The organism is Pseudomonas sp. P5_A12, from assembly GCF_056400685.1.
The window spans coordinates 1-57,362 of the sequence record NZ_JBFUKU010000003.1; the positions used below are offsets into that span (position 1 = coordinate 1).

Annotated in this window: 54 protein-coding genes (1 of these 54 running past the window's edge); 21 read left to right on the top strand and 33 right to left on the bottom strand. The window is 59.0% G+C overall.

What is annotated here, in order from left to right; all coding sequences use genetic code 11:
• Positions 1-98 precede the first annotated feature (98 nt).
• The 6 genes from phaC to argS form a co-directional block, all read right to left on the bottom strand.
• Positions 99-1,778 (bottom strand): class II poly(R)-hydroxyalkanoic acid synthase, encoded by a 1,680-nt coding sequence (gene phaC / locus AC1DSG_RS00830; RefSeq protein WP_477789151.1) that lies wholly within the window; start codon positions 1,776-1,778, stop codon positions 99-101.
• Between the two features lie 258 nt (positions 1,779-2,036).
• On the bottom strand, positions 2,037-2,408 hold the full coding sequence (locus AC1DSG_RS00835; protein ID WP_477789152.1) for a gamma-butyrobetaine hydroxylase family protein: 372 nt from the start codon (positions 2,406-2,408) through the stop codon (positions 2,037-2,039).
• 76 nt (positions 2,409-2,484) lie between these two features.
• Positions 2,485-3,825: an ATP-dependent protease ATPase subunit HslU gene (hslU, locus tag AC1DSG_RS00840; RefSeq protein WP_477789153.1), complete on the bottom strand. Its 1,341-nt coding sequence runs from the start codon at positions 3,823-3,825 to the stop codon at positions 2,485-2,487.
• A gap of 55 nt (positions 3,826-3,880) precedes the next feature.
• A complete protein-coding gene (gene hslV, locus AC1DSG_RS00845; RefSeq protein WP_046031180.1) occupies positions 3,881-4,411 on the bottom strand; it encodes an ATP-dependent protease subunit HslV in 531 nt (176 codons plus the stop codon).
• Between the two features lie 245 nt (positions 4,412-4,656).
• Entirely contained in the window at positions 4,657-5,367 is a 711-nt protein-coding gene (locus AC1DSG_RS00850; protein WP_007948953.1) for an SPOR domain-containing protein, read from the bottom strand.
• Position 5,368: 1 nt separating this feature from the next.
• A complete protein-coding gene (gene argS / locus AC1DSG_RS00855; protein WP_477789154.1) occupies positions 5,369-7,105 on the bottom strand; it encodes an arginine--tRNA ligase in 1,737 nt (578 codons plus the stop codon).
• Here argS and AC1DSG_RS00860 point away from each other — a divergent pair.
• Complete coding sequence (locus AC1DSG_RS00860; RefSeq protein WP_263597834.1) at positions 7,104-7,226, top strand: hypothetical protein; 123 nt, start codon at positions 7,104-7,106, stop codon at positions 7,224-7,226. The genes argS and AC1DSG_RS00860 overlap by 2 nt on opposite strands.
• 101 nt (positions 7,227-7,327) lie before the next feature.
• On the opposite strand, the gene AC1DSG_RS00865 is transcribed toward AC1DSG_RS00860, so the two are convergent.
• A complete protein-coding gene (locus tag AC1DSG_RS00865) occupies positions 7,328-9,547 on the bottom strand; it encodes a primosomal protein N' (protein WP_477789155.1) in 2,220 nt (739 codons plus the stop codon).
• Positions 9,548-9,832: 285 nt separating this feature from the next.
• Here AC1DSG_RS00865 and rpmE point away from each other — a divergent pair, with 285 nt between their 5' ends.
• The 3 genes from rpmE (at position 9,833) to AC1DSG_RS00880 (ending at position 12,328) form a co-directional block, all read left to right on the top strand.
• Positions 9,833-10,063: a 50S ribosomal protein L31 gene (gene rpmE, locus AC1DSG_RS00870; protein WP_007899231.1), complete on the top strand. Its 231-nt coding sequence runs from the start codon at positions 9,833-9,835 to the stop codon at positions 10,061-10,063.
• A gap of 14 nt (positions 10,064-10,077) precedes the next feature.
• Positions 10,078-10,890, top strand: a complete 813-nt coding sequence (locus AC1DSG_RS00875; protein ID WP_477789156.1) for a thermonuclease family protein — start codon at positions 10,078-10,080, stop codon at positions 10,888-10,890.
• 169 nt (positions 10,891-11,059) lie between these two features.
• Positions 11,060-12,328 (top strand): malic enzyme-like NAD(P)-binding protein, encoded by a 1,269-nt coding sequence (locus AC1DSG_RS00880; RefSeq protein WP_477789157.1) that lies wholly within the window; start codon positions 11,060-11,062, stop codon positions 12,326-12,328.
• A gap of 144 nt (positions 12,329-12,472) precedes the next feature.
• On the opposite strand, the gene AC1DSG_RS00885 is transcribed toward AC1DSG_RS00880, so the two are convergent.
• Positions 12,473-14,914 (bottom strand): penicillin-binding protein 1A, encoded by a 2,442-nt coding sequence (locus tag AC1DSG_RS00885; RefSeq protein ID WP_477789203.1) that lies wholly within the window; start codon positions 14,912-14,914, stop codon positions 12,473-12,475.
• A 219-nt stretch (positions 14,915-15,133) separates the two neighbouring features.
• On the opposite strand from AC1DSG_RS00885, the gene AC1DSG_RS00890 reads away from it, so the two are divergent.
• From AC1DSG_RS00890 to hemE, 11 genes are all read left to right on the top strand, one after another.
• A complete protein-coding gene (locus tag AC1DSG_RS00890; RefSeq protein ID WP_477789158.1) occupies positions 15,134-16,198 on the top strand; it encodes a pilus assembly protein PilM in 1,065 nt (354 codons plus the stop codon).
• On the top strand, positions 16,198-16,764 hold the full coding sequence (locus AC1DSG_RS00895) for a PilN domain-containing protein (protein ID WP_477789159.1): 567 nt from the start codon (positions 16,198-16,200) through the stop codon (positions 16,762-16,764). Before AC1DSG_RS00890 ends, AC1DSG_RS00895 begins: the two co-directional genes overlap by 1 nt.
• Complete coding sequence (locus AC1DSG_RS00900) at positions 16,761-17,384, top strand: type IV pilus inner membrane component PilO (protein WP_477789160.1); 624 nt, start codon at positions 16,761-16,763, stop codon at positions 17,382-17,384. Before AC1DSG_RS00895 ends, AC1DSG_RS00900 begins: the two co-directional genes overlap by 4 nt.
• Entirely contained in the window at positions 17,381-17,908 is a 528-nt protein-coding gene (locus tag AC1DSG_RS00905) for a pilus assembly protein PilP (protein WP_477789161.1), read from the top strand. The genes AC1DSG_RS00900 and AC1DSG_RS00905 overlap by 4 nt, the downstream gene beginning before the upstream one ends.
• A gap of 13 nt (positions 17,909-17,921) precedes the next feature.
• Positions 17,922-19,988, top strand: a complete 2,067-nt coding sequence (locus AC1DSG_RS00910; protein ID WP_477789162.1) for a type IV pilus secretin PilQ — start codon at positions 17,922-17,924, stop codon at positions 19,986-19,988.
• A 4-nt stretch (positions 19,989-19,992) separates the two neighbouring features.
• Complete coding sequence (gene aroK, locus AC1DSG_RS00915) at positions 19,993-20,511, top strand: shikimate kinase AroK (protein ID WP_223519958.1); 519 nt, start codon at positions 19,993-19,995, stop codon at positions 20,509-20,511.
• 151 nt (positions 20,512-20,662) lie between these two features.
• The gene (gene aroB, locus AC1DSG_RS00920) at positions 20,663-21,763 is read left to right on the top strand and encodes a 3-dehydroquinate synthase (protein ID WP_477789163.1); all 1,101 of its coding nucleotides are present in this window, start codon (positions 20,663-20,665) and stop codon (positions 21,761-21,763) included.
• 10 nt (positions 21,764-21,773) lie between these two features.
• Complete coding sequence (locus AC1DSG_RS00925; RefSeq protein ID WP_477789164.1) at positions 21,774-23,369, top strand: AAA family ATPase; 1,596 nt, start codon at positions 21,774-21,776, stop codon at positions 23,367-23,369.
• 350 nt (positions 23,370-23,719) lie between these two features.
• Positions 23,720-28,165 carry a glutamate synthase large subunit gene (gene gltB, locus AC1DSG_RS00930; RefSeq protein WP_477789165.1) on the top strand — a complete coding sequence of 1,482 codons (4,446 nt, stop codon included), beginning with the start codon at positions 23,720-23,722 and terminating at the stop codon, positions 28,163-28,165.
• Between the two features lie 33 nt (positions 28,166-28,198).
• Positions 28,199-29,617, top strand: coding sequence for an FAD-dependent oxidoreductase (locus AC1DSG_RS00935; RefSeq protein ID WP_477789166.1), 1,419 nt, complete (start codon positions 28,199-28,201; stop codon positions 29,615-29,617).
• Positions 29,618-29,804: 187 nt separating this feature from the next.
• Complete coding sequence (gene hemE, locus AC1DSG_RS00940) at positions 29,805-30,872, top strand: uroporphyrinogen decarboxylase (RefSeq protein ID WP_477789167.1); 1,068 nt, start codon at positions 29,805-29,807, stop codon at positions 30,870-30,872.
• Between the two features lie 84 nt (positions 30,873-30,956).
• Here the strand turns inward: hemE and AC1DSG_RS00945 are convergent, their stop codons facing one another.
• Complete coding sequence (locus AC1DSG_RS00945; RefSeq protein ID WP_477789168.1) at positions 30,957-32,231, bottom strand: MFS transporter; 1,275 nt, start codon at positions 32,229-32,231, stop codon at positions 30,957-30,959.
• A 119-nt stretch (positions 32,232-32,350) separates the two neighbouring features.
• Here AC1DSG_RS00945 and AC1DSG_RS00950 point away from each other — a divergent pair, with 119 nt between their 5' ends.
• From AC1DSG_RS00950 to AC1DSG_RS00960, 3 genes are all read left to right on the top strand, one after another.
• Entirely contained in the window at positions 32,351-33,253 is a 903-nt protein-coding gene (locus AC1DSG_RS00950) for a LysR family transcriptional regulator (protein ID WP_477789169.1), read from the top strand.
• 63 nt (positions 33,254-33,316) lie between these two features.
• On the top strand, positions 33,317-33,622 hold the full coding sequence (locus AC1DSG_RS00955) for a type II toxin-antitoxin system RelE/ParE family toxin (protein ID WP_477789170.1): 306 nt from the start codon (positions 33,317-33,319) through the stop codon (positions 33,620-33,622).
• Positions 33,619-33,906, top strand: a complete 288-nt coding sequence (locus tag AC1DSG_RS00960) for an addiction module antidote protein (RefSeq protein WP_007943750.1) — start codon at positions 33,619-33,621, stop codon at positions 33,904-33,906. Before AC1DSG_RS00955 ends, AC1DSG_RS00960 begins: the two co-directional genes overlap by 4 nt.
• 383 nt (positions 33,907-34,289) lie before the next feature.
• On the opposite strand, the gene AC1DSG_RS00965 is transcribed toward AC1DSG_RS00960, so the two are convergent.
• Positions 34,290-34,556, bottom strand: coding sequence for a hypothetical protein (locus AC1DSG_RS00965; protein WP_007943752.1), 267 nt, complete (start codon positions 34,554-34,556; stop codon positions 34,290-34,292).
• 37 nt (positions 34,557-34,593) lie between these two features.
• Positions 34,594-34,977, bottom strand: a complete 384-nt coding sequence (locus tag AC1DSG_RS00970) for a DUF6124 family protein (protein ID WP_477789171.1) — start codon at positions 34,975-34,977, stop codon at positions 34,594-34,596.
• Between the two features lie 381 nt (positions 34,978-35,358).
• Between AC1DSG_RS00970 and AC1DSG_RS00975 the strand changes: the two genes are divergently transcribed.
• Entirely contained in the window at positions 35,359-35,955 is a 597-nt protein-coding gene (locus AC1DSG_RS00975; protein WP_477789172.1) for a helix-turn-helix transcriptional regulator, read from the top strand.
• Positions 35,948-36,811 carry a queuosine precursor transporter gene (locus AC1DSG_RS00980; RefSeq protein WP_477789173.1) on the top strand — a complete coding sequence of 288 codons (864 nt, stop codon included), beginning with the start codon at positions 35,948-35,950 and terminating at the stop codon, positions 36,809-36,811. The genes AC1DSG_RS00975 and AC1DSG_RS00980 overlap by 8 nt, the downstream gene beginning before the upstream one ends.
• Before the next feature lie 44 nt (positions 36,812-36,855).
• On the opposite strand, the gene queC is transcribed toward AC1DSG_RS00980, so the two are convergent.
• The 5 genes from queC to AC1DSG_RS01005 form a co-directional block, all read right to left on the bottom strand.
• On the bottom strand, positions 36,856-37,554 hold the full coding sequence (queC, locus tag AC1DSG_RS00985; RefSeq protein WP_477789174.1) for a 7-cyano-7-deazaguanine synthase QueC: 699 nt from the start codon (positions 37,552-37,554) through the stop codon (positions 36,856-36,858).
• Positions 37,555-37,807: 253 nt separating this feature from the next.
• Positions 37,808-38,086 (bottom strand): DUF6953 family protein, encoded by a 279-nt coding sequence (locus AC1DSG_RS00990; protein WP_477789175.1) that lies wholly within the window; start codon positions 38,084-38,086, stop codon positions 37,808-37,810.
• A gap of 29 nt (positions 38,087-38,115) precedes the next feature.
• Positions 38,116-38,427 carry a (2Fe-2S) ferredoxin domain-containing protein gene (locus AC1DSG_RS00995; protein ID WP_477789176.1) on the bottom strand — a complete coding sequence of 104 codons (312 nt, stop codon included), beginning with the start codon at positions 38,425-38,427 and terminating at the stop codon, positions 38,116-38,118.
• 19 nt (positions 38,428-38,446) lie between these two features.
• Positions 38,447-39,343 carry a DMT family transporter gene (locus tag AC1DSG_RS01000; RefSeq protein ID WP_477789177.1) on the bottom strand — a complete coding sequence of 299 codons (897 nt, stop codon included), beginning with the start codon at positions 39,341-39,343 and terminating at the stop codon, positions 38,447-38,449.
• Complete coding sequence (locus AC1DSG_RS01005; protein WP_477789178.1) at positions 39,343-39,948, bottom strand: iron-containing redox enzyme family protein; 606 nt, start codon at positions 39,946-39,948, stop codon at positions 39,343-39,345. Before AC1DSG_RS01005 ends, AC1DSG_RS01000 begins: the two co-directional genes overlap by 1 nt.
• Before the next feature lie 294 nt (positions 39,949-40,242).
• On the opposite strand from AC1DSG_RS01005, the gene AC1DSG_RS01010 reads away from it, so the two are divergent.
• The gene (locus tag AC1DSG_RS01010) at positions 40,243-41,157 is read left to right on the top strand and encodes a LysR family transcriptional regulator (RefSeq protein WP_477789179.1); all 915 of its coding nucleotides are present in this window, start codon (positions 40,243-40,245) and stop codon (positions 41,155-41,157) included.
• Positions 41,158-41,277: 120 nt separating this feature from the next.
• Here the strand turns inward: AC1DSG_RS01010 and AC1DSG_RS01015 are convergent, their stop codons facing one another.
• The 17 genes from AC1DSG_RS01015 to AC1DSG_RS01095 all read right to left on the bottom strand — a co-directional run.
• Complete coding sequence (locus tag AC1DSG_RS01015; RefSeq protein ID WP_477789180.1) at positions 41,278-42,504, bottom strand: beta-ketoacyl-ACP synthase; 1,227 nt, start codon at positions 42,502-42,504, stop codon at positions 41,278-41,280.
• Positions 42,504-43,232, bottom strand: a complete 729-nt coding sequence (gene fabG / locus AC1DSG_RS01020; protein ID WP_452624633.1) for a 3-oxoacyl-ACP reductase FabG — start codon at positions 43,230-43,232, stop codon at positions 42,504-42,506. Before fabG ends, AC1DSG_RS01015 begins: the two co-directional genes overlap by 1 nt.
• Positions 43,229-43,690, bottom strand: a complete 462-nt coding sequence (locus tag AC1DSG_RS01025; RefSeq protein WP_477789181.1) for a hotdog family protein — start codon at positions 43,688-43,690, stop codon at positions 43,229-43,231. The genes fabG and AC1DSG_RS01025 overlap by 4 nt, the downstream gene beginning before the upstream one ends.
• Positions 43,687-44,883 (bottom strand): beta-ketoacyl-[acyl-carrier-protein] synthase family protein, encoded by a 1,197-nt coding sequence (locus AC1DSG_RS01030; RefSeq protein ID WP_477789182.1) that lies wholly within the window; start codon positions 44,881-44,883, stop codon positions 43,687-43,689. Before AC1DSG_RS01030 ends, AC1DSG_RS01025 begins: the two co-directional genes overlap by 4 nt.
• Positions 44,880-45,362, bottom strand: a complete 483-nt coding sequence (locus tag AC1DSG_RS01035; RefSeq protein ID WP_477789183.1) for a hypothetical protein — start codon at positions 45,360-45,362, stop codon at positions 44,880-44,882. The genes AC1DSG_RS01030 and AC1DSG_RS01035 overlap by 4 nt, the downstream gene beginning before the upstream one ends.
• A gap of 49 nt (positions 45,363-45,411) precedes the next feature.
• The gene (locus tag AC1DSG_RS01040; RefSeq protein WP_477789184.1) at positions 45,412-46,659 is read right to left on the bottom strand and encodes an NAD(P)/FAD-dependent oxidoreductase; all 1,248 of its coding nucleotides are present in this window, start codon (positions 46,657-46,659) and stop codon (positions 45,412-45,414) included.
• Positions 46,646-47,806 carry a cation:proton antiporter gene (locus AC1DSG_RS01045; RefSeq protein WP_477789185.1) on the bottom strand — a complete coding sequence of 387 codons (1,161 nt, stop codon included), beginning with the start codon at positions 47,804-47,806 and terminating at the stop codon, positions 46,646-46,648. The genes AC1DSG_RS01040 and AC1DSG_RS01045 overlap by 14 nt, the downstream gene beginning before the upstream one ends.
• Positions 47,803-50,145, bottom strand: coding sequence for an MMPL family transporter (locus tag AC1DSG_RS01050; protein WP_477789186.1), 2,343 nt, complete (start codon positions 50,143-50,145; stop codon positions 47,803-47,805). The genes AC1DSG_RS01045 and AC1DSG_RS01050 overlap by 4 nt, the downstream gene beginning before the upstream one ends.
• Entirely contained in the window at positions 50,129-50,695 is a 567-nt protein-coding gene (locus AC1DSG_RS01055; RefSeq protein WP_477789204.1) for an outer membrane lipoprotein carrier protein LolA, read from the bottom strand. The genes AC1DSG_RS01050 and AC1DSG_RS01055 overlap by 17 nt, the downstream gene beginning before the upstream one ends.
• A 167-nt stretch (positions 50,696-50,862) precedes the next feature.
• Positions 50,863-51,288, bottom strand: coding sequence for an acyl-CoA thioesterase (locus tag AC1DSG_RS01060; protein WP_477789187.1), 426 nt, complete (start codon positions 51,286-51,288; stop codon positions 50,863-50,865).
• Positions 51,281-52,825, bottom strand: a complete 1,545-nt coding sequence (locus AC1DSG_RS01065; protein ID WP_477789188.1) for an HAL/PAL/TAL family ammonia-lyase — start codon at positions 52,823-52,825, stop codon at positions 51,281-51,283. The genes AC1DSG_RS01060 and AC1DSG_RS01065 overlap by 8 nt, the downstream gene beginning before the upstream one ends.
• Entirely contained in the window at positions 52,806-53,753 is a 948-nt protein-coding gene (locus AC1DSG_RS01070; RefSeq protein ID WP_477789189.1) for an LpxL/LpxP family acyltransferase, read from the bottom strand. Before AC1DSG_RS01070 ends, AC1DSG_RS01065 begins: the two co-directional genes overlap by 20 nt.
• Complete coding sequence (locus tag AC1DSG_RS01075) at positions 53,750-54,484, bottom strand: glycosyltransferase family 2 protein (RefSeq protein ID WP_477789190.1); 735 nt, start codon at positions 54,482-54,484, stop codon at positions 53,750-53,752. The genes AC1DSG_RS01070 and AC1DSG_RS01075 overlap by 4 nt, the downstream gene beginning before the upstream one ends.
• A gap of 163 nt (positions 54,485-54,647) precedes the next feature.
• Complete coding sequence (locus tag AC1DSG_RS01080) at positions 54,648-56,327, bottom strand: ApeI family dehydratase (protein ID WP_477789191.1); 1,680 nt, start codon at positions 56,325-56,327, stop codon at positions 54,648-54,650.
• The gene (locus AC1DSG_RS01085; RefSeq protein ID WP_477789192.1) at positions 56,324-56,869 is read right to left on the bottom strand and encodes a COG4648 family protein; all 546 of its coding nucleotides are present in this window, start codon (positions 56,867-56,869) and stop codon (positions 56,324-56,326) included. The genes AC1DSG_RS01080 and AC1DSG_RS01085 overlap by 4 nt, the downstream gene beginning before the upstream one ends.
• Positions 56,866-57,120: an acyl carrier protein gene (locus AC1DSG_RS01090; protein ID WP_007947135.1), complete on the bottom strand. Its 255-nt coding sequence runs from the start codon at positions 57,118-57,120 to the stop codon at positions 56,866-56,868. Before AC1DSG_RS01090 ends, AC1DSG_RS01085 begins: the two co-directional genes overlap by 4 nt.
• Before the next feature lie 9 nt (positions 57,121-57,129).
• On the bottom strand, positions 57,130-57,362 hold the 3' portion of the coding sequence (locus AC1DSG_RS01095; protein ID WP_223520010.1) for a phosphopantetheine-binding protein. 43 nt of this gene lie beyond the right edge of the window; 233 of the gene's 276 nt are visible here — the last part of the coding sequence; its start codon lies off the right edge, out of view; the stop codon is at positions 57,130-57,132.

Genomic DNA, 57,362 nt, shown 5'->3' on the forward strand with positions numbered 1-57,362 from the left:
CATCGCGAGCAGGCTCGCTCCCACCTTGGGTGGGGTGTGTCAGTTACCGCTCATGGATCGCGAGCAGGCTCGCTCCCACCTTGGGTGGGGTGTGTCAGTTACCGCTCATGGACATAAGTGCCCGGCGCTGCTTCACCTGCGGTGTAGGTTTTGTTGCCCAGGCTGGCGGACGCTTTTTTCAACTTGCCGCCGCGCTCGGCTTGCCATGCCTGCCAGTGCAGCCACCAGGAATCGGTGTGCTTGGTGGAGTTTTCCTGCCACTCTTCGGCCTTGATCGGCATCTCGTTGCTGGTCATATAGCGTGATTTCGGGTTGCCCGGCGGGTTCAGAATGCTCTGGATATGCCCGCTGCTCGACAACACGAATTCGACCTTGCCACCAAACAGTTGCGCGGACTTGTAGCAGGACTTCCATGGGGTGATGTGGTCGGTGGTGCCCGCCAGGCAATAGATGTCGGCGGTGACCTGTTTCAGGTCAATCGGCGTACCGCACACTTCCAGTGCATTGGGGCGGATCAGTGGGTTACTTTTGAACATCTCGATCAGGTCGCCGTGGAACGCGGCCGGCAACCGTGTGGTGTCGTTGTTCCAGAACAGGATGTCGAACACCGGTGGTTCATTCCCCAACAGGTAGTTGTTGACCCAGTAGTTCCAGATCAAGTCGTTGGGGCGCATCCAGGCGAAGACTTTCGCCATGTCGCGGCCTTCCAGCACGCCGGCCTGATACGACTGGCGCTTGGCGGATTCCAGGGTTTGCTCGTCGACGAACAGGGCGACGTCGCTGTCCAGGGTGGTATCCAGCACGCTGACCAGCAGCGTCAGGGAGTTGACCTTTTTCTCGCCGATTGCCGCGTAATGGCCCAGCAGCGCGGTGCAGGTGATGCCACCGGAACAGGCGCCGAGCATGTTGATGTCTTTGCTGCCCGTGATGGCGCTGACCACATCGACCGCTTCCTTGAGCGCTTCGATGTAGGACGTCAGGCCCCACTCGCGCTGCTCCTTGGTCGGGTTGCGCCAGCTGACAATAAAGGTCTGCAGATTACTGCGCAGGCAGTGGCGCGCCAGGCTCTTTTCCGGGCTCAGGTCGAAAACGTAGAACTTGTTGATCTGTGGCGGCACTACCAGCAGCGGGCGCTCGAACACTTGCTCGGTGGTTGGCTTGTACTGGATCAGTTCCAGTACGTCGTTGCGGAACACCACGGCGCCTTCGGTCACAGCCAGGCTCTTGCCGACTTCGAATGCGCCCATGTTGACCTGGCTCGGCATGCCGCCGTTGTGCACCATGTCTTTGGCCAGATGCGAGAGGCCGTCGAGCAGGCTTTTTCCGCCTGTTTCGAAGAAGCGTTTGACCGCCGCCGGGTTGGCCGCCGAGTTGGTCGGGGCCATGGCTTCGGTCATGAGGTTGATCACGAAGTGTCCGCGAGCGACATCTTTGGGCGACAGATTACTGTCGCCGATCCACTCGTGGAGTTCCTTTCGCCACGCCAGGTAGGTTTGCAAATAACGTCGATAGAGCGGGTTCTGAGTCCAGGCCGGATCGTTGAAGCGACGGTCTTCAGGTGTCGGTTGAAGTGCCGATTTGCCGAACACCACATTCTTCAGTTCAAGACCGAAATGGGCGACATGCTTGGCACTGTGAATCGGTTGTTTGATGGCCTGTCTGAGCACCATGCGAGCAGAAGCCAAAAGATCCTTACCGCGCAGCCCAACGACTGGATTCAGCCCCAAGGTGTTTTCCGAGGCTTGTGATTTCAAGTCATCGTTATTCTTATTACTCATCTACGACGCTCCATTGCCCTGAGACGAGTACCTGGGGCTGACTGAGTAGTCAAAAAGCCAATGCCAGGTACTACAACTTGGGAGACCGATAATTCTGCATCGCTGCTTTTTAGTTCAGAGAGCATTGCAGGGAACTTGCCAGTTCCATTGGTTACCCGAGTTTAATTTTTTTCGCAAGCAGGCCATTCATTGGCCTTTGAGCCGAGCATTCAAACAGATGAAATTAGAAAATGCCTTCTAAAGACCAAGAAGGCCGATTTAGAGCATCAGCTTGACGATGGATTCGTTCGGGTCGCGGGTTTTTCCGGCGGCTTTGAGCTCGGCAAGATAGTCTTCCCAGAGTGCGTCATAACGTCGCGCCAGCTCGTACAGGTATTCCCAGGTGAACAGGCCGCTGTCGTGGCCGTCGTCGAAGGTCAATTTCAGTGCGTACTGACCGGCCGGTTCTACCTTGGTCAGGCCGACGTTGATCTTGCCAAATTGCAGGATGGGTTTGCCGTGGCCCTGGACCTCGGCGGAGGGAGAATGCACGCGCAGAAACTCGGCGGGCAGGTGATATTCCTCGCCGGACGCGTATTTCAGCGACAGGGTTTTCGAGGCTTTGTGCAGTTTGATGTCGGTGGGAATCATAAGAAAAGCCTTCAGCTGCAAGCTACAAGCGGCAAGCTTAACTCAGCTTGCCGCTCGCGGCTTGCGGCTTGCAGCTCTACAGAATGTAGCGGGACAGGTCTTCGTTCTGCGCCAATTCGCCCAGGTGGCTGTTGACGTAGTCGGCGTCGATCATGATCACCTTGCCGTCATGGGCGCTGGCCAGATCACCGGCGCTGAATGACACCTCTTCAAGCAAACGCTCAAGCAAGGTGTGCAGGCGACGGGCACCGATGTTCTCGGTCTTCTCGTTGACCTGCCAGGCGATCTCGGCAATGCGCTTGATCCCGCTCGGCTGGAACTCGATGCCCAGGCCTTCGGTTTTCAGCAGGGCGCAGTATTGCTCGGTGAGCGATGCATGGGGCTCGCTGAGAATGCGCTCGAAATCTTCCGGCGTCAGCGCCTTGAGCTCGACACGAATCGGCAGACGGCCTTGCAGCTCAGGCACCAGGTCACTCGGCTTGCTCAAGTGGAACGCGCCAGAAGCAATGAACAGGATATGGTCGGTCTTGACCATGCCCAGCTTGGTGTTGACGGTGCAGCCTTCGATCAGCGGCAGCAAGTCACGCTGTACGCCTTCACGGGACACATCGACGCCGCCGGAATTACCACGCTTGGCCACCTTGTCGATTTCGTCGATGAACACGATACCGTGCTGCTCAACCGCTTCCAGCGCCTTGGCCTTCAGCTCTTCTTCGTTGACCAGGCGACCGGCTTCTTCGTCACGTACCAGTTTCAGCGCTTCCTTGACCTTGATCTTGCGGCTTTTCTTTTTGCCCTTGCCCATGTTGGCGAAAAGGCTCTGCAACTGGTTGGTCATTTCTTCCATGCCCGGTGGCGCGGAGATGTCGACGCCGGACATTTCCGCGACTTCGATTTCAATCTCCTTGTCGTCCAGCTGACCTTCGCGCAGGCGCTTGCGGAACAGCTGGCGGGTGTTGGAATCAGCCGACGGCGCAGCGTCTTCGTTGCCAAAACCCATGCGTGCCGGTGGCAGCAGGGCATCGAGAATGCGCTCTTCGGCAGCATCTTCGGCGCGGTGGCGCACCTTGGTCATTTCCTGTTCGCGCAGCAGCTTGATTGCAGCGTCAGCCAGGTCACGAATGATCGATTCAACGTCGCGGCCCACATAGCCGACTTCGGTGAACTTGGTCGCTTCGACTTTGATGAACGGCGCGTTGGCCAGCTTGGCCAGGCGACGGGCGATCTCGGTTTTACCGACACCGGTCGGGCCGATCATCAGGATGTTCTTGGGCGTTACTTCAACGCGCAGCTCTTCCGGCAGCTGCATCCGGCGCCAGCGGTTACGCAGCGCGATGGCGACAGCGCGCTTGGCATCGTCCTGGCCGATGATATGGCGATTGAGTTCGTGGACGATTTCACGGGGAGTCATGGACATAGTATTTAGCGGACCTCAAGCAAGAATGAGCCGTGGCGCAATGGCCAACACGGGCTTACTCGGCGCAGTCCTGCTCCTCAATGGTCTGGGTGTGATTGGTGAATACGCAGATGTCGGCGGCGATGCCGAGGGCGGTTTCGACGATCTCCCGGGCCGACAGATCGGTTTTCTTCAGCAGCGCGCTGGCTGCGGCCTGGGCATAACCGCCGCCGGAACCCATGGCGATCAGGCCTTCCTCGGGTTCGACCACGTCGCCATTGCCGGTGATGATCAGGGATGCATCTTTGTTGGCGACCGCGAGCATGGCCTCGAGGCGGCTGAGAGAGCGGTCGGTGCGCCATTCTTTGGCGAGTTCGACGGCAGCGCGAACCAGGTGACCTTGATGTTTCTCAAGCTGGCCTTCGAAACGTTCGAAGAGGGTGAAGGCGTCAGCGGTGGCCCCGGCAAAACCGGCGATAACCTGGCCGTGGTACAGGCGGCGAACTTTCTTCGCGTTGCCTTTCATCACGGTATTGCCGAGAGAAACCTGGCCGTCGCCGCCCATGACGACTTTGCCGTGGCGGCGAACTGAAACGATGGTGGTCAAGGGAGAGTCTCCACGCTGTGGGGCGAAAATGCCTTATGCCAACTCATATGGGGGTGGTGGAGCGTATTTCAACTGTAGGACGCTGCGGGAGACGAGCGGTGTGAATCTGTGAGGGATGATCGTTCCTACGCTCTGCATGGGAATGCCTCTAGGGACGCTCCGCGTCCAGTGACGCGGAGCGTCACGGGCTGCATTCCCACGCGGAGCGTGGGAACGATCAGATGACGCAGAGTTCCTGCCGGAAATCAGCGGCTTTGGCGTTGTTGTAACAACAGGTTGCTAAACCCGGCACCGGCCAGTTGTTTCTGAGCAGTGGTCAGTTGTTCGCGGTTGCTGAACGGCCCGACCAAAACCCGATACCAGGTTTCATCCTTCACCGTGCCGGACTCAACCGCCACCGCCTGACCCAGCAGAATGATCTGCGCCCGAACCTTGTCTGCGTCAGTTTGCTTGCGGAACGAACCGGCTTGCAGGAAGAACTTGGTCACTGGCGCCGCTTTCGACACCGGTGGTGCTGGCGGTGGCGTAATCCCGGCCAGTGCAGCCTGAGCCCGCGCGGTATCAATCTTCGCCGCTTCCGCAGGCGTCACCGGCGTGGTCGGAATCGCCGGCACTTGCGGTGTCGGCAGGGTCTTCTCCGGCACGGCATCCGGCGGCACAATCACTTCCGATTCCGGCAGCAGAGTGTAGAAGTCGTATTTCGGCTTCACCGGTTGCGTCGGGCTCGGCGGGGTCTTGTTGGCCTCGGCGATCTTGGTGGCTTTCTGTTGCTGCTCCACCTTCTCGCGCTTGACCGTGTCGCTGCCCTTGCCGGGTTCCAGTTTCATCAGGAAGACGATGAACGCGCCAACCGTCAGGCCGATGGCCATCCACAGCCAGCCCGGGATCGGCTGTTTTGCAGGAGCTTGGTAACGGCTGGCGCCACGCTTGGGTGCAGGTTTTTTCTTGGCAGCCAACTTACATACGCTCCAGAGTTTCCAGACCCAAGAGTTCCAGGCCTTGCTTGAGAGTGCGGCCGGTCAGCGCGGCGAGGCGCAGGCGGCTCTGCATTTGCGCCGGGGTGTCGGCGCTGAGGATCGGGCAGTTCTCGTAGAAACTGGAGAACAGGCCGGCCACATCGTACAGGTAGGTGCAAAGAATGTGCGGCGTGCCTTTGTCGGACACGTTGTTCAATATTTCGCCGAACTGTGCCAGTTTGGCGGCCAGTTCCTGTTCGTGGACGGCTTCCAGCACGATCTGGCCTTCGACTTCGGTGAAGTCCTTGCCCAGTTTGCGGAACACGCCGGCGACGCGGGTGTAGGCGTACAGCAAGTACGGTGCAGTGTTGCCTTCGAAGTTCAGCATCAGGTCGAAGTTGAAGCTGTAGTCGCTGGTGCGGTGCTTGGACAGGTCGGCGTATTTCACAGCGCCAATGCCAACGACCTTGGCGATGTTGCGCAACTCGTCATCGGCCAGCTCCGGGTTCTTGTCCTTCACCAGGGTGTACGCACGCTCCTGGGCTTCGGTCAGCAACTCGATCAGCTTCACGGTGCCGCCATCGCGGGTTTTGAATGGACGGCCATCTTTACCGTTCATGGTGCCGAAGCCCATGTGTTCCATTTCCATCGGGTGCGTCACGAAACCGGCCTTGCGCGCCACGGCGAACACTTGCTGGAAGTGCAGGGCCTGGCGCTGGTCGACGAAGTACAGCACGCGATCCGCCTTGAGTTTGCCGCTGCGATAACGCACGGCCGCCAGGTCAGTGGTGGCGTACAGGTAGCCGCCGTCAGCCTTGACGATGATCACCGGCAGCGGGTCGCCATCGGCGTTCTTGAACTCGTCGAGGAACACGCACTGGGCGCCATTGCTCTCGACCAGCATGCCGGCGGCCTTGAGGTCGTTGACCACGTTGATCAGGTCGTCGTTGTAGGCGCTTTCGCCCATCACGTCGGCCATGGTCAGTTTGACGTTCAGCAGCTCGTAGATTTTCTGGCAGTGAGACAGGGAAATGTCTTTGAACTTGGTCCACAGCGCCAGGCAGTCCGGGTCGCCGGCTTGCAGCTTGACCACCAGGCCACGGGCGCGATCAGCAAACTCTTCGGATTCGTCGAAGCGCTGCTTGGCCGCACGGTAGAAGTTTTCAAGGTCCGACAACTCATCGCTGGTGATCGGGTTTTCTTGCAGGTAGGCCATCAGCATGCCGAACTGGGTGCCCCAGTCGCCCACGTGGTTCTGACGGATCACCTCGTCGCCGAGGAATTCCAGAACCCGTGCCACGCCGTCACCGATGATGGTCGAGCGCAAATGGCCGACGTGCATTTCTTTGGCGAGGTTCGGTGCCGACAAATCGACCACAGTGCGCTGCACCGGACCGGCCTTGCGCACGCCGATTTTTTCGTCGGCCAGCGCGGCATCCAGGCGAGTAGCCAGGGCTTCTGTGTTCTGGAAGAAGTTCAGGAAGCCCGGGCCGGCGATTTCGGTTTTGCTGACGTTTTCATCAGCCGGCAGCGCGGCGATGATTTTCTCAGCCAGGTCACGCGGCTTCATGCCGGCCGGTTTGGCCAGCATCATAGCGATGTTGCTGGCGAAGTCGCCATTCTTCTTGTCGCGGGAGTTTTCCACCTGGATCGCCGGCGACAGGCCTTCAGGCAACACACCTTCGTTGACGAGTTGGGTGATGGCTTGTTGGATCAGCTGGCGAATGGTGTCTTTCATGGTGGTCTCTTTCGACCGCAAGCGCGGTACGCGCTTCGATGCGCTGGTGGAAAAACTGGGCATTATCCGTGGCGAAGACGGGCTTGCCAACTATAGCGGGCAGGTTATGGATATGTGGTGACCATTTAGCCGCTATCGCTAGCAGGCTTGCTCCCACCCTGATCAGATGAACGCCACAGATCTCCTGTGGGAGCTAGCCTGCTAGCGATGGCGGTCTCTGCATCAATACAAATCGACAGGATCGACATCCAGGGACCAACGCACCGCTCGTCCACTTGGCATCTGCTCCAACACCAGCAACCAACTGCTCAACAACCGATGCAGTGGTGCCCGAGCCGTGGCCTGCAACAACAACTGTGCACGATAACGTCCGGCGCGGCGCTCCATCGGCGCGGGCACCGGCCCCAGCAGCTCGATCCCRGTCAGGCCTTGCTCGGCCAATAAACGCTCAGCCTCGCTGCACGCTTCATCAAGAAACCCTTCCGCTTGCCCCGGTTTGTGCGCTTCGGCCCGCAGCAGCGCCAAATGGGCAAACGGCGGCAATCCGGCGGAGCGGCGTTCGCTCAGCGCCTGCTCGGCAAAGGCGAAATACCCTTGTTCGGTCAGTTGCACCAGCAGCGGATGGTCCGCCAGGTGCGTCTGGATGATCACTTTGCCCGGCTCTTCCGCCCGCCCCGCACGACCGGCCACCTGAACAATCAACTGCGCCATGCGTTCGCTGGCACGGAAGTCGCCGGAGAACAGCCCGCCGTCGGCGTCGAGAATCGACACCAGTGTCACCCGTGGGAAGTGATGCCCTTTGGCGAGCATTTGTGTGCCCACCAAAATGCACGGCTGGCCTTTTTGAATGGTGGCGAACAACTGATTCATTGCGTCCTTGCGCGACGTGCTGTCACGGTCGACCCGCAGCACCGGAAAGTCCGGGAATAAAATCGCCAGCCGTTCCTCGGCGCGCTCGGTACCGGCGCCCACGGGCCGTAAATCGACTTTGCTGCATTTTGGGCATCGCCGGGGCACGCGTTCGACGTAGCCGCAATGGTGGCAGCGCAGCTCGCCGGAGCGCTGGTGCACGGTCATCCGCGCATCGCAGCGCTGGCATTCAGACATCCAGCCGCAGTCGTGACACAGCAGTGTCGGCGCAAAGCCGCGGCGGTTGAGGAAGACCAATACTTGCTGGCCGGCGGCCAGTGTCTGGCCGATGGCTTGTTGCATCGGCCCGGAAATGCCGCTGTCCAGCGGCCGACTTTTTACATCAAGGCGCAGGAAGCGCGGTTGCTTGGCGCCGCCGGCCCGTTCGTTCAGCCGCAGGAGACCGTAACGGCCGGTGTAGGCGTTGTGCAGGCTTTCCAGTGACGGCGTGGCGGAGCCGAGGACGATGGGGATGTTTTCCTGTCGGGCACGGACCAATGCCAGGTCGCGGGCGTGATAGCGCAAACCTTCCTGCTGTTTATAGGAGCCGTCGTGTTCTTCATCAATGATGATCAGACCGGGGTTCTTCATTGGCGTGAACAACGCTGAGCGGGTGCCGATAATAATGTCGGCGTCACCGTCCCGGGCCGCGAGCCAGGCTTCGAGGCGTTCGCGATCATTGACCGCCGAGTGAATCAAGGCGATGCGCGCATTGAAGCGTTGTTCGAAGCGCGCCAGGGTTTGCGGGCCGAGGTTGATCTCCGGGATCAGTACCAGCGCTTGTTTGCCAGCCTCAAGGGTTTCGCGGATCAGCTGTAAATAGACTTCGGTCTTGCCGCTGCCGGTGACGCCGGCCAGCAAAAACGCGTGATAGCTGTCGAACCCGGCGCGAATTGCTTCATAAGCCGCGCGCTGCTCCGGATTGAGCGGCAATTCCGGTTGCGCCAGCCAGTGCTCGTGACGCGCTCCGGGCGCATGTTTGCGGATTTCTACCTGGACCAGATCTTTGGCCAGCAACAAATCCAGGCTGTCTTTGCTCAGCATCAGTTTGCTCAGCAATTGATGAGCAACGCCGTGGGGGTGCTGGGCCAGCGTCGCCAAGGCTTCGCGCTGACGTGGCGCCCGGGCAATGCGCGGATCATCCAGGCTGGCGCCCGGCGCGGCAGACCAGAAGCGTTCCTGGCGCGCTTCGGCCAGTTCGCCCTGACGCAGCAACACCGGTAGCGCCCAACTCAAGGTATCGCCGAGGCTGTGTTGGTAATACTGGGAGGTCCACAGGCACAGCTTGAACAGCGCCGGTGGCAGCGGCGGCGTGGCGTCGAGCAGGGCCAGCGCGGGTTTGAGCTTTTCCGCCGGCACTTCACTAGTATTGGTGATCTCCACCAGAATCCCGATCATTTCCCGCCGTCCGAACGGCACTCGCAGGCGCATGCCCGGTTGCAACTGGGCGCGCAAGATTCCGGCCGGGGCACGGTAATCGAACAGGCGGCGCAGCGGCGAAGGCAGGGCGAGGCGCAAAATGGCGTCGGGCACGCGGGGGGGTCTCAATCAGCGGAAAATAACCAGCAGGTCTACGACCTGTGGGAGCGAGCCTGCTCGCGAATRCGGTGTRTCAGTCAACATTTTCGTCGTCTGACACACCGYATTCGCGAGCAGGCTCGCTCCCACAGGGACGGCGTTCAGGGTCGGGAGCCTAGCAGACGGTCGGTAGAAGCGACAGCTTGCGCGATTGGCGATGTCTGGTAGAATCCGCGGCCTAATTACGTGCGGTATTCAACAATAGTGTTGAGTGGCGGCACGCTAGCCTGAGGAATCATCATGAAAGCCGATATCCATCCAACATACGAAATCACCGCAGTTACCTGCAGCTGTGGCAACAAGTTCGAAACTCGTTCGAACCTGGCCAAGCCTCTGGCGATCGACGTATGCAACGAGTGCCACCCGTTCTACACCGGTAAGCAGAAGACTCTGGATACTGGCGGTCGTGTACAGCGCTTCGCAGACCGTTTCGGCGCTTTCGGCAAGAAAGCTCCAGCTGCTGCAGAGTAAGGTTGAAGGGCCCGATGGGCTTTTCCTTGCTGTTGAAAAAGGCGTCCCTTGCGGGCGCCTTTTTTGTGTCCGCGATTTGGCTGGCCGGCGCCCAGGCTTTCTGCCCGACGCCGAGCGGGCTGACATCGGTTACGGTGCAGCGGGTGGTGGATGGCGACACCTTGCGCCTGAGCGATGGCCGCAGTGTGCGCATGATTGGCTTGAATACGCCGGAATTGGCCAGGCAGGGCCGTTCCGGCGAGCCGTTTGCCGTGGTCGCRCGCAACCGTCTTGAAGCGCTGGTGGCGGCCAGCGATGGGCGCGTCGGTTTGCTGCCGGGTAAAGAAAACAAGGATCGCTACGGCCGCACGCTGGCCCATGTCTATGGCGCCGACGGTGCCAACTTCGAAGCGCAGATGCTTGCCGAAGGCCTGGGTTTTCAAGTGGCGATCGCACCCAATGTCGATTTAGTCAGCTGCCAGCAAGCCGCCGAACGCAGCGCCCGGGAGGCCGACCTTGGCGTGTGGCGCCAATCCCCTGTACTGAAAACGGAGCAGATCAGCGTTTCTGGTTTCGCTGTGCTCAGCGGTCGTGTGAGCAATGTTCAGCGCAATCGCGGTGGGATTTGGATCGAGTTGCAAGACTCGGTTGTATTGCGTGTTGCACCCAATGTGCTCGGGCAATTCGATGTCTCTGCGCTGGAAAAGCTCAAGGGCAAGCAGATTGAGGCGCGTGGCTGGGTGCAGGACCGCTCGCGTCACGGCGGATTAAAACCCGGGCAGGCCCGTTGGCTTCTGCCGCTTACCGATCCGTCCATGTTGCAGGCGGCGCAGCAAGAAAAATTGTAGACATTTTTGTTGTCGATTGTGAACAGTGAACCCCTTGTGTTCCGTGGCTCTTGGCCCAAAGTCGTAAGGCCGGGCGCTTGACAGGGGTGACTGGTCAGTCTTGTGGGGATTTTGCGAGGCGCGTATCCTCGCTGACCAGTCTGTCCAACAGTAAAAGCGGAATGCCAAAATGTCTGATCTGAAAACTGCCGCTCTCGAATAYCAYGCCMATCCTCGTCCAGGRAAGCTGAGTGTCGAGCTCACCAAGGCCACCGCTACCGCTCGCGACTTGTCGCTGGCTTACAGCCCCGGCGTAGCCGARCCRGTACGCGAAATCGCCCGCGATCCTGAACTGGCCTACAAATACACCGGCAAGGGCAACCTGGTGGCAGTCATTTCCGATGGCACCGCCATTCTCGGCCTGGGTAACCTCGGCCCATTGGCCTCCAAGCCTGTGATGGAAGGTAAAGGCGTGCTGTTCAAGCGCTTCGCCGGCATCGACGTTTTTGACATCGAAGTCGACTCCGAAAGCCCGCAAGCCTTCATCGACACCGTCAAGCGCATCTCCATCACCTTCGGCGGCATCAACCTGGAAGACATCAAGGCGCCAGAGTGCTTTGAGATCGAACGCGCTCTGATCGAGCAGTGCGACATTCCGGTATTCCACGATGACCAGCACGGCACCGCAATCGTTACCGCGGCCGGCATGATCAACGCCCTGGAAATCGCTGGCAAAACCCTCGCTGACGCCAAGATCGTTTGCCTGGGCGCCGGTGCGGCCGCCATCTCCTGCATGAAATTGCTGGTGAGCATGGGTGCCAACATCGAAAACATCTTCATGGTTGACCGTACCGGCGTGATCCACTCCGGCCGTGACGACCTGAACCAGTACAAGGCAGTCTTCGCTCACGCGACCGACAAGCGCACCCTGGCTGACGCGCTGGCGGGTGCTGACGTGTTCGTTGGCCTCTCCGGCCCGAACCTGCTGAGCGCTGAAGGCCTGAAGTCCATGGCGGCCAACCCGATCGTGTTCGCGTGCTCCAACCCGGATCCGGAAATCTCCCCGGAACTGGCTCACGCCACCCGTGACGACGTGATCATGGCGACCGGCCGTTCGGACTACCCGAACCAGGTCAACAACGTACTGGGCTTCCCGTTCATCTTCCGTGGTGCCCTGGACGTTCGCGCCAAGCGCATCAACGAAGAAATGAAAGTGGCTGCGGCCAACGCCCTGCGCGAACTGGCCAAACTGCCAGTGCCTCAGGAAGTGTGCGACGCCTACGGCGGCATCAAACTGGAATTCGGCCGTGAGTACATCATTCCGAAACCAATGGATGCCCGTCTGATCACCTTGATCTCCGATGCCGTGGCCAAGGCTGCTATCGAGACCGGCGTGGCGACCCTGCCGTATCCGAAGAACTACCCGCTGAAAAGCGTGGATGACGTGTTCAACGGATAAAAACAGCCGCCCATAAAAAACCCAGCCTGGTGCTGGGTTTTTTTATGGGCTTAGAGCGGCAAGCTACAAGCTGCAAGTTAAAAGCGATGCGCATGGCTCTCGCTTCTGCTTGTGGCTTGCAACTTGAGGCTTGTAGCTGCTTCTCTAGAACAAATCGATCGGCGCCGCTTCATCCGCTGGCAGCGGACTGCCCGGTACGCTGCCGTTACCCAACTCATTCATCGATGGTGGTGTGTCTTCGGCTTTGAACAGTTCGAAGTACGCGCCTGGCGTGCCTGGGCTGGCGGCGCGACCGCTGATCGGGTCGACCCGCAGGCTCAGAATGCCTTCAGGCTCTGGCTGCGTATGCGGCGGCTTGTCTTTAAGGGCGGCAGCCATGTAGTTCATCCAGATCGGCAGCGCGACGGTACCGCCGAACTCCTTGCGACCCAGGCTTTCAGGCTGGTCGAAACCGGTCCAGACGGTGGTCACGTAATCGGCGTTATAGCCGGAGAACCACGCATCCTTGGATTCGTTGGTCGTACCGGTCTTGCCCGCGATATCACCACGTCCAAGGGCCAGAGCGCGACGGCCGGTACCGAGCTTGATCACATCCTCCAGCATGCTGTTGAGAATGTAGGTCGTGCGACCATCGATGATGCGCTCGGCAACGGCAGGCGTTGGCGGTGCAATGCCCGGCATGGCGGGTGTCTCGGCCGGGGTAGCATTGACCGTAAATGGCTGCGCGGCCGGTGCAGCAATGCCGCTGGTCGCTACGTCGCCCTGAGGAACGCTCGGCGGGTTGGCGACGAACAGCGTGTCGCCGTTGCGGCTTTCGATCTTGTCGATGATATACGGGGTGATCTTGTAGCCGCCGTTGGCGAAGGTGCTCCAGCCGGTGGCGATCTCCATCGGTGTCAGGGTCGCGGTGCCTAGCGCCAGCGACAGGTTGGGCGGCAGGTCCTGCTTGTTGAAGCCGAAGCGGGTGATGTAGTCGATGGTCTTGCCGACGCCCATCGCTTGCAGCAAGCGGATCGACACCAGGTTACGCGACTTGTACAACGCCTCACGCAGGCGAATCGGGCCGAGGAAGGTGTTGGTGTCGTTCTTCGGGCGCCAGACCTTGTCCAGGTATTCGTCGACAAACACGATCGGCGCGTCGTTCACCAGGCTGGAGGCGGTGTAGCCGTTATCCAGTGCTGCGCTGTAGACGAACGGCTTGAAGCTCGAGCCTGGCTGACGCTTGGCCTGCATGGCGCGGTTGTAATTGCTCTGTTCGAAGGCGAAACCACCGACCAGCGCACGAATGGCGCCGTTCTGCGGATCCAGTGAAACCAGCGCGCCTTGCGCCTGTGGGATCTGGCTGAATTTCAGCATGTTGTCCGGCTGACGCTGCACGCGAATCAAGTCACCGACCTGAGCCACATCCGACGGCTGCTTCGGATTGGGCCCCATGCTGTTGGTGTTCAGGAACGGGCGCGCCCATTTCATGCTGTCCCAGCTGACGTGTCCTTCACCGGCGCGGGTCATCACTTGCAGGCCGTTCTTGTCGACCTGAGTGACAATGGCGGGTTCAAGGCCGTTGATGGTGCGTTGCTTGGTCAGCTCGGTTGCCCAGGCCTCACGGGTCTTGCCCGGCAGGCGTGACTCGGGGCCGCGATAGCCATGGCGTTGGTCATACGTGATCAAGCCATCGTGAACGGCGGTGTTGGCCATTTCCTGCAGATTGCTCGGCACGGTCGTGGTTACGCGAAAACCTTCGGTGTAGGCGTCGCTGCCGTAGCGGCCGACCATTTCAKCCCGGGCCATTTCGGCGATGTACGGCGCATTCACTTCTGGCGTCGGGACGTGATAGCTGGCGTTCAGCGGCTCGTTGATCGCCGTGGTGTACTCGGCTTCGGTGATTTTCCCCAGCTTGTACATGCGCCCCAGAATCCAGTCGCGACGCTCTTTGCTGCGAGCCGGGTTGGCCAGCGGATTGAATCGCGAAGGGGCCTTGGGCAGGCCGGCGATCATCGCCATCTGGGCGAGGCTGACATCCCGAATCGATTTGCCGTAATAGACCTGCGCCGCTGCCTCGATGCCGTAGGCGCGGTTGCCCAGGTAGATCTTGTTGACGTACAGCTCAAGGATTTCGTCCTTGGTCAGCTGCCGTTCGATCTGCAAGGCCAGGAGAATTTCGGTGGTTTTGCGCGAGAAGCTGCGTTCGCTGGTCAGGAAGAAGTTCTTCGCCACCTGCATAGTGATGGTGCTGCCACCGGACTGGATGTGTCCGCTTTTGACCAATTGAGTGGCGGCCCGCATCAGGCTGCTGGGATCGACGCCGTAGTGATTGGCGAAATTGTCGTCTTCAGCACTTAGTAACGCATTAATGAAGTTGGGGGGAATGTCGGCGAAACGGATCGGAGTGCGGCGCATTTCGCCAAACTCTGCGATCAACTTGTCATCGCTGCTGTAGACCCGCAAAGGAATCTGCAACTGGATGCTTCTCAGCGCCTCCACGGAGGGTAATCCGGGACTAAGGTAGAGAAAGGCGCCGCTTAGACCCAGGAGCAGTCCGCAGAAAACGGCGACGATGGACCAACCGAAAAATTTCAGCAGACGAATCAAGGCTTTTGGACATCCAGGGCAAAGAATGAATGAGGCATCAGGGTTCAGATAAACAGGGAACAGCCCGCGCTTGAAGTAAAAACCGGAAAAAAACGCTGGGCATTATAAGCATTTTTCCGCAGGGAGCGTCATTGGCGCTTCTGTCAAGACGGGAGGTAATGAACGCAACGGATATTACAGAGTCCGTAAGACACGGAAAGTCATAGGGAATTGGTAGTGCTAGGACTCTTCAATAAAAAAGCCAACATGCTGTTGGGGATCGACATCAGCTCGACGTCGGTAAAGCTTCTGGAACTGAGCCGCCAGGGTGGCCGCTATCGGGTCGAGGCGTACGCTGTAGAGCCGTTGCCCGCTAATGTAGTGGTCGAAAAAAACATCGCCGAACTCGAAGGCGTCGGGCATGCGCTCGCTCGTGTGCTGCTCAAGGCCAGAACCAGCCTGAAGAACGTAGCGGTGGCAGTGGCCGGCTCGGCGGTGATCACCAAGACCATCGAGATGGACGGCGGTCTTTCCGACGACGAGTTGGAAAACCAGCTAAAGATCGAGGCCGATCAGTACATCCCCTATCCGTTGGATGAAGTCGCCATCGACTTCGAAGTCCAGGGTGTGTCCGCGCGTAACCCCGAGCGGGTGACGGTACTGCTGGCCGCCTGTCGCAAGGAAAACGTCGAAGTTCGTGAAGCGGCCCTGGCCCTGGCCGGCCTGACCGCGCGCGTGGTCGATGTCGAGGCCTATGCACTGGAGCGTTCCTTCGGGTTGCTATCTTCGCAATTGRCCGCCTCTGCCGAGCGACTGACGGTCGCGGTGGTGGACATCGGCGCGACCATGACCACCCTCAGCGTGCTGCACAACGCAAAGATCATCTACACCCGCGAGCAATTGTTCGGTGGTCGGCAACTGACCGAGGACATTCAGCGCCGTTATGGCCTGACGGTCGAACAGGCGGGGCTGGCGAAGAAGCAGGGCGGTTTGCCGGACGACTACGCCAGCGAAGTCTTGCAACCATTTCGCGAGGCGCTGGTGCAACAGGTTTCACGCTCGTTGCAGTTCTTCTTTGCCTCTGGCCAGTACAACAAGGTCGATCACATTCTGTTGGCCGGTGGCACAGCGTCGGTGTCGGGGCTTGATCGGTTGATCGAGCAGCGCCTGGGCACGCCGACTCTGGTGGCCAACCCGTTCTCCAACATGGCCTTGAGCAGCAAAGTCAACGCCGATGCCCTGGCCAGCGATGCGCCGGCGTTGATGATTGCGTGCGGGCTCGCCCTCAGGAGTTTCGACTGATGGCGCGGATCAATCTTTTACCCTGGCGCGAGGAGCGGCGAGAAGAACGCCGCAAGCGCTTTCTGGTGGCATTGATTGGCGTGGTGGTGTGCTCCGTGGGGGCGGTGCTGGTCGCGGATCAACTCCTGAGCGGTGCCATCGATCAGCAAGTTGCCCGTAACGATTACATCGCTCAACAGATTGCAGTGGTCGACGAGCGGATCGCACAGATCAGTGATCTGAAGGCCCGTCGGCAGCAGTTGGTCGAACGCATGCGCATCATCCAGGACTTGCAAGGCAACCGGCCGATCAGTGGCCGGATCTTCGATCAATTGGCGCGTGCGTTGCCGGACGGTGTGTATTTCACTGAAGTGAAAATGGTCGGCAAAACCCTGTCCATCAATGGCGCTGCGGAGTCCAACAATCGTGTGTCGGATTTGATGCGCAATCTGGATGCGTCCGATTGGTTCGATGCCCCAAGTCTTACAGAGGTCAAAGCGACGACCGCCGGTCAGCTGGATCAGGCCAACGTCTTTCAACTGATCGTTCGTCTGACGCAGCCCGCTGCCGTGGAGGACGATCAATGAGCCCGTCCCGATGGCTGGAAGGGCTGCGCAATGTCGATATCAACGATCTGGACACCAGCAACATGGGTTCCTGGCCGCCGGTGTTCAGGGCGATGACGGGTGTTCTGCTGATGATGCTGGTGTTGGCGCTTGGGTATGCCTTTTACCTCAGTGACCTGGAAGGCCAGCTCCATCTCAGGCGCGAGGAAGAGTCGACTCTCAAGGAGCAGTTCGCGACCAAAGCCCGCATGGCCGCGAATCTGCAGCTGTACACCCGGCAAATGAAGGAGATGGAGGTCTCCTTTGGGCTGCTACTGCGGCAATTGCCCGGCGACACCGAGGTCCCGGGTCTGCTGGAGGACATTACCCGCACGGGCCTCGGCAGCGGGCTGGAGTTCGAAGAGATCAAGCTGCTGCCGGAAGTCACCCAGCCGTTCTACATCGAACTGCCGATCCAGATCACGGTAACCGGCGCCTACCACGACCTGGCGACCTTCGTCAGTGGCGTGGCCGGGCTGCCCCGGATCGTGACGCTGCATGATTTCGACCTTGCGCCGGCCAATCCTGAAGGTGGTCCGAAGTTGCGCATGAGCATCCTCGCCAAGACCTATCGCTACAACGACACCGGGGTGCAGGAATGAGCCCGGTCCGCTGTTTATCGATGGTGTTGTTGTCCGCCAGCCTGACCGCATGCGGCAGTGGCAACGATGTCGGCGACCTGGATGCCTACATGAACGAAATGCGCCTGCGTGCCCCGGGCAAAATTGAACCAACGCCCTCATTTCGGTCTTACCCAACGTTCACCTACAGCGCCGCCAACCTGAGAAGCCCGTTTTCCCGACAGGTCCGAGTGGATCTGTCCGGGCAGAAACGCGGTTCGCGCAACGTCACCCCGGATTTCAATCGGGTCAAGCAATACCTTGAAGGGTTCAACATCGAGCAGTTTGAAATGGTCGGCACGATCTCCAATGCCTCCGGCTCCTTTGCTCTGTTACGCGGAGCGGGCGGGGTGCATCGGCTGAAAGTCGGCGATCACCTGGGGCGTAACGATGGACGGATCGTCGCCATCAGCGGCTCACAAGTCGATGTTGTCGAAATCGTCCCAGATGGCGAGGGTGCCTGGCTGGAGCGACCACGGACCCTTCCTTTGAAAGAGCACTCATAGTGGAACTCGAATAATGAACAGGACTTTCTCAACCCTCGGTATTTCGCTATGGATAGCGATGATGTCTCCGATGGTGCTGGCGACCAACCTCAAAGCGCTGGATGTTGCCGCGCTGCCGGGTGATCGCATCGAGTTGAAGTTGTCTTTCGATGGGCCGCCCCCTGCGCCCCGCGGTTACACGACCGAACAGCCGGCGCGAATTGCGCTGGACCTGCCCGGTGTGGTCAGTCTGTTGGCGAGCAAACATCGCGACCTGGGCGGCGGCAATGCCCGCAGCGCAACGGTGGTGGAAGCCAAGGATCGCACGCGGCTCATCATTAACCTGATGGAGTTGACTCCGTATAGCGCGAAGGTCGAAGGCAACAATTTGTTGGTGGTGATCGGGCAGGGGGGCAATGGCAAGGCATTGCAACCGGTGGTGAGCGCGCCCCGCGTCGAGATGACAACCCCGGCGCCGGCAAAAATGACAAAGTCCATTCGCGGCGTCGACTTCCAGCGCGGTACCCAGGGCGAAGGCAATGTGGTCATTGATTTGTCGGATCCTTCCATTGCCCCGGACATCCAGGAGCACGAAGGCAAGATCATTCTCGGTTTTGCCAGAACCCAATTACCCGAAAAGTTGCGCGTGCGACTGGACGTCAAGGATTTCGCCACCCCGGTGCAATTCGTCAATGCCAGCGCCACGGGCGACCGGGCCACAATCAGTATCGAGCCCGGAGGCACCTTCGATTATTCGACCTATCAGACCGACAACAAGCTGACCGTCAGCATCCGGCCGATGACCCCCGACGATCTGCAAAAGCGCAATGCAGAGCGCTTCGCCTACACCGGCGAAAAACTCTCGCTGAACTTTCAGGACATCGATGTACGTTCGGTGCTGCAACTGATCGCCGATTTCACCAACCTCAATCTGGTGGCCAGCGACACCGTGCAGGGCGGCATCACCTTGCGGTTGCAGAACGTGCCGTGGGATCAGGCGCTGGATCTGGTACTGAAAACCAAAGGGCTGGACAAGCGCAAGATCGGCAACGTTCTGCTGGTGGCGCCGGCCGATGAAATCGCTGCCCGGGAACGTCAGGAGCTGGAGTCACAGAAGCAGATCGCCGAATTGGCACCATTGCGTCGAGAGCTCTTGCAGGTCAACTACGCCAAGGCCGCCGACATCGCCAAGCTGTTTCAGTCGGTGACCAGTGCCGAGGCGAAAGCCGACGAGCGTGGGTCGATCACGGTGGATGAACGGACCAACAACATCATTGCCTACCAGACCCAGGACAACCTCGATGAACTTCGCCGCATTGTCATGCAACTGGACATTCCGGTGCGTCAGGTGATGATCGAAGCGCGAATCGTCGAAGCCAACGTCGACTACGACAAAAGCCTCGGTGTGCGCTGGGGTGGTTCGGTGCAGAACAAGGGCAACTGGAATACGTCCGGGGTCAGCAATGGTTCGTCGACCATTGGTACACCGGGCAGTGGCGACACCAACTCGCCGTTTGTCGACCTGGGGGCGGCTGGTAGTACGTCGGGCATCGGCATCGCCTTTATCACCGACAATGTGTTGCTGGACCTGGAGCTGACGGCAATGGAAAAAACCGGCAACGGTGAAATCGTCTCGCAGCCCAAGGTGGTCACGTCCGACAAGGAAACCGCGAAAATCCTCAAGGGCACGGAGATTCCCTACCAGGAAGCCAGCTCCAGTGGCGCGACCTCGGTGTCCTTCAAGGAGGCTGCTCTGTCGCTGGAAGTGACCCCGCAGATCACCCCGGACAACCGGATTATCATGGAGGTAAAAGTCACCAAGGACGAGCCGGATTACCTGAACATGGTGCAGGATGTACCGCCGATCAAGAAAAACGAGGTCAATGCCAAAGTACTGGTCAATGACGGCGAGACCATCGTCATTGGCGGAGTTTTCTCAAATACTCAAAGCAAGGTTGTAGATAAGGTGCCATTTCTCGGCGATGTGCCGTATCTTGGCCGCCTTTTCCGGCGTGACGTGGTTTCGGAGAAAAAATCCGAGCTGCTGGTGTTTCTCACTCCGCGTATCATGAACAATCAGGCGATTGCTGTGAGTCATTGATTCTGTGCGAAATTTGATTCTTGTTGGACCGATGGGCGCTGGTAAAAGCACCATCGGCCGGTTGCTGGCCAAAGAGCTGCGCCTGCCGTTCAAAGATTCCGATAAGGAAATTGAATTGCGCACGGGCGCCAATATCCCGTGGATTTTCGATAAAGAAGGCGAACCGGGCTTTCGTGACCGCGAGGAGGCGATGATTGCCGAGTTGTGCGGCTGCGATGGCGTGGTGCTGGCGACTGGTGGTGGCGCGGTGATGCGTGAAGCCAATCGTCGGGCGTTGCATGCCGGTGGTCGGGTGGTCTACTTGCATGCTTCCGTCGAGCAGCAAGTGGGTCGTACTGCCCGTGACCGCAATCGTCCCCTGTTGCGTACCGCCGATCCGGCCAAGACCCTGCGGGATCTGCTGGCGATCCGCGATCCGCTTTATCGGGAAATCGCCGACCTGGTGGTTGAAACCGATGAGCGGCCGCCGCGGATGGTAGTGCTCGACATTCTCGAACGCTTGCAACAGCTACCGCCACGTTAATGCGCGGCGCGAAATGCGCTATCCTCGGCGTCCTGTCATGACTGCTCAAGGTTGCGGCGGATGGCTACTGAACGGCATTACACCAGCAGGCACCGTGGACATTCGATAACTCAAGGCAGGACGCCTGATTTCATCTTCATTGTGGGGACACATGCAGACACTCAAGGTCGATCTAGGCGAGCGCAGCTACCCGATTCACATTGGCGAAGGTTTGTTGGATCAGCCTGAGCTGCTGGCCCCGCATATTCGCGGACGGCAAGTAGCAATCATCTCCAACGAGACCGTTGCACCGCTCTACCTCGAGCGTCTGAACCGCAGCCTGGCACAGTTCTCGGTGATTTCCGTGGTGCTGCCTGATGGCGAAGCCTTCAAGACCTGGGAAACCCTGCAACTGATTTTCGACGGCCTGCTGACCGCACGGCACGACCGCCGCACCACCGTGATCGCTCTTGGCGGCGGTGTGATTGGTGACATGGCCGGGTTTGCTGCCGCCTGCTACCAGCGCGGCGTTGATTTCATTCAAGTGCCGACCACGTTGCTGTCGCAAGTCGACTCCTCGGTGGGCGGCAAGACCGGTATCAACCATCCGCTGGGCAAGAACATGGTCGGCGCGTTCTATCAGCCGAACGTGGTGCTCATCGATACCGCGACCCTCAATACCCTGCCGGCCCGCGAACTGTCCGCCGGGCTTGCGGAAGTCATCAAGTACGGGCTGATCTGCGACGAGCCGTTCCTGACCTGGCTCGAAGAAAACGTTGATCGCCTGCGCGCCTTGGACCAGGTCGCCCTGACCTACGCCATCGAGCGCTCTTGCGCCGCCAAGGCTGCGGTAGTCGGTGCCGACGAAAAAGAGACTGGTGTTCGTGCCACATTGAACCTCGGTCACACGTTCGGCCATGCCATTGAAACCCATATGGGCTATGGTGTCTGGCTTCATGGTGAGGCCGTTGCTGCTGGCACCGTGATGGCGTTGGAAATGTCGGCCCGTCTGGGCTGGATCAGTGAACAAGAGCGTGATCGCGGTATCCGCCTGTTCCAACGCGCAGGATTGCCGGTGATCCCGCCTGAAGAGATGACCGAAGCCGATTTCCTTGAACACATGGCAATTGACAAGAAAGTGATCGACGGTCGTTTGCGCCTGGTGCTGCTGCGCCACATGGGCGAAGCGGTGGTGACCGACGATTATCCGAAAGAGGTTTTACAGGCCACGCTGGGAGCGGATTACCGCGCCCTGGCTCAGCTTAAAGGTTAATAAGATCCCGATGACTAGTTTGCATGCCGACGAGGCGTTCCTCGGCCATTACCAGTTGAGTCATGACCCTTTTGCTCCACGGGTGCCTGGCTTCAAATTTTTCCCGGCCCAGCGCAAACCGGTGCTGGGGCAATTGCATCACCTGGCTCGCTATAGCCAGTTGCTGCTGGTGGTCACAGGCCCGCAAGGCAGTGGCAAGACCCTGTTGCGTCAGGCCCTGGTGGCCAGCACCAACAAGCAGTCGGTGCAGAGCGTAGTCGTGTCCGCTCGCGGTGCTGGCGATTCGGCTGGCATCTTGCGTCAGGTCGCTCAATCGCTGAACGTCGAACAGGCCGAGACCGGCGCCATCCTGGCGCAAGTGGTGCAATTGGCGTTGACCGGCCAGGAAGTCTACTTGCTGGTGGATGACGCCGAACAACTCGACGAATCCGCGCTCGAAGCCCTGATGGCCCTGGCCGCAGGCGCACCGGAAGGTCGCCCGCATGTGTTCCTGTTTGGCGAGACGTTGCTGATTGCTCAGCTTGAGGCGCTAAGCCTTGAGGAAGAGCGTTTTCATGTCATCGAACTGCAGCCTTACACCGAAGAAGAAACCCGCGAATATCTGGACCAGCGGCTCGAAGGCGCCGGCCGGGGTATCGAACTTTTCACCGCGGATCAGATCTCTGATATTCACGAAAGCTCCGACGGTTGGCCTGGCAACATCAACCAGGTTGCCCGCGATGCAATGATCGAAGCCATGATTGCCAGCCGCTCAGCGGTGAAGCGTCCAAAAATGGGGTTCAACATGCCGAAGAAACACGTATTGGCGATTTCCGCCGTAGTCGTGGTCGCGGTAGCCGCCGCTTGGTTGATACCAGGTCGCAGCAAGGCGCCGACGACGGGTGCACCTGCCAACGAACAGGCAAAGCTGCCGCTCGGTCAGGGTTCGCCACAGCCTGACGGCGGTGCGCCTTCCGTCGAATTCGCCGGTAACTCGCAGCCGATGCCATTGCCGCTGGTCGGCAACTCGCAACCGGTCATGCGCGGTCCGTTGGCTGAAGCCGCCGGTGGCATCACCGAAGGCGACGATGGCGTGCCGGTCGCGGGTTCCAGCGCCACACCGCCTACTGTGACCACCGTCGCGCCGCCAGCGGGCATTCAGCCGGGGCCAGCGCCGACACCGGCCACCAAGCCTGTTCCTGCGCCGACTCAGGTCGCCACCGCCAAGCCAGCCCCGACTGCACCTGCCGCGAAGCCGGTTCCAGCGCCAGCCAAGGTTGCCGTCGTCGCTGCTGCCGCCAAGCCTGCCGAGAAGCCAGCCCCATCAGCCAAAGCCACTGGCGGCACCTGGTACGCCGGGCAACCTACGAGCAATTACGTGGTGCAGATTCTCGGTACCAGCTCGGAAGCGTCTGCGCAAAACTTCGTGAAAGAGCAGGGTGGCGAGTACCGTTATTTCAAGAAAGTGCTCAACGGCAAGCCGCTTTACGTCATCACCTACGGTAACTTCGCCAACCGCGATGCAGCCGTTACCGCTATCAAGGCCTTGCCAGCGAAGGTTCAGGCTGGTAAACCTTGGCCACGCACTGTCGCCAGCGTCCAACAGGAACTGGCAACAACTCGCTGAAGATTCGGCGGCCTTACCCAGGCCGCCTCTCCCGGCACCTCAAAATTTCTACAAGTGCATGCCGCCTGTACAGGCCGCGTGCCTTGTGGTGTCTGCGTCACAGTAGTCTTTGAGTCGTTGCGGTCAGAATTAAAAAAGTTTTGACTAGCACAGCGGATCGTTTTAAACCTTTCACAAATGCGACATGGATTTGCGACAGTTCGTCGTCAAATTTGTGGGCGTAAGTGTCGGTGTGTACAATGACCTCCCTTTTGCCCCCGCAAAGCTGGCATACGTTCGGCGCGGATGGTAACTGATTGAATTGAAAAGAAATTTGCCTCGATAAGGGGCAGCCTGGTGAGAAAGTGTCTATGAAAGCAGGTCTGTACCAACCAGATGAATTCAAGGATAACTGCGGTTTCGGCCTGATAGCCCATATGCAGGGCGAGCCCAGTCATACCCTTTTGCAAACGGCCATCGAGGCCCTGACCTGCATGACCCACCGCGGTGGGATTAATGCCGACGGCAAGACCGGTGACGGTTGCGGTCTGCTGATTCAAAAGCCGGACGTGTTCCTGCGAGCCATCGCCCAGGAAACCTTCGGCGTTGAACTGCCCAAGCAATATGCCGTGGGCATGGTCTTCTTCAACCAGGACCCAGTCAAAGCCGAAGCCGCTCGCGAGAACATGAACCGCGAGATCCTGGCTGCCGGTCTGACCCTCGTCGGCTGGCGCAAAGTGCCAATCGACACCAGCGTCCTCGGCCGTCTGGCCCTCGAGCGCCTGCCGCAGATCGAACAAGTGTTCATCGGCGGTGAAGGCCTGAGCGATCAGGACATGGCCGTCAAGCTGTTCACTTCCCGTCGTCGCTCGTCCGTGGCCAACGCCGCCGATGCCGACCACTACGTCTGCAGCTTTTCGCACAAGACCATCATTTATAAAGGCCTGATGATGCCGGCGGACTTGACCGCCTTCTATCCAGACCTCAGTGATGAGCGCCTGCAAACCTCGATTTGCGTGTTCCACCAGCGCTTCTCCACCAACACCCTGCCGAAATGGCCGCTGGCTCAACCGTTCCGCTTCCTGGCGCACAACGGCGAGATCAACACCATCACCGGCAACCGCAACTGGGCCGTGGCCCGTCGCACCAAGTTCGCCAACGATCTGATGGACCTGGAAGAACTCGGTCCACTGGTCAACCGCGTAGGTTCCGACTCCTCCAGCATGGACAACATGCTCGAACTGATGGTCACCGGCGGCATCGACCTGTTCCGTGGCGTGCGGATGATCATTCCGCCTGCGTGGCAGAACGTCGAAACCATGGACCCGGATCTGCGTGCGTTCTACGAGTACAACTCGATGCACATGGAGCCGTGGGACGGCCCGGCCGGCGTGGTAATGACCGACGGTCGTTACGCGGTGTGCCTGCTCGACCGTAACGGTCTGCGTCCGGCGCGTTGGGTCACCACCAAAAACGGTTTCATCACTTTGGCCTCGGAAATCGGTGTCTGGAACTACCAGCCTGAAGACGTGATCGCCAAGGGCCGCGTGGGTCCGGGCCAGATCTTTGCCGTGGACACCGAAACCGGTCAGATCCTCGACACCGATGCGATCTACAACCGCCTGAAGTCTCGTCATCCGTACAAGCAATGGCTGCGCAAGAATGCCCTGCGCATCCAGGCGACCATGGAAGACAACGACCACGGTTCGGCGTTTTACGACGTCGATCAGCTCAAGCAATACATGAAGATGTACCAGGTCACGTTCGAAGAGCGTGATCAGGTGCTGCGCCCGCTCGGCGAACAAGGCTACGAAGCCGTGGGTTCGATGGGCGACGATACGCCGATGGCCGTGCTGTCCCAGCGCGTGCGCACGCCGTATGACTATTTCCGCCAGCAGTTCGCGCAGGTTACCAACCCGCCGATCGATCCGCTGCGTGAAGCCATCGTCATGTCGCTGGAAATCTGCCTCGGTGCCGAGCGCAACATCTTCCAGGAATCGCCAGAACACGCCTCGCGCGTGATTCTCAGCTCGCCGGTCATTTCCCCGGCCAAGTGGCGTTCGCTGATGAACCTCGATCGTCCGGGCTTCGAGCGCGCGATCATCGATCTCAACTACGACGAAAGCGTCGGCCTCGAAGCGGCGATCCGCAACGTTGCCGATCAGGCTGAAGAAGCCGTGCGCGCCGGTCGTACCCAGGTTGTGCTGAGTGACCGTCACATTGCCCCGGGCAAGTTGCCGATCCACGCTTCGCTCGCCACCGGCGCGGTGCACCACCGCCTGACCGAAAAAGGCCTGCGTTGCGACTCCAACATCCTGGTAGAAACCGCGACCGCTCGCGATCCGCATCACTTCGCCGTGTTGATCGGTTTCGGCGCCTCTGCTGTTTACCCGTTCCTGGCCTACGAAGTGTTGGGCGACCTGATCCGTACCGGTGAAGTGTTGGGCGACCTCTATGAGGTGTTCAAGAACTACCGTAAAGGCATCACCAAAGGCCTGCTGAAGATCCTGTCGAAGATGGGCATTTCGACCATCACGTCGTATCGTGGCGCGCAGTTGTTCGAAGCCATCGGCCTGTCCGAAGAAGTCTGCGAGCTGAGCTTCCGTGGTGTGCCGAGCCGCATCAAGGGTGCGCGTTTCGTCGATATCGAAGCCGAGCAGAAAGCCCTGGCTGCCGAAGCCTGGAGCCCGCGCAAGCCGATCCAGCAAGGCGGCCTGCTGAAGTTCGTCCACGGAGGCGAATATCACGCCTACAACCCGGACGTGGTCAACACCCTGCAGGCCGCTGTGCAGCAGGGCGACTACAGCAAGTTCAAGGAATACACGTCACTGGTGGACAACCGTCCGGTGTCGATGATCCGCGACATGTTCAATGTCAAAACCCTCGACACGCCGCTGGACATCAGCGAGATCGAACCGCTGGAATCGGTGCTCAAGCGCTTTGACTCCGCCGGTATCTCGCTGGGCGCCTTGTCGCCGGAAGCTCACGAAGCCCTGGCCGAAGCCATGAACCGCCTCGGTGCGCGTTCCAACTCCGGCGAAGGCGGCGAAGACCCGGCGCGTTACGGCACCATCAAGAGCTCGAAAATCAAGCAGGTTGCGACTGGCCGCTTCGGTGTGACCCCGGAATACCTGGTCAACGCTGAAGTACTGCAGATCAAAGTCGCTCAGGGCGCCAAGCCCGGCGAAGGTGGTCAGCTGCCAGGCGGCAAGGTCAACGGTCTGATCGCCAAGCTGCGTTACGCAGTGCCGGGCGTGACCCTGATTTCGCCACCGCCGCACCACGACATCTACTCGATTGAAGATTTGTCGCAGCTGATTTTCGACCTCAAACAAGTCAACCCGAAGGCGCTGGTCTCGGTGAAGCTGGTTGCAGAAGCGGGCGTCGGTACCATCGCTGCCGGTGTGGCCAAGGCCTATGCGGACTTGATCACCATCTCCGGCTACGACGGCGGCACCGGCGCATCGCCGCTGACTTCGATCAAATACGCAGGCGCTCCGTGGGAACTCGGCCTGGCCGAAACCCACCAGACCCTGCGCGGCAACGACCTGCGCGGCAAAGTCCGGGTGCAGACCGACGGCGGCCTGAAAACCGGCCTCGACGTGATCAAGGCTGCCATTCTCGGCGCTGAAAGCTTCGGCTTCGGCACCGCGCCAATGATCGCGCTGGGCTGCAAATACCTGCGTATTTGCCACCTGAACAACTGCGCCACCGGCGTTGCAACTCAGAACGAGAAGCTGCGCAAGGATCACTACATCGGTACCGTCGACATGGTGGTGAATTTCTTCACCTACGTCGCCGAAGAAACCCGTGAGTGGCTGGCCAAGCTGGGCGTGCGCTCCCTCGAAGAACTGATCGGTCGCACCGATCTGCTGGAAGTCCTCGAAGGCCAGACCGCCAAGCAGCAACACCTGGACCTGACCCCGTTGCTCGGCAGCGATCACATCCCGGCAGACAAGCCTCAATTCTGCCAGGTGGACCGCAACCCGCCGTTCGACAAGGGCCTGCTGGCCGAGAAAATGGTCGACTTGGCCACTTCGGCCATCAACGACATGAGCGGCGCTGACTTCGACCTGGATATCTGCAACTGCGACCGTTCCATCGGTGCGCGGATCTCCGGTGAAATCGCTCGCAAGCACGGCAACCAAGGCATGGCGAATGCGCCGGTCACCTTCCGCTTCAAAGGGACGGCCGGTCAGAGCTTCGGCGTGTGGAACGCCGGCGGTTTGAACATGTACCTGGAAGGCGATGCCAACGACTACGTCGGCAAAGGCATGACCGGCGGCAAGCTGGTTATCGTTCCGCCGAAGGGCAGCATCTACAAGACTCAGGACAGTGCCATCATCGGCAACACCTGCCTGTACGGCGCCACGGGCGGCAAGCTGTTCGCCGCCGGCACCGCAGGCGAGCGTTTTGCCGTGCGTAACTCCGGCGCTCACACGGTTGTGGAAGGCACTGGCGATCACTGCTGYGAGTACATGACCGGTGGTTTCGTCTGCGTATTGGGCAAGACCGGTTACAACTTCGGCTCAGGCATGACCGGCGGTTTCGCCTACGTGCTCGACCAGGACAACAGCTTCGTTGACCGGGTCAACCACGAACTGGTGGAAATCCAGCGGATCAGCGGTGAAGCGATGGAAGCCTATCGCAGCCACTTGCAACGCGTGCTGAACGAATACGTTGAGGAAACCGACAGCGAATGGGGTCGTAACCTCGCTGAAAACCTCGACGACTATCTGCGTCGTTTCTGGCTGGTCAAGCCCAAGGCTGCCAACCTGAAATCGTTGCTTTCCAGCACCCGTGCCAACCCGCAGTGATATGCGCCTGAAGAGTTTGATGAGGTTTTAACAATGGCTGAACGTCTGAATAACGACTTCCAGTTCATCGATGTCGGGCGCAAAGATCCGAAGAAGAAACTGTTGCGTCAACGCAAGAAAGAGTTCGTGGAAATCTACGAACCGTTCAAACCCCAGCATTCGGCCGATCAGGCCCACCGCTGCCTGGGTTGCGGTAACCCGTATTGCGAATGGAAGTGCCCGGTGCACAACTTCATTCCCAACTGGCTGAAACTGGTGGCCGAGGGCAATATCCTCCAGGCCGCTGAGCTGTCGCACCAGACCAACACCTTGCCGGAAGTCTGCGGCCGGGTATGCCCGCAGGATCGTCTGTGCGAGGGCGCGTGCACCCTCAACGATGGCTTCGGCGCGGTGACCATCGGTTCGGTCGAGAAGTACATCACCGACACTGCATTCGCCATGGGCTGGCGTCCGGACATGTCCAAGGTCAAGCCGACCGGCAAGCGTGTCGCGATCATCGGCGCCGGCCCGGCCGGTCTGGGCTGTGCCGACGTGCTGGTACGTGGCGGCGTGACTCCGGTGGTGTTCGACAAGAACCCGGAAATCGGTGGTTTGCTGACCTTCGGCATCCCTGAGTTCAAGCTGGAAAAGACCGTGCTGAGCAATCGTCGCGAAGTCTTTACCGGCATGGGCATCGAGTTCCGCCTGAACACCGAAGTGGRCAAGGACGTGACCGTCGAGCAACTGCTCGAAGAATACGATGCCGTGTTCATGGGCATGGGCACCTACACCTACATGAAGGGCGGCTTTGCCGGTGAGGACCTGCCGGGCGTGCATGACGCACTCGACTTCCTGATCGCCAACGTCAACCGCAACCTGGGCTTTGAAAAGTCGCCGGAAGATTTCGTCGACATGAAAGGCAAGAAGGTTGTGGTGCTGGGCGGCGGCGACACGGCGATGGACTGCAACCGCACCTCGATCCGCCAGGGCGCCAAGTCGGTGACCTGTGCGTACCGTCGTGACGAAGCGAACATGCCGGGCTCGCGTAAAGAAGTGAAGAACGCCAAGGAAGAAGGGGTGAAATTCCTCTACAACCGCCAGCCAATCGCCATCGTCGGCGAAGACCGTGTCGAAGGCGTGAAAGTGGTCGAGACCCGTCTCGGCGCACCGGACGCCCGTGGCCGTCGCAGCCCTGAGCCGATCCCGGGCTCTGAAGAGATCATCCCGGCCGACGCCGTGGTCATCGCCTTCGGTTTCCGTCCAAGCCCGGCGCCGTGGTTCGAGCAGTTCGACATCCAGACCGACAGCCAGGGCCGCGTTGTGGCCCCGGAGCAAGGTAAATACAAGCACCAGACCAGCAACCCGAAAATCTTCGCCGGTGGCGACATGGTTCGCGGTTCTGACCTGGTGGTGACCGCGATCTTCGAAGGCCGCAATGCGGCTGAAGGGATCCTGGATTACCTGGGCGTCTGACGACGCCAGCTGCAAGCTTCAAGCTATTAGCTGCAAGCTTAAAGCCACAGCGCTTGCGGCTTGCAGCTTGAAACTTGCAGCTGCTCCCCTGCGACCAATTGACCCGATAGACAAAAGGCGCGGCACTATCCGTGCCTTTTGCGTCGCGCTCTGAGAAAATGCCCGCACTTTTTTTCCGGATGCCGACATGACTGCCCTGAAGAACGACCGTTTCCTTCGCGCCCTGCTCAAGCAACCCGTAGACGTCACCCCTGTGTGGATGATGCGTCAGGCTGGTCGCTACCTGCCTGAATACCGCGCCAGCCGTGCCAAGGCCGGCGACTTCATGAGCCTGTGCATGAACCCGGAGTTCGCTTGCGAAGTCACGATGCAGCCGCTCGACCGCTATCCACAACTGGACGCGGCGATCCTCTTCTCCGACATCCTCACCATCCCTGACGCTATGGGCCAAGGCCTGTACTTCGAAACCGGTGAAGGTCCGCGCTTCAAGAAAGTCGTCAGCACCATGGCTGACATCGAAGCCCTGCAGATTCCTGATCCGCACAAAGACCTCGGCTACGTCATGGACGCGGTCAGCACCATCCGCCGCGAACTGAACGGTCGTGTGCCGTTGATCGGCTTCTCCGGTAGCCCATGGACCCTGGCCACCTACATGGTTGAAGGCGGCTCGTCGAAAGACTACCGCAAGACCAAAACCATGCTGTACGACAACCCGCAAGCCTTGCACCTGCTGCTGGACAAACTCGCGCAGACGGTCACCAGCTACCTCAACGGCCAGATCATGGCCGGTGCGCAAGCCGTGCAGATTTTCGATAGCTGGGGCGGCAGCCTCTCGGCGGCGGCGTACCAGGAATTCTCCCTGGCCTACATGAAAAAGATCGTCAGCGGCCTGATCCGCGAACACGAAGGCCGCAAGGTTCCGGTGATCCTGTTCACCAAGGGCGGCGGTTTGTGGCTGGAAAGCATCGCCGACGCTGGCGCGGATGCACTGGGCCTGGACTGGACCTGCGACATCGGCAGCGCCCGCGATCGCGTCGGCAGCAAAGTCGCGCTGCAAGGCAACATGGACCCGACCGTGCTGTACGCCAAGCCGGAAGCTATTCGCACCGAAGTCGGCCGGATCCTTGCCAGCTATGGCAAGGGCAGCGGCCACGTGTTCAACCTCGGGCATGGCATTACTCCTGAAGTTGATCCGGAGCATGCGGGTGCGTTCTTGCGCGCGGTGCATGAGTTGTCGGCGCAGTATCACGAGTGATCGTGACGGGCTAACAAACACCCTGCTGTTCTGTGGGAGCAAGCTCGCTCCCACAGTTGTTTATGGCTGACTGGATATTTGTGTTTAAGCCTTTACACCGCCGAGTGGCGGCAACTTCGCCAGCTTCAACGCCACCAGCAACGCGATCATCAGCAGTGCGCCGATAAACACCCCAATCCCGTTCCACCCGCCCAGGTGCCAGAACACCCCGCCCGCCGTCCCGGCAATGCTCGACCCTGCGTAATAGCTGAACAGATACAACGATGACGCCTGCCCCTTGGCCTTGATCGCCCGGCGCCCGATCCAGCTGCTCGCCACGGAGTGCGCGGCAAAGAAGCCAAAGGTAAAGATCAGCATGCCAATGATCACCACCGGCAGCGGTGTAAACATGGTTAGCGCAAGGCCGGCGAGCATCAGCACAATCGTCGCCCAGAGCACTTTGCGCCGACCCAGCTTGTCAGCCAGCGAACCGATCTTCGCCGAGCTGTAGATCCCCGACAGGTACACCACCGAGAGCAGTCCGACGAAGGCCTGTTCCATGTGGTATGGCTCGGCCAGCAAGCGGTAACCGATGTAGTTGAACAGCGTGACGAACGCGCCCATCAGCACAAAGGCTTCCAGGAACAACAACGGTAAACCGGCATCGCGAAAGTGCATGGTGAAGCCGTCAAGCAAGCTGCGCGGGTGCAGCGAGCGGGCGCGGAAGTTTCGCGACTCGGGAAGGATTTTCCAGAACACCGCCGCCGCGATCAGCGCCAGGCCACCAATCACCAGCATCGCTGTGTGCCAGCTGACGAAATCGATCAGCACGCCGGTGATCAAGCGTCCGCACATCCCGCCAATCGCGTTGCCGCCGATGTACAAGCCCATGGCCAGGCCGATGTGCTGCGGGTGGATCTCTTCGCTCAAGTAAGTCATGGCGACCGCCGCCAGGCCACTCAACGACAACCCGATCAATGCGCGCATGATCAATACGCCTTCCCAACTTGGCATCATCGCGCTGGCCATGGTGCACAGTGCGGCGGCGAACAAGGCGGCGACCATGACGGGTTTGCGTCCGACGCGGTCGGAGATCGGGCCGGTGATCAGCAGGCCGATGGCGAGCATGCCGGTCGCGACCGACAGGATCAGGCTGCTCTGTGCTGCGTTGATCGAGTACTCGTGAGACAGCAGAGGCATCATCGGTTGCACGCAATAGAGCAACGCGAAGGTCGCGAAGCCGCCGGAGAACAGCGCCAGCACCGTGCGCATGAACATCGGCGTACCTTTTTCGATGTAAACCTCTTTCAGCTCGGCGACGACATCGTCCGCCGCAGCGGGCGGAACTTCATGGGCGAGTGGAGCGACAGCAGTTTTCACGTTGGACCTCGGAGGGGTGCAGCCGGTCAGGCAATGAAAAAAGCATATAGCTGCCTAATGATTCAATCCAATATATTGTTCGACCTGTTTGAGATGTTTTACGACCTAATGGGGTTTTCATGGAATTGCGTCATCTGCGCTACTTCATCGCCGTCGCCGAAGAACTCCACTTCGGCCGCGCCGCTCAGGTGCTGGGCATCTCACAACCGCCGTTGAGCCAGCAGATTCAGGCGCTGGAACAGGAAGTCGGCGCGCGGCTGTTCGAGCGCACCAATCGTCGGGTCGAGCTCAGCGAAGCCGGTCGATTGTTTCTGCAAGAGGCGCGATTGGCGCTGGCGCAAGTCGACAAAGCCGCTGATGTGGCGCGGCGTGCTCAGCTTGGAGAGTTGGGCGAGTTGAAAATCGGCTTCACCTCGTCGGCTCCGTTCAACTCGACCATTCCCCAAGCGATATTTTCCTTTCGCCAGCGCTTCCCGGCGGTGCACCTGAACCTGCGGGAGATGAGCAGCACCCAGGTTGCCGATGCGTTGGTCGACGAGTCGATCGAGGTCGGTATCATGCGGCCGTTGGGATTGCCGGATTCCCTCAGTGTCGTGGAGCTGATGCGCGAGCCACTGGTGGCGGTGCTCAGCTCCAAGGACCCCTTGGTCAACGGCAGCGAAGACGGATTATTCTTGTCGGCGCTGGCCCTCGAACCCTTCGTATTTTTCCCCCGCAGCTACGGCAGTGGCCTCTACGCCCAATTGCTCAGCCTGGCCCGCGATGCCGGTTTCAGCCCGCACTTTGCGCAAGAGGCTGGCGAGGCGATGACGATTATCGGGTTGGTCGCGGCGGGGTTGGGCGTGTCGGTGCTGCCGGCGTCGTATCATCGGATGCGCATCGACGGCGTGGTGTATCGACCGTTGCTGGATCCAGCGGCGGTGTCGGCGGTTTGGCTGGTGCAGCGCAAGGATCAGAAGTCGCCGATGGCCAAGGCGTTTGTGGAGTTGTTGACGCGTAAGGTTGAGCCATTGAAGGCGTGATTGAAAATCTGCTGATCAGAATTCTTGGTTGAGTAGGTGTAGCTCAGGAGCTACACTCGCCGCATGACGGAGATTCTTCGAAGTTCAACATTCTCAGGCTGGCTAGTGAAGCTGGCCGACAATCGCGCCAGGATGCGGATTCAGGTGCGGATCGACCGTATGGCCGAGGGGCAGTTTGGCGATGTCAAAGCCATTGGAGAAGGATTGAGTGAAATCCGTATCGATTATGGTCCCGGTTATCGGGTTTACTTCATGCAGCAAGGTCGTCAGTTAGTTATCCTCCTTTGTGGCGGTGACAAAAGCAGCCAAACACGTGACATCAAACAAGCCAGGCTAATTGCAAGAGCCTGGCAGGAGCAAAACCGATGACCGAACAATTCACTCGCTGGGACTCTGCCGAGTACCTCAAGACCGAAGAGGACATGGCCAATTACCTTGATGCTTGTATGGAAGAAGCGGGAGATGACCCAGCGTTTATTGCCAAAGCACTCGGAACCATTGCGCGGGCTCGCGGCATGACCCAAGTCGCAAGGGATGCGGGACTCTCCCGGGAAAGCCTTTACCGTGCACTGTCAGGGGAAGGGAATCCAGAGTTCGGCACGATCCTTAAAGTCGTGAAGGCTTTAGGATTGAAGTTACATGCCAGTACCTGAATTGAATGTTTTTGAGCGATACTCCCCTCGTTCCCGAAAGGGGCTTGTGAGACTCTGAGGATCCTGGGTAACCAGCCATCGCAGAGCCAGGCAGGTACAGGGCGATGACAAGCCGACCTGTTTGTGAAGGGGCGCCGAAAGGCGCCCTTTGTCGTTTAGAGTGACCCGGCTCAGTCAACCCCCGCTCCCCTCATCAAAGCGCGCAACAGCCTGCAAGTTATCGACGACCAGGCCGGTCGCGCAGGCATTGCTGAAAGCAGGTTGATTCAAGCTCAGTAAGCGTGTGAACGGCCTCTGCGCTAAGCGCGAGGCCGTCTTCACACATGTTGGAAGCGCTGGTTTCCCCACCACTGATGCCGTTAAGACGCAGCAGGCGCTTGCCCTCATTTTCTTTGTTGCGCCGAAACCTGCCCCTGCAATCGTCGCCCGACGACATCCAGCAAATCACAACCATCGCGCAATGACGTCACCAACACCCGCGCCAGCTCACTGTGAACGCCCTCGCCAAACGCGAAACTTTCAAGCAGCTGGGTCGCAGTGCGGATGCGGTAGGCCGCCGTTTCGTGCAACACATCCAGTGGTGCTTCGGTGTCGATCACCAACGATGCGATGGTGCAATCGATGCCGGTGATAGGCATGTATCTATCCATGACAAAAAACCTCCATTGCGTAAGAGAGCGTGATTACTTATTGGTGACTGCTGGATGGAGCCATAGACAACCCACAGGGAGGGTCAAGAATGTCCAGGGCCCGGTTGACCATCAGCTCGGCCAGCACGATCAGTTGTTGAATGGCCAATGCCTCGTTGCGGCGCGAGCCTTCGAGCTCGCAGGCGAGGTCGGTGGTCATCACATTCAGCGAGGCGAGGGTTTCAGTGGCGTGGCAGAGCAAGGACTCCGTATCGACGTTCGGGTTGATGCTGAACACATGGCTGACGGGGTCGGGGCGGTTTGGATTGCGCAGGCGTGCGCTGACTGTGCGCTCGGTGGTTTCGGAGAGTTTGGATAGGTCGGCGGTGTCAGCGTCTTTCTGGTCTGGCGACTGCGAACGATCGGGATTGATTTTTTTCATTGTGGAACTCCCTTATTTTTTTAAAGAAAAGCGGCATCCTTTCCGGCTATTCATGATTGATCGGCAGCGATGTATGGGCTGACGATACGGATAGATTTATAACTAAAAACGTCCTGCTTATTGTTCAAATAAATGAACATTTGTGTAATTAAATGATTCTTTAGAATCTTCTGTAAGTAAGTTCATTTTATTTTGTGGGATTCGTCTACTGCCTGGTGCGCTGAAGTAAACATCGAATTAAACGCTGTTTTATGAATGTATAATCAGGCTGGGTGTGTCTATTCGCACATCAGGCAGGCGAGTCGAGTGATTAACACAAAGGCAAATGGCAATACCCGGTTTGAGTGATCACGTTAATTACAGGTAGTTGGCAGATATTTAATGCATAGAAAAGAAAAAACAGAACATCTAAAAAGAAATATTAAATATCTTATAAAAAGCCGAGGGGAAACACAGATATCGTTATGTAATTCAGTTGGGTTGACTAGGACTACTATCTACAACATTTTGGAAGGGCGGGTTGTCAATGTCCAGCAGTCTACCATTCGTAAAATTTCTGATTTTTTTGGTGTGTCCTATAAAGAAATAGAAACTGTAGATTTTGAAGAGAGGGAAGTTATAGAAAGCAGCGTTTCTTTGCTGGGTAATATGAATCCTGCAGCGGTTCCTGTAATTAAAGAAAGTTTGCTTGTGCAAAGCCTCGATAAGAGAATCGGTGAGCTGGTTGTAACCTATCCTTTGACCTATTTTTTCGGTACAGCCTGCAATTTAATTGGTGTGCTTCTGGAAAGCGAAATAAGCGGCGTGAATGTGTCAGGGGACTTGTTGATAGTGAAGAAAGGTTTATCAAGCAGCGATAAAGAAAAACTCGCATACGACAAAGTCACAAAGAATCTATTTATAACCAGAGAGCCTTGCTGTTGTTCTGATGATGTTCTTGTAATAGGAGAGATAGTGGAGGAGAGGTTCAATGGATAGTCTTTCGGAAAACAGCAGGTACAAATTACTAGGTTTTGAAAATAGTAAAGGCCTTGCCGTTATCATGATCGTTTCAACGGGGAAGATCATAAAATTAAAACTGGATGATTTATTGAAAAGTGATGTGGTGGAAAATTTAAGCAGAGCAGAATTAAAATCTGTGTACAGGAAGTTTTATTCTGGTGGTGCGGCATTGACAGCATACGAAATAAATGACCGGCAAGAGAAGTCATGGATGACTTATGTAGCTCTTAATCTGTTGCTTTTTGCGCTATATATCTTCACAAATGTTGCCGCGACGAAACTGGTATACATAAAATGGCTTGATATTGTTGTCACTCCAGGGGTTTTTATTTATCCATTAACGTTTTTAATAGTTGATATGTTGAACGAGTTTTATGGGCTTAGGCTTGCGAGGAAAGCCATATTATTTGCTTTTGCGAGTAATGTTTTGATTACTGTTTTGTTAAGCGCTGCCAGCTTTCTTCCGGGTTTGTCAGGCTGGAAGCTTGATGAGCCATATAGCGAGGTAATGACTCATGTATCGTCTGTGTTGGTAGCGTCTTCCATTTCCTTCATTTTTTCTGAATATGTAAATTCTTACTTGTTGAATAAAATAAAGCAGCTTACAAGCTCTAGATTTTTATTCTTGCGGGTTTTTTTAAGCACGATGTTTGCGGTGATAATAGACAGTTTTATTTTTTGTTTTATTGCATTTTACGGGGCGATGACTAATGCCGAAATACTCAATATCGTTTATGTCCAGATTGCAATAAAAATGTGTTTCGCTGTTTTTAATATTTTGCCTGCCTATGGAGCAAGATCCCTATTTAAACGGTATGTGGTTAGCGCCTGATATGTACGAAAAGGGGAAGTGGCATGGCTTCCCCTGAATTTTTACTATTTGATCTTTTGTTTGTTTTCCAAACTTGCCATAACCGTAGCCTTGTTCTCCATAAACTCATTCAGCCCTTTCGCTCGAAGATTGCACGCGTCGCAATTCGCGCATCCAGTTCCAATTATTCCGTTGTAGCAAGTCAGTGTCTGGTGCTGAATCAATTCAAGCATTCCATGCTGCTCGGCAAGAGCCCATGTTTCTGCCTTGTTCAACCACATGAGCGGCGTTTCAATCCGCAGCTGGTAGTCCATACCCAACTCGATGGCTTTATGCAGAGTCCTGACAAATTCATCACGACAATCCGGGTAGCCAGAGAAATCCGTCTCGCCAACACCTGTGATGACAGCCTCGGCCCGAATTTGATAGGCATAAATAGAGGCCAAGGTTAAAAACAGAATATTTCTACCGGGTACGAAAGTACTTGGCAGGTTATCTCCAGAACCGTCCACGCCAAGTACTGGAATGTTGACACGCGTCAAACTACTGATAGCCAGTTCATTCAACATCGTAGTGTCCAGTACCTTGTGCGCTGTCACGCCGAGTTGTTTCGACAGCTGCTGCGCCACCTCGATTTCCGCGCGGTGGCGCTGGCCATAGTCGAACGTAATGCAGTGGATTTCATCGTATAGCGGCAACGCCTGGATCAAGCAGGTGGTGGAGTCCTGCCCACCGCTGAAAACAATTACGGCCTTTTTAGTCATGGTTCCTTCTTCCTTGTGGCCCCGACGTATCACGGGGCATTGAACCTAGCGCAAAGCCTCAATTCTGGTTGTGGGACGTTTCCGAAATAGAGTACTCCGCTTTCCGTTTTTGTCTGTTCGTTGCTTATGACCAGCGCCGAAATATCAGCGAAGTATTCACACCAGGACTCCAGTGCACCGCAGGCGTGGAGGGGCACTCAGATGTTTCGCGAGGCCAGGAATCCTGCTGCATCGCATCCGTCGGGATATTTTGTCAGCGGCTCACGCGCGTGCCAGTCGGATCTTGTGCGGTTCTTGGCCTCCATAGTTGAAAGCTTCGGCTCCATACCACGTACTCAGCAGTCAGTGTTTTGAAGGCTTCGAGTATCGGCTTGTTTACGGCCCAGTTTCCGTGGCGGTTTTGGTATACATAAGCTTCGCCGAACATCAGACGGATCTCCCGCGCCGCGAGGGCTTGCGGTAGAAAGTTCAGTTTTCGGTATTCGGCCAGCATCCACTGGGCGATGCACATGTCTTCATCTGTCCAGGTCATGGCGTGGATTCCTGCTGAAGGCCATTCGTTCAAAATTGCTGATCGGGGCGCAAAAGGTGTTGATCGAGAATGCGTTCAACCTGTTGCGGCGTCTTGCATGAGAACCACAAATTAGCGGGGTAAATCACCATGACCGGGCCGTGGTCGCAGCGGCCTAGGCAGCCCGATGCGTTGGCGCGCGATGTTCCCGGTTCACCCATTTTGGCGAGCTTGCGTTTTGCTGCGCTGAGCAGTTCATGAGCACCTGAGCCCGAGCAACTACGGCGCCCATCGGGGCGCAGATTGGTGCAAATCAACACATGGTGTTCGTAGGCCAGGGTCGGATTTTCTGCGTCATTCATAGGTGGTTACGACCTCTGTTCAAACTTTGTCGACAGGAACTGCGGCTTTAGAGGGTTCGAGATTGAGGGCGAGTACGCTCGTCAGCACAATGGCCGTTCCAGTGATGACCATGGCAGTAGGGCGTTCACTCAGAACTAACGAGGCCATCAACATCGCTGTGGGGGGAATCAGGTAAAGCGAAATGGACGCGCGGCTCACATTGCTCTGCGCCAGTACGTATGCCCACGCGAGGTACGCGAGGGCGCTGGGGAAGATGCCCAGAATGAGCACCGCGAGGTTGACCGAAGTTGAGGCATTTTGTGCTTGGTTCCACAGCCCCGGGACATAAACAAGCAGCAGTACCGTGCCTGACCAAATCGTGTAACACACCATCGTCAACCCGTCATAACGATGGGAATGGCGTTTTTGCAAGGCGAAATACAGACTCCAGGACAACGCCGCCAACAGAATCAACAGCCCATGCGCGTCCAGTTCACCAAAACCACTATCCCCGGTGACTACCACCGCGGCGCCGAGTAGCCCGCATAGCACACAGATCCATTGCCAGCAGTTGACCCGATCTTTGAACGCGAAATGTGCCAATAACGTGCTGAACAGCGGCGTGGATTGTGCCAGTACGCTGGCGGCCCCGGCGCTAACACCTTGTTGGCCGTTGTTCAGGGCTATGTGGTGCAGGCTGACGGCAAAGAACCCCAGCACCGCCAGCAGTGGCAAGTCTTTCAGGCGAGGCAGGGAAATACGCATCACCAATGCAACGCCAGCCATGAACGTTGATGCGATGAGAAATCGCAGCAGCGCGAGATGACCGGGCTCATAGGCCTTTAGCCCGATGTGAATTCCAATGGGGGAATAGGCCCAGCAAAGGATTACAAAAATCACCGCCAAAGCGATTTTTTTGCCGGGCCTTTTATTCATTAAGCCGTAACCTTGGACGCGGCCCGATTTTGCATGCTGGGCATGGCACGGGCTATACCGTCCCAGTACTGCTCGGTGATGTTCAGGAAGCTGTTGAACGAAGCGCTGACTTCCTCTATGTCCCGGTCGGTGGTGCATTCTTGAGTGGCTGCTTTCACCGCCTGAATCTTGTGTTCTTTTTCTGCATCCCCGATGTGGATGTAGAAGTACTCGCAGTGCTCATGAAAATCGTCGTTATTGGCGTACAGGTGCTTATAGTTGAGTGCCMCTTCGTACAAACGGGTGAGCATCGAATAGGCCTGCCACTCTTGAGCCAGCAACGTGCCGAGCACATGGCGTGGATTGTTGTTATGGCCACCGTCGGTATAAAGACTCAATTGTTCGCGGCTAAACGTGTGGGTGCTTTCCAGCACAGGCAAAGCCGTGAGTTCGTCCATGCTGTACGGCCGATCAGCGAGACGGCTGAGAAGGTCGATGAGGTAACTTTCCAGTAAGGCAAGGTGGGCCTTTTCCGGGTTGCCGTAGCCCATTTCGGAGTACAAGTTTTTGACGATTTCGACTTGAGCATACAGGTCGTCAGTGCCCATAAATGATAGGGCAACCATACGAGAAGTCTGTGGTACGGGCCAGGTAGTTTCGAGCAAACACCTCAACGTCGGCGAGGGGCAGTGAGCAGCCCATCCACCGTCGATAGAACGCATTATCCAAGGCTTTGTGGGTAAAAACACTTTCGGCTAGGGACTGGATTTTCCGCTCAACTAACTCCATGAAAACTCCTGTTTATCGAGGGATAGGAAAGGGCAACGACGCACTGCAACGTGCGCCGGTTGAAGTATCAAAAACACCAGTGTTTACTACAAGTGACTTAAACTGAGCTGTCCATTCACTGTGGGTGAACGATGGAATTGTCCCAACTGCGTATGTTCAAGACGGTTTATGACGTCGGCAGCATCGCGCGCGCCGCCGAGTTGTTGCACTGCGTGCCGTCCAATATCACCGCACGACTCAAGTCCCTGGAGCGAGAGCTGGGTACACCGCTGTTTTTCCGCGAGGGTCGAGGGTTGCAGATCACTCCTGCCGGGGTGGTTTTTCTCGATTACGTGACGAAAATCCTGGGGTTGGCTGAAGAAGCTAAACGCGCGGTAGCGCCCACCAATACGCCTGGCGGTCCTCTGCGCATTGGCGCCATTGAATCCAGTGCTACGGGGCGGTTGCCACGGTTATTGGCCAAGTACCATGCGCTTTACCCGCAGGTATCGCTGGAGTTGAGCACTGGCACTTGGGCTCAACTGCTGGACGACGTTCAGCATCACCGACTTGATGGGGTGATCGTGGCGGTGAACATTGAACGCCCCGGTCTCGAGCGGGCAGTGGTGTACCGGGAAGATTTGATTCTCATCGCGTCCGAGTCGCATGGGCCATTACGCAAAGCAGCGGATCTGCAAGGTAAGGAAATTTTCATGTGGCCCCCGGGCTGTCCTTACCGGTTGGCGCTGGAGCAGTGGCTGTTGCGCCATGATCAGGTGTTGCCGATCGTCAGCATTGCAAGCTACGGCACCATAGTGGGTTGCGTCAGTGCCGGTGCCGGCGTTGCGCTGGTACCTCGCGGTATCTATGAGCAATACCGCCAAAGTGCGGGTTGGCAAGGATATGAGTTCCCGGAATTGACGAGTATCGACAACCTTTTTTATTGGCATGAAAACGCAGGTCGACACCCCGCTCGGGAGGCGTTTTTGGCGCTACTGCAGACTGAGTTCGAGGGCCCGGCGGCGTTGGAAGAAGGCGCTTGCGCGCCTCAGGTAGAACCAGACTGATGACTGCACCTTCACCAGACCCCCTTCAACGCAACCCGATGTGGCATTCATCGGTCTTGGGGGCCTTGCGCTCATTGCGCGTGTAGACGCTGACGATATCCTTGACCTTGAAGTTCTAAGTCACGACCAGCGCCGAAAAATCAGCGAAGTATTCACACCACCGAAGGCAAAGTTGTTGTTCATCACGTATTCATTGCTCATCTGCCGAAACTCGCCGCGCAGGTAATCCAGCTTGCCGCAATGCGGATCGACCTCGTCGAGGTTCAAGGTGTGTGCATACAGATCGCGGTTCATCATTTCAATGCTGAACCAGGATTCCAGCGCCCCGCACGCGCCCAACGTGTGGCCGAGAAAGCTTTTCTGCGAGCTGATTGGCATGTGTTCGCCAAACAACGCGCTGGTGGCCAGTGTTTCGGCAATGTCGCCCTGTTCTGTAGCGGTGCCGTGGCCGTTCACGTAGCCGATGTCTGAGGGCTGAAGGCCGGCGTCTTCCAGGGCCAGTTCCATGGCGCGGCGCATGGTGAGCTGCTCTGGACGTGTGGTGTGCTGGCCGTCGGCGTTGCTGCCGAAGCCGACGAGTTCGGCGTGGATACGCGCCCCGCGAGCCAGGGCGTGTTCCAGCTCTTCAAGCACCAGCATGCCGCCGCCTTCACCGATTACCAGGCCGTCGCGATCCTTGTCATAAGGGCGTGGGCTGGTGTGCGGGGCGTCGTTTTTCAGGCTGGTGGCGTAGAGTGCGTCGAAGACCATGGCTTCGGTCGGGCACAGCTCTTCGGCACCGCCCGCCAGCATCAGCGGCAAGCGGCCGAACTTGATCGATTCGTAGGCGTAACCGATGCCTTGGCTGCCGCTGGTGCAGGCGCTGGACGTCGGGATCAACCGACCGGTGAGGCCGAAGAAGATGCTGATATTCGCGGCCGTGGTGTGCGGCATCATCCGCACGTAGGAGTTGGCGTTCAGGCCTTCGGCCACCGAATTGAGCAGCATGTTGCCGAACGCCTTGATCTCGTCGGTGCTGCCGGTGGATGAGCCGCAAGCGACGCCCATGCGTCCGTCCTTGATCGACTCGTCGCCAAGCAGTCCGGCATCGGCCAGCGCTTGTTCGGCAGCGCCCACAGCAAGTCGGGACACCCGGCCCATGCTGCGCAGTTGCTTGCGGGTCCAGTGGCTGGGGACTTTGAAGTCATCGATAGGGGCCGCCAGGCGCGTGTTGAGCTCGGTGAAACGATCCCACTCGTCCATGCGGCGAATGCCGCTGTGGTTGGCGGCGAAGTGGCCGGCGATGGTTTCCCAGTCGCTGCCCAGCGAGGTGATGCCGGCCATGCCGGTGACGACAACGCGCTTCATCAGCACAGGCCTCCATTGACGGCCAGAACCTGCCGGGTGATGTACGACGCTTCCGCCGACATCAGGAAATTTACCGCGCCCGCCACCTCTTCAGGGGTGCCCATGCGTTGTGCGGGGATCATTTTCATCAGTTCTTCCACGGGCACATTTTCATCGAGCATGGCGGTGTCGATCAGGCCAGGTGCGACACAATTGACAGTGATTTTGCGCTTGCCCAATTCAATCGCCAGCGCCTTGGCCGCGCCGATCAGACCGGCCTTGGAGGCGCTGTAGTTGACCTGTCCACGATTGCCGATCAAACCGGAAACCGAGGTGATGCAGACAATTCGCCCGGCGGCGCGACGACGGATCATCGGCATCATCACCGGGTGCAGCACGTTGTAGAAACCGTCGAGGTTGGTGCGCATCACCACATCCCAATCATCCTCGCTCAGCGCCGGAAATGCACCGTCACGCGTCAGTCCGGCGTTGAGCACCACGCCGTAATAGGCGCCGTGGGCTTCTACGTCGGCTTCGAGAATGGCTTTGCAGCTGGCACGGTCGGACACGTCGAATTGCAGGACGCGGGCGTTGCGGCCCAGGGCTTCGATTTCGCCTTTCACGGCGATGGCGTCCGCCAGACCACTGCGGCAATGCAGCACGATGTCATGCCCGGCTTGGGCCAGGCGCAAGGCGATGGCGCGGCCGATGCCACGGCTGGAGCCGGTGACCAGTACGGATTCAGTCATGACTGGACTCCTTCGGGTTCATGAAGATATTGCGCGGCCTGAGGCGGACGATAGACGTTCAGGCGGGCGCTGGCGTGGATGCCGGGGGCGTTGATATGGCATTCGAACACGCCCATGCCATTTTCGTCTTCCAGCGAGCGAATACCGTGGATGGTCAGCTCGATGCCGGCCGGGAAGTGCTCGACGTTGCATTCGAATTTACGGCTGCCGAGCAGAAAGCCCAACTCCACTGCATCACCGCGCTGGCGCGCACGGCAACCGGCAAACGCGGCGACGCTCTGGGCCATCAGTTCGATGCCGATCCAGGCTGGCAGGCTGCCATCACTATTGTTGAACAGGCCGCCGGGTCTGACGGTCAGACGGGTGTGAATCTGCTCTTCATCGAACGCCAGGATCTGTTCGATCAGGATCATGTCGCCAGCGTGGGGCAGCAGTTCGGCGAGCGGCCAGTCAATCATGGGGCGTCTCCGATAATCAGGCTGACGTTGTTGCCACCGAAGGCAAAGGAATTGCTCATCAGGTAGCGGGGTGCAATGGACGTCAGGCGAGTGGCCGGGGTCACCCAATGCAAGGCGGGCAGCAGCGGGTCGGGCTGGGCGTCCCAGATGTGGGGTGGCAGGGCGTGGTCGCGGTTGTCCGGGCTCAGGCTCAGCCAGCAGAACGCGACTTCCAGGGCGCCGGCAGCGCCGAGGGTGTGACCGGTCATCGGCTTGGTCGACGAGCAGGGCACGCCTTGCGGGAACAGCGCCGTCACGGCAAGGCTTTCCATCGCGTCGTTATGCTGGGTCGCGGTGCCGTGCAGGTTCAGGTAATGGATCTGTTGCGGTTGCAGGTTGGCCCGGTTCAGAGCTTTGTTCATGGCTTGCAAGGCACCCCGGCCGGTCGGTTCCGGCGCAGAAATATGGTGCGCATCGGAACTGGCGCCGCTGCCGAGCAGGGCGATGGCCCGGCCATTTCCGGCGGTTTTGCTCATTAGAAACAACACGGCCGCCTCGCCGATGTTGATGCCGTTGCGGTTGACCGAAAACGGATTGCAGCGCTGCCCGGACACCGCTTCCAGGGCCGAGAAACCGTTCAAGGTCAGTTTGCACAAACTGTCGACGCCGCCGCACAACACCGCGTCGCACAAGCCTAGATCCAGCAGCCGTTGGGCACTCATCAGCGCTCGTGCGCTGGAGGTGCAGGCGGTGGAAATCACATAGGCCGGGCCACTCAATTGCAGCCAATCGGCCAGGAAGTTGGCCGGCGCGCCGAGTTCCTGTTGCTGATAGTCGTACTCGGCAGGGAATTCATGCTCGCGGATGTAATGGGCCAATCCACGGCTGGCCTCATCGATGCCCGATGTGCTGGTGCCCAGAATCACGCCGATACGATCGCGGCCATAAGTCTGGATCGCCTGGTCAATCTCTTCGCGAATTTGCAGCGCGGCTTCCAGTAACAACTGGTTGTTGCGGGTGTTTTGCTTTTTCAGCTCAACCGGGATCGGTGCCAGTTCTCCGCTCACCGCCGCCACTGGCAAGGCACGCTCCGGTACCCAGCCGGTTTCGGTACGCAGACCTGAGCAATCGCCGGCAAACAGATTGGTGGCGACTTGCGGTTTACCACGCCCCAACGCGCAGATCACACCAAGGGCGTTCAGATAAGCCGTCATGGCGTCTCCCCACTCAGCGGCGTGACTTGATACCGGGGGCCCTTGGGCAGGTTCAATTCAAAGCTCATGGGTTGTGAATAACTGACCTCCCAACGCTTGGGCAGGGAACGTTGCCGGCCGTGCTGCCAGGCGGTGGGATAGTTGCCCGACAGTTCATCTTTAGGGGTCAGCGCAAACAGCAGCGCGGCGAACAGCTCCCGGGCTTCCGGGTTGGGCGGCAACAGGCCGTCGGCCTGCCACTTGCCGTCGATCAGAACCTGACGCGCCTGTGGAATGCCCAGCAAGTCCATCATCGACCAGCGAAGGCCCGCGTCTTCATGCTGGATCACCAATACCCAGTCCTGACGTTGGTCAGCCTCCAGGCGCTGGATGTGCATTTGCAGGGGCAACGTCAGGTTTGGCAGGTGCTCGGGCAGCGGTGCCCGGCCGGCGCAAGCGCTCAGCAACAGCAGGCACCCAAGGAGCAGAAAACGGGTCATCAGGCATTACCTTCAAGGGTGTTGCGCCGCAAACAGGCGGTTCTGTCATTCATGTGACATCTTTTGCGCAGAGTTCTGACAACACCCGCAGCCGACGCTTGGGTTCACTGACGAACGGGTTGCGCTCGTCCCAAGCATAACCGGCGAGAATCGCGCTGATCATGCGGCGGATGTCCGGCGAGCTGCCCGGATGGTAGATCACATCCTGGAAGGTCCCGGCGTACCAGCCTTCGACATAACAACGGAAGGTGTCGACGCCACGCTTGAGCGGTTCGGCGAATTCGGTCTGCCAGTTGACGCTTTCCCCTTGCAGTTGGCGATGCAACACGCCAGCGGCCATGCTCGCCGAACGCATGGCGATGGTCACGCCGGAGGAGAACACCGGGTCGAGGAATTCCGCGGCGTTCCCGAGCAGCGCAAAGCCCGGACCGTGCAAGGTCTTGACGTTGGCCGAGTAGCCGCCGATGGTTCGTGCGGGTGTGTCCCACACAGCGTTTTTCAGGACACCGGCCAGGCTTGGGGTTTCAGTGATGAACCCGCGCAGGCATTCGTCCAGATTCTCCATGCGGCCTTCGAAATGTTCGGCGGCCGCGACCACACCCACCGAGCAACGACCGTTGCTGAACGGGATGGTCCAGAACCAGATATCGCGATGGATGGGATGTGTGGTAATGAGGATTTTTTCCCGCTCGAAGGCCGGGCTGTCGATGTGATCTTCGATGTGGGTAAACACGGCTTGGCGCACCGGAAAGTTCGACGGTGCTTCAAGATCCAGCATACGCGGCAGCACACGACCGTAGCCGCTGGCATCCAACACGAAATCCGCTTCGACGTGGTACTGGCTGCCGTCTTCGCGCAGCACGTCGAGTTGCGGTTTCGGCAAGTCGAAATCGACGCTGACGATGGCTTCGCCGTAACGAACTTCCACGCCTTGCAGCGCTGCTTGATCGGCCAGCAGTTTGTCGAAGTCAGCGCGCTGCACCTGGAAGGTGGTCGGCTTGCCATGGCTGAAAGTGTCGCCGAAATCAAAGGCGCTGTACTGCTCACCCCAGGCGAATGCGGCGCCGTTTTTTAACTGGAATCCGGCAGCATTCACGGCATCGAGCATGCCGGCTTCTTCAACGAAATCCAGGCAATGCGACAACAGGCTTTCGCCGATGGAAAACCGTGGGAAGTGCTGGCGTTCGATCATCAGAACATCGTGACCGTTGCGTTTGAGCAGCGCGGCAGCGATGGCACCCGAAGGCCCCGCGCCGATGACGACGACTTGTCGACGTTGCATTTCAACTGTTGGCACGAGGGCTCCTTGCCGGGGCGGCGATGTTCAAAGGGGGAGTGTGCATACCGGCCAGTGCCGGCAGCAACGTCGCGATCAGGCCCATCACCATCAGCGCAAAGTACAGCGCGGGGCTGATGAGCTGTAGTTGCAGCAACAGATTCAGAAAAACGATCTCACTCAAACCACGAATATTCAGCAGCAGGCTTTCCCGCCAACGGCTGGCGCCTTCAAAGGAGGCACCGGCCCAACCAAGACCCAGCCAGTTGCCCAGCAGTTTGCTGGCAATCGGCAACAGCAGCAGGGCGGCCAGTTGTAGCCAGCTCAGGCTGGTGATGGCGGCGTGTACGTTGATCTGCACGATACCGAACGTGAGGATCAGCGGAATGGCGATCCAGGTTTGCAAACGGCTCATCCAGAGCGCAGGTATTGGCCACACCAACGGCACTTTCAACGCCGCCATGCACAGCAGATAACCGATGCCGAAAATCAGTGCATTGAGCTTGAAGTGCTCGGCGATTACCAGCAGTGCGAAGAAGCAACCGCTGTGCAGCAACGCCTGACGCAAACCGAGCAGACGCAGCAGCACCGGCAGACAAGCACCGGCCAATGGCAGCAGCAGGCTGCTTACGTGCAGGCTGCCCTGAGCGAGTCCGAACAGCGTCCAGCACGCCAGGTCGATGAGGATCGCGGTCTGCACCAGACGCCGGGTGGCATCGGGCGGGTAGTTGATGTGTCGCAGGTACAAATACAACACCGGGATCGCGGTGATGGCGAATACCAGACCCACTGCCAATGAACTGATCCACGGCTGTGGGGGGAGCAACCAGACCGCCGTCGCCAGCCCGCCCGCGAACGGAATGCAAAAACTCGGCAGGGCGATTTTCAGGCTCTGGCGATCCAGCCGCAGGTCGATCACGTCACTGAGAATGTGCCCCAAAAGCAAGGCAAAGCTCAGGCTGTAGAAATTTTTCAGCCATGTCGGCGATATCAGTTCAGCGCCGCTGAGCTGCCAACCGGGTTCGATCCAGAGGTACATCAGCAGCGGCAGGCCGAAAGTGGCCAGCAACAACTGGCTGACGATGGGAATCAGTCCGAAATGACGACCGACACGGGTGGCTACGGCGAACAACGCGAGGGCCATCAGCCAAAACAGGGCGATCATCATGCTGCCGACTCCGCGACCGGAACGCTGTGGACATGTCGTCCCGCCCACGGCGCCAGGATGAAACTGAAAGCCAGGCCCAGGCTCACTGACAGACCAAAATTGCTGACTGCCGGTGTACTTGATACCGCGAGCAAACCGAACGACAGCCACGTGGTCAGCGCCGCCAGCAAGGTGCCCAGCAGGCTCACGGCCGCGCCGCCGACCTGTTCGCGCATGAGGATCGCGTAATCGACGCTGATCGCCGTCACCAGCAGCAAGCCAAACAGGCTGAACAGCGTCAGTGGTTGCCCCAGCCAACCGAGACTGGCCAGGCTGCACAGCGCTGCGAGCAATGGCAGGGCGACGATGCGCAGGGCGCCACCGAGACCGAATGGCAGCATCAACACCAATACGATTAACGCACAGGAGGCAAGTTTGAGCTCTGCTGCGCTGATCTGTGTCGCGGCGAAAACGCTGTTCAATTCGCCGAGACGGTCGACCAGTTCAACGCCTGGCAAGTCCAACGCTTGAACGCGTAACAGGGCAGGGTCGTTCAGGCCTTGCAGGCTGACCATCCCCGCCACGCCACCGTCATCAGTCGGTCCCAGCCACAGTGGGCGATAGGGCTCAGCCAGCGGACCGAGCAGTGCGGCGTCGATGTCTTCGGCGGGCAACGCCTGCAATTTCGTCAACTCTGCGTGCAGCGCTTCTGCCGGCACGCCGACGTCGAGCAGCGGCTGCCAGAACTGCGGCAGTTTGCTCAACGCGTCACGCACTTGTTGCTGATCGCTCGGCTGGCTGACCAGCTGACTCAGCGACAGGTAACCCTGGAGTTTTTCCAGGCCAACCAGTTGATCCAGGCGCTCGCTCAACGCGGTCTGACGCTCCAGCAACTCCTGCTGATTCGCACCGCGCACCAGGAAAAACTGGCTGGTCGGTTGAAAACCGGTGATGCGCGCAATGGTCCGGGCTTCGTCCGTCAATTGCTGTGGTGCGCCGATCCACTGGCGTATATCGTTTTTGCTTTCGAGTTGCAGCAGGCCGCCCACGCAGAAGGCAATCAGCAGTGCCAGCAGTACCGGCGTGTTGAAATGTCTGAGCACCGCGTCACGCAGACTCAGCAACGATTCACAGACGCGCAGCGGCCATTGCGCCGGACGTATATCGACGCCCTTGAGCAGTGCCGGCAGCAGGCAGACAGCGGACAGATAGGCACCGAGCAAACCGGCCGCGGAGAACGCGGCAATTTGGGTCAGGGCCGGGAACGGTGTCCACGCCAGCGCGAGGTAGCCGATGCAACTGGTGATCAGGCTCAACGTCAGGCCCGGCAGCGTCAGGCGCAACGCGGGCCAGCTGTGCCAAGGTTTCAGGCTCCAGCTTTTCGACAAATAATGCAGCGGATAGTCGACGGCCACGCCGATCAGGCTGGAACCGAGCACGAGCGTCATCACATGCATATGGCCGAAGATCGCCACACAGGCCACCGCGCCAAACAGCATGCCCACCAGTACCGGAACAAACGCGAGCAACACCCGCCAGCGCCGGAAGGCCAGCAACAGCATGGCCAGAATGCCCAGCGTGGCGCCGCCACCGACCCATGTCATCTCGCGGGTGGCTTGTTGCTGACCACTGGCGGCGTAGAGCAATCCGCTGGCCGCCAGCAGTTGTACGTCGGACTGAGCCGCTTGTTCGCGGCTGCGTACAAGCAGGTCGGCCACTTGCAGTGGCAGGCTCATGTCAAACGCATTACCGGTGGTTTTTGCCCGCAGCAACACCCAGTTCTTGCCGTCGGCATCGGCGATCAACGCGCCGCTGCCGATGTCCAGTTGTACGGTGCCGCGTTGTGGCTGGCTGTTCTGGATGCGCCCGGTCAGGCCCAGCCAGTCATCCTGGCTCGGCACCAGGCTGAACCCGGTGAAGGGGTCGAACAGCGCCTGTACCCGCTGCTGGATGAAGGCGTCGGGGTGTTCGATCAGTTGCTGGCGATCCGCCTCGGACAGCATCGCCAATCGGCCTTGCAGCAGTTGTGTGCGTAACGCAGGCAAGTCCGCTTGCAGGGTCCACTGGACCTTTTCGAACAAACCGCTGGCCTGCCATTGTTCGCCGAGTTTCTGCGCCATGGCGATGGCTTGCTCACGATCCTTATGGCCGACCAGCATCAGCAATTCGCGGTTCAGCGGTTCTTGCATGCGTTGTTCGGCACGCAGTTCCAGCGCGTCCGGCGCCGTGCCCGGCACTAGTTCCATGAGGTTGGCCGACAGCGGTGCGCCGTCACGCCATTGCCATCCGGCGAGCGCGAGCACCGCCAGCAGCAGGATCAGGAACAGCCATGGCAGCCTGCGTTCACTCGGCAAAGTCAAGTTGCTCCGTAGTGCTCAACGGTTGGGCGCTGGTGCTGTCCTGCATGCGCAAAAGCGTGCTGTCGCCTTGGGTTTCCAGCAGTTCGATGGTGCTCACCAATTCGCCACCGGTGATGTTGATCTGGTTGAACACCTGCTTGAGCAACAGCGAACGTGGAATCAACGTCAGCTTCCAGTTCTGCGCATCGCCGCTCATTGAAAGTTCGAAGTCACGCTGCAATCCGCTGCTGTCGCCTTGCAGAACGGCGAGGAACAAGCGGTTCTGCTCGGCACCTGCACTTTTGCTCGGCAGCATCTGCCAACCACTGACGTCACGCCGGGCGATGCCTTTGGCGGTGATTCGGTAATCCTGTTGCAACGGGGTTCTTAGCAGCCACAGCAGGCCATGATTTTTCGCGAGGACGAACGATCCCTTGCTGGTCAGCGGCTGGGGCAGGGCGCGCAGGTGTTTTTCCTGGATGAAGTGGCCGTGGACCACCTCCGGTTTGGCCAGTTGATCGCTCAACTGCTGCAAATCAAACGCCTGCGCCCACGAAGAAAAGCCCAGCATCACCACAAACAGGTAGCAGCTGCCGAGCCCGCGAGGCTGCGTCCGGCGGCGAAGCCGTCGTAAAACAACGCCGGGCGTCTGCTGCGCCCGAGCGCGGACCGGACGACGCAGGCTTCGCCAGCTGCTACAGGTCGAACGCAGGCTGCTACAGAGGGTTGTCAGCAGGTTCATGCGAGCGTCCTTTCGACGGCGTCGGTAAAGACCTTCGGTGAGGCCAGCTGCATTTCGCGGCTGGCCATGTCGACAGCAACCTGCACCGAGCTGGCGCGAGTCAGGCGTTCGCCGGTTTCCAGGTCACTGATCAGGTAGTTGATCTTCAACCGGTTCTCCCACTCCACCAGATTGGCGCGCACGTTCAATTTCTGGCCGAACATCGCGCCGCGCACGTACCGCAGTTGCAAGTCGATCACCGGCCAGGCGTAGCCCGACTCAGCCATCGCCGTGTAGTTGTGGCCGATCTTGTCCAACAGCGCACAGCGGGCGACTTCCAGATACTTGACGTAATGGCCGTGCCAGACCACATGCATGGTGTCGACGTCAAAGAACGGCACGAGGATTTCCGTATCGGTGTGAAGTACTCCCGTGCTACGCATGCAGCCTCCAGTGTTGCTCGGCAATTCGTTTCAGGCACAGGCGTAATTCACCTTCCAGGGCACGATCTTCGATGACCGGAGGGAAGTCCTTGGCCAGCTCTTCGTGCATGGCGGCCAGGGCCGGCGGCAACGGGCGAGCGTCTTCGGCCTTACTGCGCAGCCACACGCCTTGGTTGGCTGCAAGCAGGGTCGCGGCGGCGACCTGCTCGGTCAGCTCCAGCACGCGAATCGCATCGCGGGCGGCAATAGTGCCCATGCTCACTTTGTCCTGGTTGTGGCATTCGGTAGAGCGCGAGAACACGCTGGCCGGCATGGTGTTTTTCAGTGCTTCGGCGGTCCAGGCGCTGGTGCCGATCTGCACGGCCTTGAAGCCGTGGTTGAGCATCGCCCGGTCAGCGCTGGCGCCGGACAAATTGCTCGGCAAGCCATGGTTGTAACGCTCGTCCACCAGCAGGGCGAGTTGACGGTCCAGCAGGTCGGCGACATTGGCCACCAGGTTCTTCAGGCTATCCATCGCGAACGCGATATGACCGCCGTAGAAATGCCCGCCGTGCAGCACGCGCTCAGCCTCGGCGTCGATGATCGGATTGTCGTTGGCGCTGTTGAGTTCAATCTCGATAAACGAGCGCAGCCAATTCAGGCTGTCCGCCAATACACCGAGGACGTGCGGGGCGCAACGCAGGGAGTAGCGATCCTGCAAGCGGTGCAGCGGCGCGGTCGGTGCGTCGATCGCCAGATCCTTGCGCAACCATGCGGCGACTTGCATCTGTCCCGGGTGCGGTTTGGTAGCGAACAGGCGTTCGTCGAAGTGTTCCGGGTTGCCCTGCAACGCCACCACGTTCAACGCGGTGATGCGCGTGGCCAGTTGCAGCAGGTAATCGGCACGGGCGAAGGCGAGACAGGCAAGACCGGTCATCACCGCGGTGCCGTTCATCAAGGCCAGCGCTTCTTTGGGGCGCAGCACCAATGGCTGCCAACCGAGTTCGCGGTGGACATCGGCAGCGAGTCGGCGTTCACCACGGAATATCACTTCACGCTCGCCGGACAGGGTCGCGGCGACGTAGGACAACGGCGTCAGATCGCCACTGGCGCCCACCGAACCCTCTTCCGGGATCAGCGGCAGGATGTCGTGTTCGAGGAACGCTTGCAGGCGTTCCAGCAGCTCCACGCGCACTCCGGACACGCCGTGACACAGCGACTGCAAGCGCGCAGCGAGAACTGCGCGAGTGGCTTGGGCATCAAGCAATTTGCCCAACCCGCAGCCGTGAAAGGTGTACAGATGACGGGGCAGCGCCTCGACGTGATGCAGCGGCACCGCGACCACGCAGGAGTCGCCATAACCGGTGGTCACGCCATAGATCACGCCTTCCTTGTCCAGCAGGGAGTCGAGAAATCGCGCGCCCTTGGCGATACGCTCGCGGTACGCGGGATCGCCCTGCAACTGCGTCGGCACCTGACGATTGGCCAGGGCCAGTACGTCTTCGATGCGCAAAGGGAGTTCGCCGAAGGTTACCGGCTCATGCGTTGGCGTCGTCATCGGTCTTCCAGAAAGGGTAAAAGTTGAACCATTGTTGGGGCGCTTCAAGGCAATAGTGACCCAGTCGCTCGGCGTAGCGGGACGCCCACTGATGAATGACCTGTTCACGGTCGCTACGTTTCCACACCACGGCCTCGGCAAACGGTTCGAGGGTCACGCGATATTCACCCGACGGTTTCTTCAGGCACATCAACAGACTGATCGGGCATTTCAGCAGCCCGGCCAGCAACCACGGTCCCTGAGGGAAGGCCGCCGGATGACCGAGAAAATCCACGTGCACGCTGCGTCCGCCGTGCAGCGGCACGCGGTCACCGGCCATCGCCAGCCATTCGCCGCGCTCAAGGCGCTCATACAATTGCAGCATGATGACCGGGTCCAGTTCGCTGACCTGGATCAGGCGCAGATTGGTCGCACCGGCCTCGCCGAGCAAACGGTTGAACTGCTCCGCGTGTTTGGTGTGGACCAGCACGTTCATCGTGACTTTTTCGCCGATTTCCGCCAGTGCGCGGCAGACCTCAAGATTGCCCAGATGCGCGCCCACCAGCATCTGTCCGCGACTGCCACGCAGTTGATTGCGCAGCAGTGCCGGGTCGATGATTTCAATCTGGTCGATGCTCAGCTTGCCGTTCCATACGTCGAGCTTGTCGAGCATGGAGTCGGCGAACGCCATGAACTGGCTGAACACGCGCCAATGGGTAGGGCGCAACTCAGGGCGAGCGCTCCAGTCGGCGAGACGTTGCTGGTATTGCCAGGCGCTTTGGCGAGCGCTGCGCCCGAACAGGAAAAAGTACAGGACGATGCCGTACAGCAGCGGACTCAACAGCCGCCTCCCCAGTACTTTGGCGCCGAACGCGGTGAGCTTCATCAGCCAGAAACTGCCCCTCTCCTGGCGGTCCGCCCAGTGCTTCTTCTCTACGTCACTGCTCATGCTCGCCACCGTCGCCAGAGGATCACCGGAGCCCGCAACAACATGCCGAAAAACAGCCGCGTGTGCATGCTGGAAATCAGCACATTGTCGTAAAACAGGCGAAAGTGCGAGACGCCATCCAGCGGGTAATGAACCCGAGTCGGCAACCATTGCATCGGCAGGTTGCGCCAGGCCAGCCGCACGAGGATGTCCGAGTCGAAGTCCATGCGCTTACCGATCTTCGCCGAGTCGATCAGCGCCAGGGTGGGCGGCAATGGGTAGACGCGAAAGCCGCACATGGAGTCGCGAATCTGCAAGGACAGCGTGTTGATCCAGACCATCACGTGCGTCAGGTAGCGGGCGTACAAACGTCCTTTGGGCACGCTGGCGTCGAATTGCGGGTACCCGCAGATCACCGCGTCCGGGTGGGCGCGTGATTGTTCGATAAAGCGCTGCACGTCTTGCAGGTCGTGTTGACCGTCGGCGTCCACTTGCAACGCGTGGCTGAAACCCAGACGTGAAGCTTCGCGCAGGCCGGTCATCACGGCGCCGCCCTTGCCCTGGTTGGTGGCGAGGCGGATCAGGTTGACCCTTTCGCGCTGGGCGAGATGGTCGAGCACTTTGGCGCAGGGTGGATCGCTGGCGTCGTCCACCAGAATGCACGGCAGGCCACCGGCGATCAGCGCGTCGACCACCGTGGTGATGGCGGTTTCGTGGTTGTAGACCGGGATTACGGCGCAGGGGCTATGCATACGGAGTCACACCTCAACCTTGTAGCAGCTGGCGAAGCCTGCGTCCGGCCGCGAAGCGGTCGTAAACCGGTATGTGCGGTTTCCCGGAATAGGTGAGGTGGTGTCGATGCGAGCGTTTCGCACTCGGACGCAGCCTTCGGCAGCTGCTACAGGGGGCTTCAACTTATCCACAGGCCGCCTCCAGCAAAATCCGCCCACTGGAGCAGGTGGCGGCCTCATTGCGATAGGCGAAATACAATTTGCTGCGTTCCGGGTCAAAACGCAGGTGCAGCTGGATTTCGTCGCCCGGGCGCACCAGTTGCTGGAACTTCAGCACTTCCATGCCGGCGAATTTAGCCGGAAGGTCCATCAATTGCTGGCCGAGGCGCAGCGCCCACTCCACCTGCACCACGCCGGGCAGTACCGGTGTTTGTGGAAAGTGGCCGCTGAAATAAGCGAGGTCCGGCGGGACCGCCAATTGCAGGCTCCACTCGCCCTCGACTTCGACCTGTTCTAGCACTTCGGGCGCCTTGACGCGGGRCGCCAGCAGCAAGGCTTCGACATCGGCCTGAGGCAGTTTGCCCTGAGCGTTCAGGGGCAATTGCCGCAGCAATCGCCAGCGCCGTGGCAGGGCGAGGGCTTCGCAATGCTGGCTCAGGTGCTGACGCAGTTCCTGTGTGAGCGTGCGTCGTCCCTGATTGCGCAAGGCATGCAGGCCTGATTCGCTCAGTACCAGCAGCGCGCCCAGCGAGGCGCGGTTTTCCTGGACCACGCCGAGGCGTGCTTCCGCGACCCAGTCATGGTCCATCAGCGCTTTTTCCAGCATGGGCAGCGAGATGCGTTTCTCTTCCAGTTTGACGATCCGGTCCAGTCGTCCCAACAGTTCGAAACGGCCGTCGGCAGCGATTCGTGCGGCGTCGGCGGTGTGTTCGAGGTGACCGGCTGGCAAGTACGCAGACTTGATCAGCAGCGCGCCGTCGCTGTCCTGGCTCAACTCGACATCAGCAAACGGCTGCCAGAGATCGCTACCCTGACGCCAGGCAATACCGCCGGTTTCCGAACTGCCGAAAATTTCTGTCGGCCATTGTTGCAGGCGTTGGTGCAGGCTCTGCGCAGCCTCGGCGGGTAACGCGCCGCCGGAGGAAAACACCCGTCGTACGGCGCTCAAGGCTGGCCAGTCGAGGTTGTCCCCCATGCGTTTGAGCAGCGCCGGGCTGGCGACCCAGGCGAAGGCCAGGTGTTCACGGCTGGTGCGCTGCAAGTCTTCGGGGAACGCCAGTTGCCTACGCACGAACCCCCGCCCGGCGCACAAAGGCCACAGCACCCGAAACAAAAGGCCATAGATGTGTTGGGTGGCGACGCTACCGATGATGTACGCCTCGCCCAGGTCCGCGCCCCAGAGCTGTTCCAGCGCTTGAACTTCATTGGCCACTTGGCGCAGGGTTTTGTCGATACGCTTGGGTTCGCCACTGGAGCCGGAGGTGCAAAGGCTCAGCTGGCAGGTGTCCAAATCCAGTGCGGCACCCGTGAGAGGCGGGTGAAGGTAATCCCTCAGGTGTACGTCATCGGCCAGATCGGTCAGCCACAGGTCGACTTCGCTGGACCAGCGCTGGCGCGTCTGCGGTTGTAGGTCGGCAGGCAGCAGCACGCTGGCGCCGGCACGCCAGGCACCGAGCAGGGCAATCGCCAGGTCGGCGGCGTCTTCAAGGTGCACGGCGATGCGCTGCACACCTTGGGCTTGCAGGCCGGCCGCCAGGCGCAGGGCCTGATCGCACAGTTGTGCATGATTCAACGCCGGTTCGGCCGTTACGGCACGCTCCGGCTGAGCCTTGAGCAACAATTGCTCAAGCTTTATCCAATTCATGAGTGGCCTCGTACCCGTTGTCGTATCAGCCATTCAATGGCAAACAGCAGGCCCATCAAACCGTAGGAAAGCAGGCCGGTGTACAACATCCACCAACTCAGCGGCGCCCATAGGGTCAGGGCGGCGGCGAGCAAGCCGTTAAAGATGAAAAACACACACCAGACAATCGTCACCTGGCGCGTATAAACAATGGCCCTGGCCGGCAGGTGCGGTTCACGCAGGCGCGCCAGGCGTTCGACCATCGGCGGGCCGAATTTGAGGCTCAGGCCAAACAGCCCGAGCATGAACGTGCTGATCAGCACCGGGTACCAGCGTAGCAACAGCGGGCTGTCGAACAACGCCAGCAACAGGCAAAAAACTATCGTGATGGTCGCCATCCACAGGCTGCCGGGATGGCGCGTACCGAACAACGCCCGAGCCAGCCACAGGCTGCCCAACAGCAGGCCGAACTGCCATGGAGCAAAATGCTCCATGCCGAAATACACCGCGAAGGGGTACAACAGGCCCGCGAGCAGCAGGCCAAGGCCGATCAGTCGGCTCATGCGGCGGGTTGAACCAGGCGATAGACCGCCTCGACCACGTCACTGACGGTACGCACCGATTTGAATTCTTCGGCGGCGATTTTTTTTCCGGTCTGGCGCTTGATGTGATCGATCAGGTCGACGGCGTCGATACTGTCGATTTCCAGATCCTGATACAGGTTCGATTCGAGGCTCACGCGTGCCGGGTCCAGCTCGAAGAGTTCGACCAAGGCATCACGCAGGGTGTTGAAAATGTCGTCACGAGTTTGCATGGTCCGGTCTCAAGCTGCCTGTTTTGCAGTGACGAACGCCGCAAGGCTCGCCACGTTGGTGAAGTGATTGCGGGTGTCTTTGGCGTCGGCATCGATTTTGATGCCGTATTTTTTCTGGATCGCCAGGCCGAGTTCCAGAGCGTCCACCGAATCCAGACCCAGGCCTTCGCCGAACAGCGCCTGATTGTTGTCGATGTCATCGGCACTGATGTCTTCAAGGCCGAGGGCATCGATGATCAGTT

Excerpts from the sequence above, each read along its gene's own strand:
- argS (WP_477789154.1), bottom strand. The coding sequence starts at position 7,105 with ATGAAAGACACCATTCGCCAGCTGATCCAACAAGCCATCACCCAACTC.
- AC1DSG_RS01015 (WP_477789180.1), bottom strand. The coding sequence starts at position 42,504 with ATGAAGCGCGTTGTCGTCACCGGCATGGCCGGCATCACCTCGCTGGGC.
- AC1DSG_RS01010 (WP_477789179.1), top strand. The coding sequence starts at position 40,243 with ATGGAATTGTCCCAACTGCGTATGTTCAAGACGGTTTATGACGTCGGC.
- AC1DSG_RS01035 (WP_477789183.1), bottom strand. The coding sequence starts at position 45,362 with ATGACCCGTTTTCTGCTCCTTGGGTGCCTGCTGTTGCTGAGCGCTTGC.
- AC1DSG_RS01060 (WP_477789187.1), bottom strand. The coding sequence starts at position 51,288 with ATGCGTAGCACGGGAGTACTTCACACCGATACGGAAATCCTCGTGCCG.
- AC1DSG_RS01075 (WP_477789190.1), bottom strand. The coding sequence starts at position 54,484 with ATGCATAGCCCCTGCGCCGTAATCCCGGTCTACAACCACGAAACCGCC.
- AC1DSG_RS00905 (WP_477789161.1), top strand. The coding sequence starts at position 17,381 with ATGAGCCCGGTCCGCTGTTTATCGATGGTGTTGTTGTCCGCCAGCCTG.
- AC1DSG_RS00835 (WP_477789152.1), bottom strand. The coding sequence starts at position 2,408 with ATGATTCCCACCGACATCAAACTGCACAAAGCCTCGAAAACCCTGTCG.
- AC1DSG_RS00910 (WP_477789162.1), top strand. The coding sequence starts at position 17,922 with ATGAACAGGACTTTCTCAACCCTCGGTATTTCGCTATGGATAGCGATG.
- AC1DSG_RS01090 (WP_007947135.1), bottom strand. The coding sequence starts at position 57,120 with ATGCAAACTCGTGACGACATTTTCAACACCCTGCGTGATGCCTTGGTC.
- AC1DSG_RS00950 (WP_477789169.1), top strand. The coding sequence starts at position 32,351 with ATGGAATTGCGTCATCTGCGCTACTTCATCGCCGTCGCCGAAGAACTC.
- AC1DSG_RS01085 (WP_477789192.1), bottom strand. The coding sequence starts at position 56,869 with ATGAGCCGACTGATCGGCCTTGGCCTGCTGCTCGCGGGCCTGTTGTAC.
- phaC (WP_477789151.1), bottom strand. The coding sequence starts at position 1,778 with ATGAGTAATAAGAATAACGATGACTTGAAATCACAAGCCTCGGAAAAC.
- AC1DSG_RS00990 (WP_477789175.1), bottom strand. The coding sequence starts at position 38,086 with ATGACCTGGACAGATGAAGACATGTGCATCGCCCAGTGGATGCTGGCC.
- aroB (WP_477789163.1), top strand. The coding sequence starts at position 20,663 with ATGCAGACACTCAAGGTCGATCTAGGCGAGCGCAGCTACCCGATTCAC.
- AC1DSG_RS00995 (WP_477789176.1), bottom strand. The coding sequence starts at position 38,427 with ATGAATGACGCAGAAAATCCGACCCTGGCCTACGAACACCATGTGTTG.
- AC1DSG_RS00970 (WP_477789171.1), bottom strand. The coding sequence starts at position 34,977 with ATGAAAAAAATCAATCCCGATCGTTCGCAGTCGCCAGACCAGAAAGAC.
- AC1DSG_RS01000 (WP_477789177.1), bottom strand. The coding sequence starts at position 39,343 with ATGAATAAAAGGCCCGGCAAAAAAATCGCTTTGGCGGTGATTTTTGTA.
- hslU (WP_477789153.1), bottom strand. The coding sequence starts at position 3,825 with ATGTCCATGACTCCCCGTGAAATCGTCCACGAACTCAATCGCCATATC.
- AC1DSG_RS00960 (WP_007943750.1), top strand. The coding sequence starts at position 33,619 with ATGACCGAACAATTCACTCGCTGGGACTCTGCCGAGTACCTCAAGACC.
- AC1DSG_RS01055 (WP_477789204.1), bottom strand. The coding sequence starts at position 50,695 with ATGCTGGGCTTTTCTTCGTGGGCGCAGGCGTTTGATTTGCAGCAGTTG.
- AC1DSG_RS00975 (WP_477789172.1), top strand. The coding sequence starts at position 35,359 with ATGCATAGAAAAGAAAAAACAGAACATCTAAAAAGAAATATTAAATAT.
- AC1DSG_RS00925 (WP_477789164.1), top strand. The coding sequence starts at position 21,774 with ATGACTAGTTTGCATGCCGACGAGGCGTTCCTCGGCCATTACCAGTTG.
- fabG (WP_452624633.1), bottom strand. The coding sequence starts at position 43,232 with ATGACTGAATCCGTACTGGTCACCGGCTCCAGCCGTGGCATCGGCCGC.
- AC1DSG_RS01045 (WP_477789185.1), bottom strand. The coding sequence starts at position 47,806 with ATGATGATCGCCCTGTTTTGGCTGATGGCCCTCGCGTTGTTCGCCGTA.
- AC1DSG_RS00980 (WP_477789173.1), top strand. The coding sequence starts at position 35,948 with ATGGATAGTCTTTCGGAAAACAGCAGGTACAAATTACTAGGTTTTGAA.
- rpmE (WP_007899231.1), top strand. The coding sequence starts at position 9,833 with ATGAAAGCCGATATCCATCCAACATACGAAATCACCGCAGTTACCTGC.
- AC1DSG_RS01070 (WP_477789189.1), bottom strand. The coding sequence starts at position 53,753 with ATGAGCAGTGACGTAGAGAAGAAGCACTGGGCGGACCGCCAGGAGAGG.
- AC1DSG_RS00900 (WP_477789160.1), top strand. The coding sequence starts at position 16,761 with ATGAGCCCGTCCCGATGGCTGGAAGGGCTGCGCAATGTCGATATCAAC.
- AC1DSG_RS01065 (WP_477789188.1), bottom strand. The coding sequence starts at position 52,825 with ATGACGACGCCAACGCATGAGCCGGTAACCTTCGGCGAACTCCCTTTG.
- queC (WP_477789174.1), bottom strand. The coding sequence starts at position 37,554 with ATGACTAAAAAGGCCGTAATTGTTTTCAGCGGTGGGCAGGACTCCACC.
- AC1DSG_RS00895 (WP_477789159.1), top strand. The coding sequence starts at position 16,198 with ATGGCGCGGATCAATCTTTTACCCTGGCGCGAGGAGCGGCGAGAAGAA.
- AC1DSG_RS00860 (WP_263597834.1), top strand. The coding sequence starts at position 7,104 with ATGGTGGTCTCTTTCGACCGCAAGCGCGGTACGCGCTTCGATGCGCTG.
- AC1DSG_RS01025 (WP_477789181.1), bottom strand. The coding sequence starts at position 43,690 with ATGATTGACTGGCCGCTCGCCGAACTGCTGCCCCACGCTGGCGACATG.
- AC1DSG_RS00965 (WP_007943752.1), bottom strand. The coding sequence starts at position 34,556 with ATGGATAGATACATGCCTATCACCGGCATCGATTGCACCATCGCATCG.
- AC1DSG_RS00955 (WP_477789170.1), top strand. The coding sequence starts at position 33,317 with ATGACGGAGATTCTTCGAAGTTCAACATTCTCAGGCTGGCTAGTGAAG.
- hemE (WP_477789167.1), top strand. The coding sequence starts at position 29,805 with ATGACTGCCCTGAAGAACGACCGTTTCCTTCGCGCCCTGCTCAAGCAA.
- AC1DSG_RS01030 (WP_477789182.1), bottom strand. The coding sequence starts at position 44,883 with ATGACGGCTTATCTGAACGCCCTTGGTGTGATCTGCGCGTTGGGGCGT.